The sequence below is a fragment of the Aeromicrobium sp. WCS2018Hpa-31 genome (assembly GCF_031843905.1).
Classification (GTDB): domain Bacteria; phylum Actinomycetota; class Actinomycetes; order Propionibacteriales; family Nocardioidaceae; genus Aeromicrobium.
Window position 1 is genome coordinate 1 of sequence record NZ_JAVTJF010000009.1, and the last position, 55,780, is coordinate 55,780.

A 55,780-nucleotide genomic window follows, 5' to 3' on the forward strand; every position below is an offset into this window, starting at 1 on the left:
AGTGAATCATCGGGATCTCATGCCGCGCGGCTCGTACTCTTCGCTCTTCTCGACGGGGGGAGCGGCATGAGCGAGCGCCAGCGAGTGAATCATCGGGATCTCATGCCGCGCGGCTCGTACTCTTCGCTCTTCTCGACGAGGGGCGCGGCATGATCGACTGGGGCGTCGCGCAGGGCACGGCGACGAAGCTGTCACGTCCGGGGCCCGACCTGTCGCCGGCGGAGGCCGACGACGTCGTCGGCGAGCTGCGGGAGGCGGCGGCCCGGGCCACCGGCCCGGTCCGCGAGTTCTCCGACCTCCACGCACCCGACACCGTCCAGGCGCAGGCGCCGGTGCTCGTGGTCGACCGGCCTCGATGGATCGAGGCGAACCTCGGCACCTTCGAGGTGCTCATGGACCCGGTCGTGGCCCGCATCGAGGCGGGGCGGCCGCGCAGCGGTCTGGCCCACGCCGTCGGCAGCCGGGTGAGCGGTGCCGAGATCGGCGGACTGGTGGCCCTGCTGTCGGGCAAGGTGCTGGGCCAGTTCGACCCGTTCTGGACCGGGCCGCGCGGCGAGGGCGGCCGGCTCATGCTCGTCGCGCCGAACATCGTCCACGTGGAACGCTCGCTCGACGTCGAACCGCACGACTTCCGTCTGTGGGTGTGCCTGCACGAGGAGACCCACCGGGTGCAGTTCACGGCCGTGCCGTGGATGCGCGACCACGTCCGCGGCCTCATCGACGAGCTGACCGCCGCCACGGACCTCGACTCCGAGGCCGTGCAGCGCTTCCTCACCGAGGGCGTGGGCGAGCTGGTCAAGGTCCTGCGGGGCACCTCCGACGCCTCCCTCGCCGAGCTGTTCCAGAACGAGCGGCAGAAGGCCGTCGTCGACCGGATCACCGGCGTCATGTCGCTGCTCGAGGGCCACGCCGACGTCGTCATGGACGGCGTGGGGCCCGACGTGATCCCGTCGGTGGCCACGATCCGCAAGCGGTTCGACCAGCGACGTCAGGGCGGCGGCGGGCTCGACCGGGTCCTGCGGCGTCTGCTGGGCCTGGAGTCCAAGATGCGCCAGTACCGCGACGGCGCCGTGTTCGTCCGCGAGGTCAACGAGAAGGTCGGGCTGTCGGGCTTCAACGCGGTGTGGGAACGTCCGGAGAACCTGCCCGACCGCGCCGAGATCCTCGACCCCGCCGCCTGGGTGGCGCGGGTGCACGGCTGAGCGACGGGCCGGGAGCCGCGGCGTGAGGCTGCTCGACGCGGAAGCGCGTGGTCGGGCGGGCGTGCGCGACGTCCTCGCCGACGTCGCACCGGACGCACCGGTGGTGCTCGGCGTCTCCGGCGGAGCCGACTCGCTCGCGCTGGCGGTCTGCGCCGCGTTCGTGGCCGACCGTGACGACCGAAGGGCGCGCGTCGTGGTGGTCGACCACGGTCTCCAGGACGGGTCGGACGCGGTGGCGGCCCGTGCGGTCGAGCAGGTGCGCTCGCTCGGCCTGCCCGGCGACACGGTCCGTGTGCAGGTGGGGACCGTCGGCGGACCCGAGGCCGCAGCGCGTGCGGCACGCCGGGCGGCCCTGCTCGAGGCCGCGGGTGGCGACGGCGTGGTGCTGCTGGCGCACACCCTCGACGACCAGGCCGAGACGGTGCTGCTCGGACTGGGCCGGGGCTCGGGGCCGAGGTCGCTCTCCGGCATGGCAGCGCGCGACGGGCGCTGGCGTCGGCCGTTCCTCGGTCTGCGCCGGTCCGACACCGAGGCGGTGTGCCGGGCCCACGACCTGTCGTGGTGGACCGACCCGCACAACACCGACCCCGCCTACCGTCGTGCCCGGCTCCGGCACGAGGTGCTCCCCCTGCTCGACGACGTGCTGGGCTCGGGGGTGCCGGAGGCGCTCGCCCGCACCGCCGACCAGCTGCGGCACGACACCGCGCTGCTCGACGAGCTGGCGAGCCAGGTCGAGGACGCCGCCGACGTCGCGACGCTCGTGGCACTCCCGCCTGCGCTGCGGTCCCGGGTGCTCCGCCGACTCGCGCTCGAGGCCGGCGCCGTTGCCGGGGAGCTCGGCTCGGTCCACCTCGCCGCGCTCGACCGCCTCGTCACCGACTGGCGCGGCCAGGACCGGGTCGAGCTGCCCGGTCGCGTCGCACTGACGCGGACGGCAGGCCGACTCCACCGGATCGACGGCGGTCCCTGATCCGATCGGGGCGGTCCTCGTCCGTGCCGAGGGGTGCTGTGGCAGGCTGAGTCCGTGGACATCCAGCACGTCGAGTCCGACCTCGACCTCGACCAGACCCTGTTCACCGAGGAGCAGATCGTCGCGCGGCTGCGCGAGATCGCGCGCCAGGTCGAGACGGACTACGCCGGTCGCGACCTGCTCCTGGTCGGCGTGCTCAAGGGCGCCGTCATGGTGATGGCCGACCTCGCGCGCAGCTTCGACCGCCACGTCGAGATGGACTGGATGGCGGTCTCGTCCTACGGCTCCGGCACCACGTCGTCCGGCGTGGTCCGCATCCTCAAGGACCTCGACACCGATATCTCCGGCCGCGACGTCCTCATCGTCGAGGACATCATCGACACCGGCCTGACGCTGTCGTGGCTCGTGACCAACCTGCGCTCCCGCGGTCCGGCCTCGGTCGAGATCGCCACGCTCCTGCGCAAGCCCGACGCGCTGCAGATGGACGTCGACGTGAAGTACGTCGGCTTCGACATCCCCAACGCGTTCGTCGTGGGCTACGGCCTGGACTACTCCGAGCAGTACCGCAACCTGCGCAGCATCGGGACGCTGGCGCCCCACGTGTACTCCTGAGCACGTCCCGATCCACCGCGGGAACGTCACGGTTCGCGTGAGCGTTCTGCCAGTACGGGATCGGCAGGTCGGACTTCGTCCTGACGTGTACGGTTCCTGTGTCGGCGGCGAGGGCCGCCGACCGAGCACACGAGGAGGAGTGGGCCCCACCGGCCCGTGTCCATGAACGCCAAGCGCCTGTTCCGCGGTCCCTGGGTCTGGATCGTCCTCATCCTCGTCCTCGTCGTCGTCACCCTCCAGTTCTCCGGACGGGCCGACGGCTTCAAGGAGGTCCGCACGGCCACGATGGTCGGCTACCTCGACGACGGCACGATCTCGGAGATGACCTTCGTCGAAGGTGACCAGGAGATCCAGGCGACCCTCGACGACGGCACCAAGGTGCGCGCGAAGTTCCTCGCCGGCCAGGGTGACCGCCTCGTCGAGAAGGCCGAGGCCGAGGTCGTCGACAAGAAGCTCAAGACCTTCGACGTCAAGGTCCCCACCACCGGGTTCCTCACCTACCTGGCCAGCTCGATCCTGCCGATCCTGCTGCTGGTCGGTCTCTTCCTGTTCATCATGACCCGCTTCCAGGGCGGCGGCGGTGGCGTCATGAAGTTCGCCAAGTCGCGTGCGAAGCTCATCACGAAGGACACCCCGCAGACCACGTTCGCCGACGTCGCGGGCTGCGACGAGGCCATCGAGGAGCTCGGCGAGATCAAGGAGTTCCTGTCGGAGCCGGCCAAGTTCCAGGCCGTCGGCGCCAAGATCCCCAAGGGCGTGCTGCTCTACGGCCCGCCCGGCACCGGCAAGACGCTGCTGGCCCGCGCCGTGGCCGGCGAGGCCGGCGTGCCGTTCTACTCCATCTCCGGCTCCGACTTCGTCGAGATGTTCGTGGGCGTGGGCGCCAGCCGCGTGCGCGACCTGTTCGAGCAGGCCAAGGAGAACGCCCCGGCGATCGTCTTCATCGACGAGATCGACGCGGTCGGCCGCCACCGCGGCACCGGCATGGGCGGCGGCCACGACGAGCGCGAGCAGACCCTCAACCAGCTGCTCGTCGAGATGGACGGCTTCGACGTGCGCGGCGGCGTCATCCTCATCGCGGCCACCAACCGGCCCGACGTGCTCGACCCCGCCCTGCTGCGTCCCGGCCGCTTCGACCGCCAGATCGGCGTGGAGGCTCCCGACCTCAAGGGCCGCGAGACGATCCTCAAGGTGCACGCCCGCGGCAAGCCGATCGGCCCCGACGTCGACCTCGAGAGCGTGGCCCGACGTACTCCCGGCTTCAGCGGCGCCGACCTCGCCAACGTGCTCAACGAGGCCGCCCTGCTCACGGCGCGCAACAGCGACAAGGTCATCACCGACGCCGCGCTCGACGAGGCCATCGACCGCGTCATGGCCGGTCCGCAGAAGCGCACGCGCTTGATGAACGAGAAGGAACGGCTGGTCACGGCCTACCACGAGGGCGGACACGCCCTGGTGGCCGCGGCGCTCCCGCAGAGCGACCCGGTGCACAAGATCACGATCCTGCCCCGTGGGCGCGCCCTCGGCTACACGATGGTGCTGCCCGACGAGGACAAGTACAGCCAGACGCGCGCCGAGCTGCAGGACAAGCTGGCGTACATGCTCGGTGGCCGCGCTGCGGAGGAGCTGGTCTTCCACGACCCGACCACCGGCGCGGGCAACGACATCGAGAAGGCCACGGGCCTGGCCCGGGCCATGGTCACCCAGTACGGCATGAGCGAGCGCGTGGGCGCCATCAAGCTGGGCAGCGACAACAGCCAGCCCTTCCTCGGCGGCGGCATGGGCATGGGCCACACCCGCGACTACTCCGAGCGGGTGGCCGCCGTGGTCGACGAGGAGGTCTCCTCGCTCATCGCCCACGCCCACCAGGAGGCGTTCGACATCCTCGCGGAGAACCGCGACGTGCTCGACTCCCTCGTCCTGGAGCTCATGGAGAGGGAGACCCTCGACAAGCGCGAGGTCGCCCGCATCTTCGAGCCGCTGCGCCGGCGCGAGGTGCGTCCGGCCTGGACCGGCTCGGACACGCGGCAGCCGTCGGACCAGCCCCCGGTCGAGGCGCCGGAGGCGGCACGGCTCAAGGAGCCCGAGACCGAGGGCATCGTCGTCGGTCCCGACACCGGACCGGACGCGCCGCCCCCGGACGATCCCATTCCGCAGGGCCCGGTCGGGCCGGCGTGAGGACGAGGACAGCATGAGCGTCGACGTCGAGCGCGCCGCAGCGGCGGTGCGCGAGCTGCTGATCGCCGTCGGGGAGGACCCCGACCGTGACGGCCTGAAGGAGACCCCGGACCGCGTGGCCCGGTCGTACGCCGAGCTGCTGGCCGGTCTCGACCAGGACCCGCGCGAGGTCCTCACGGCCACGTTCGACGTCGGCCACGACGAGCTGGTGCTCGTGAAGGACATCGAGCTGTGGTCGATGTGCGAGCACCACCTGGTGCCCTTCACCGGGGTCGCCCACGTGGGCTACATCCCCCGCGCCGACGGGTTCGTCACCGGCCTGTCCAAGCTGGCACGGCTCGTCGACGTCTTCGCCCGGCGCCCCCAGGTGCAGGAGCGGCTCACCACGCAGATCGCCGACGCTCTCATCGAGGTGCTGGAGCCGCGCGGCGTCATCGTCGTGATCGAGGCCGAGCACCTGTGCATGACCATGCGCGGGGTCCGCAAGGGCGGTGCCCGCACGGTCACGAGCGCGGTGCGGGGACAGCTGCGCGACCCCGCCACCCGGGCCGAGGCCATGGGGCTGATCACGAGCGGCGGCGCTCGGTGACCGGGGCCTGATGGTGGGCCTCGCTCCCGCGCAGGTGCTGGAGCCCATCGGGCGGTGCCGGGTCATGGGCGTCGTCAACGTCACGCCCGACTCGTTCTCCGACGGCGGACGCTGGTTCGACCTCGACAGCGCGGTCCGGCACGGGCGTGAGCTCGCCCAGGCCGGCGCCGACCTCGTCGACGTGGGTGGTGAGTCCACGCGCCCCGGCGCGGTGCGCGTCGACCGCGACGAGGAGCTGCGCCGCGTCGTGCCCGTGGTGCGCGAGCTGGCTGCCGACGGCGTGGCCGTCTCGGTCGACACGATGCGCGCCGACGTGGCCGAGGCGGCGCTGGACGCTGGTGCCGTCCTGGTGAACGACGTGTCCGGCGGCCGTGCCGACGCCCGCATGGTGCCGCTCGCCGCCGAGCGCGACGTCCCGCTGGTGCTCATGCACTGGCGCGGCCACGCCGACCGGATGCAGGACCTCACCCACTACGACGACGTCGTCGCCGACGTGGTCGCCGAGCTCTCCGAGCGGGTCGAGGAGGCCCTGGCCGCGGGAGTCGACCGGTCCCGCCTCGTGGTCGACCCCGGTCTCGGCTTCTCCAAGACCGGTGGCCAGAACTGGACCGTGCTCGCCACGCTCTCCGCCTTCACCGCGCTGGGCCTCCCGATGCTCGTGGCGGCCAGCCGCAAGCGCTTCCTCGGCGAGCTCCTCGCAGATGCCGACGGCACGCTGCGGCCCACCGAGGGTCGGGAGGCGGCCACCGTCGCCCTGTCCACGCTGGCCGCGCAGGCCGGGGCGTGGGCCGTGCGGGTGCACGAGGTGGCCGCGTCGGCCGACGCCGTGCGGGTGGTCGCGCGGATCGCGCAGGAGTCCGTCCCAGGGGGTGTCGACCATGGCCGCTGACGTGCTGGCGCGTCACCGCGCGTTCTACGACGCGGTGGAGTCCGGCGACCTCGACCTCATGAGCTCGCTGTGGGTGGACTCGCCCAGCGCCCTGTGCGTGCACCCCGGCGCCGAGGCCATCGAGGGCACCGACGCGGTGCTGCGCTCGTGGGCGCTCGTCATGGCGAACGTGGAGTACATCCAGTTCTTCCTCACCGACGTCCAGGTGTCCTGGCCGCTGGGCTCCGAGGCCGACCTGGCCCTCGTCACGTGCACCGAGAACATCCTCTCGGGGGAGGGCACCGAGTCACCGGAGCAGTTCTCCGGCGGCAAGGCGATCTGCACGTCGGTGCTCGTCCGGTCCGGCGGCGTGTGGCGACTGTGGTCGCGGCACGCCTCGCCGGTGCTCGACATCGACCCCGAGGCTCCCGAGGAGCCCGGCATGACGGAACAGCCCTGATGGAGGAGCACTGATGGCATGTCCTGACGGTCTCGACCGCATCGACCTGAGCGGCGTGACGGCCTTCGGCCACCACGGTGTGCTCGAGCACGAGCGCCGGTTCGGCCAGACCTTCGTGGTCGACGTGAGCCTCGGCATCGACCTGGGACCGGCCGGGTCGAGCGACGACCTGACGGCGACCGTCAACTACGCCGAGGTCGCCGAGATGGTCCAGGCCGTGGTCACCGGGGAGCCGGTGGACCTGATTGAGTCCCTCGCCCTCCGTATGGTGGACTGGTGCCTGGCACGTCCGTCCGTGGAATGGGCGAGCGTGACCGTGCACAAGCCCCAAGCGCCCATCGCGGTGACGTTCTCCGACGTCAGCGTGACGATAGAGCGGAGCCACCAGTGACCGAATCGCCCACGCCGTACGTGCTGGACGCCGACACCATGACGGGTGGCATGCGTCCCATCCGCCAGGCCGTCATCGCGATCGGGTCGAACCTGGGTGACCGGCTGAACCGTCTCCAGGGCGCGGTCTCCGCCCTCGAGGACACCCCTGAGGTCCAGGTCGTGTCCGTGTCGTCGGTCTACGAGACCGAGCCGGTCGGCACGCCCGACGGGTCGGGGGCCTTCCTCAACGCCGTCGTGCTCCTCGACACGACCCTCACGGTGCACACGCTGCTCGACCGCGCCCACGCCATCGAGGACGCCTTCGGACGCGAGCGCTCGGAGCCGGGCGCCCCGCGCACCCTCGACGTCGACCTGGTCGTCGTCGGCGACCGCATCGCCGATGACGAGACCCTCACGCTGCCGCACCCGCGGGCGCACGAGCGTGGCTTCGTGCTCGTCCCGTGGCTCGAGATCGACCCCGAGGGCGAGATCCCCGGCAAGGGATTCGTGGCCGACCTCGTCGGCGACGTCGACACGTCCGGCGTCGTCCGGCGAGAGGATCTCGAGATCCTTCTGTGATGCACGCCGGGCGGACGACCGCCGTCCACGTCGCCGCCCTGGTCGCCGTAGGGCTGCTGCTGGGATCGGTCGTCCGGCCCGTCTCGTTGCGTCTCGGCATGTCGCCGCCGCGGCCCGGCTGGCTGGTGGCCGTGCTGCTCCTGGCGCTGGCGGCCCTCGTGGCCGCGGTCGCGTGGAGCACCTGGCAGAGCCTGCACCAGCACAAGCAGCGCATGACCTCCCAGCACGCCGTGACCCTGCTCGCCATGGCGAAGGCGTGCAGCATCGTCGGGGCGCTCTCGGTGGGCGCCTACGGCGGCTTCGCGCTCTCCTTCGTGCGTGACTGGGACACGATGTTCGGGCAGGACCGGGTGCTGCAGGGTGGTCTCGCCTCCGTCTCCGGCCTCCTCCTGCTCGTCGCAGCGCTCCTGCTCGAGCGCACCCTGCACGTGCCCCAGCCCGACGACGAGGACGACGACGCCCCTCCCGGCGCCGCGACGGCGGCGTAGCTCGGCCGGGTCGCCGGACCGCCTTGGAGTGACGCCGATCCGCCCCCATCGGTGGATCGTCAACCGCAGGTCGCGTTTTGATGTTGCGCATCCACCGATGGCGGGGGACGTGGTGGTCATTGGTGCATCGTCAACCGCAGGTCGCGTTCTGATGTTGCGCATCCACCGATGGCGGGGGACGTGGTGGTCATCGGTGGATCGTCAACCGCAGGTCGCGTTCTGATGTTGCGCATCCACCGATGGGCGGCGGGGCGTACTGCTCAGACCAGCGTGGCGCGCAGCGTGTCGAGCCCGACGGAGCCGAGGCTCAGCGCCCGGCGGTGGAACTCCTTGAGATCCGGACCGTGCTCGCGGACCCAGGCGTCGCGGACCTGCTCCCAGATGCGCTGGCCGACCTTGTAGCTGGGCGCCTGGCCCGGCCAGCCGAGGTAGCGGTTCACCTCGAAGCGCACGAACGGGGCGTTCATGTTCACGTGCTCGGCCATGAACGCGAAGGCGTGCTCGGCGGTCCAGGGACCGTCGCCGTCGGGTCGGGGCAGCTCGAGGTGCACGCCGAGGTCGAGCACCACCCGGGCCGCCCGCATGCGCTGGCCGTCGAGCATGCCGAGCCGGTCGGCGGGGGAGTCGAGGTAGCCCAGGTCGGCCATGAGCCGCTCGGCGTACAACGCCCAGCCCTCGCCGTGTCCGGAGGTCCAGAGGGCCCCGCGACGCCAGGCGTTCAGCTCGGCGGCGTTCCACACCGCGTAGCCGCACTGGAGGTGGTGGCCGGGCACGCCCTCGTGGTAGACGGTGGTCAGCTCGCGCCAGGTGTCGAACTCCGTGACCCCCTCCGGCACGCTCCACCACATGCGCCCCGGGCGGGCGAAGTCGTCGCTCGGCGGCGTGTAGTAGATGCCGCCCTCCTGTGTGGGCGCGATGCGGCACTCGAGCGAGCGCATGATGTCGGGCACGTCGAAGTGGGTGCGGCCCAGCTCCTCGACGGCGCGGTCGCTCGTCTCCTGCATCCAGGCCTGCAGGGCGTCGGTGCCCACCAGCCGGTGCTCGGGGGAGGACTCGAGGTGCGCGACGGCCTCGGCCACCGACGCCCCGGGCAGGACCTGCTGCGCGACGGCCTCCTGCTCGCGGACCATGCGGTCGAGCTCCTCGAGCCCCCAGTCGTACGTCTCCTCGAGGTCGACGGCCGCGCCCAGGAAGCCGCGCGAGGCGAGGGCGTAGCGGTCGCGGCCGCAGGCGTCGCGCTCTCGGGCCGCCGGGGCCAGCTCGTCGGCCAGGAAGGTCGCCAGCTCGGCGTACGCGGCCCGCGCACCGTCGGCGCCGCGCCGCAGGTCGGCCTGCAGCGACGTCGGCACGGCTGCGGACGCGGCGGCGTCGGCCAGCTCGTCGAAGAACGCGCCGGCCTCGGCCTGGCGTCGGGCCTGTTCGACGACCTCGACCACCTGGCGGCGCGCCGGGGTGTCGCCGGCGCGGATCCCGGAGCGCAGCGACTCGGTGTACCCGGCGAGCGCACCCGGCAGGTTCGCGAGGCGGGTGGCGACACCGGACCAGCCGTCGACGTCGTCGCGCGGCATCAGGTCGAAGACGTCGCGCACGTTCTGCACGGGGGAGGCGATCACGTTGAGGTCGCTGCGCCAGGTGCCGGCGTCGTGCTCCTCGACGTGCAGGTCGAGCACGCGCACGAGCTCCGCGTGCGTGACGACGTCGACCGCGTCGCGAGGCTCCACGTGGTCGAGTCGGCGACGCATGGCGCGGGCTGCGTCGGCGTACGCCTCGTGCCCCGACGGCGACAGGTCGGCGTACTCGCCTTCGCGTCCGGGCCGACCGAGCTCCACGTGCCACTCGGGCTGGTGCTCGAGCATCACGTCGAGCCACTCCTCGGCCAGGACGTCGACGGCCGACGGGACCCGCCCGGACCCCTGCGATCCCGACTCCTGCCGCCCCGAGGCGTCAGCCACGACCGACCGCCCTCCTGACTCGGGCGACGAAGCGCCGCCACCGGGTGTTCTCCAACGACTCGACACGGCGCGCCAGCGCGGCGACCGCGTCGGCGTTGGCGGCGTCGCGGGCCTTCGCGTCGTCGGCCAGCCGCGCGTGGCGGCTGCCCGCCCCGCGCCATGCGGGGTGCGGGAAGGGCGGCTCGTACCGCTGCGGGTGCCGCGTGATGTCGAGGACCATCCCCTCGCGCAGCCACTGCAGGCGTGCGGCCACCTGGTCGAGCCCCGGCGCGGCGAGCGTGTGCACCGCCGGCGGCAGGTCCACCGCGGCGAGGCGTTCGTCGAAGGACTCGGCGCTGGTGCCGGGCGACCACCGGTGGGTGAGGCCGTTGCGCTCCAGGAAGGCGGTGTACCGGGCGAAGCCGGCCGGCAGCTCGGAGTGGAAGGCGTCGAGGTCGGCCGCGGCGTGCAGCTCGTCGGCGTGCAGCCCGGCGGTGGCCTCGTCGAACGCCGACACCACGCGGTGCGGCATGCGGTGGTACTCGGCCAGCTCGAGGGTCCGCGAGTCGTGGGCCAGCAGCACGGCCGGCGTGCCGCCGAGCAGCCCCGCGACGTTGCCGTGGAAGCGCGTGCCGTACACGAAGTCGACCTGGGCGAGGTCGCGGTACCAGGTCCAGGTGTCGAGGTACAGCCGCAGCCGATCCTGCTGGTAGAGCGGGTGGTGCAGGTGGACGGGCACGGTGGGGTCGTCGACGTGCGGGTGCGGGACGCCCCAGAGCATGGCCCGCAGGTCGTGCGCGTCCTGGCCGACGGCCACGAGGTTCGGGTGCCGCTCGCCCTGCCGGGTGACGAAGTCGCCGATGCCCGGCACCTCGGGCGTGAAGTTGAGGGCCAGGGCCGCGTCGTCGCCGAGGGCGGTCACGCGCCGCTCGACGCGGTGGTCCGGCCCCCAGAGGAACAGCGAGGGGCAGCCGATGACGTCGACCACGTCGTCGCCGAACCCGAGGAGTGCCAGGTGGCGTCGGGTGAAGTCGCCGCGCACGCCGATGGAGGCGGAGCGCTCGAGCACGGCGGAGACGAAGCGCCTCACGGGGTCGGCGATCTCGCCCAGGGACTCCGGGCCCTCGCCGTGCGGTGCCTGCGAGCCGATGCCGACCACGGTGACGGGGATGGTGAGCTGCTCGACGAGCTCGGTGAGCGCCGTCAGGTGACGCACGAACTGCGGTCGGAACGCGTTCGCCATCGGCACCACGAGGTGGTCGAACTCGGCGTTGATCCGCTCGGCGTCGCCGGGCTCGGGCGAGCGCCGCTCCGAGAGCGTGCTCGAGCTGACCAGCTCGGTGCCGTCGACGGCCAGGGACCGCCACACCGAGTGCTGGAAGAGGTAGTTGCCGGAGTTGGAGTTGAAGACGTCCTGCGTGAGGGTCGTCTCCGCGCCCACCGGGGTGAACGGGTCCTTGCCGGAGCGGACCAGCAGACGAGGCATGGCGCCAGTCTGTCAGAGGCCGTGCTCACGACGGCGGGGTCGCGTCGCCGCGTCCGAGGAGGGTCAGAGGATGAAGCGGAACAGCGGGCTGTCGCTCTCGATCCGCTCGATGCGCGGCGGTGCGGCCTCCATGCGTTCGAGCAGGGCCGGGAGGTCGTCGGCGCGGGCCAGCTCGATGCCCACGAGGGCGGGACCGGTCTCGCGGTTGCTGTGCTTGACGTACTCGAACAGGGCGATGTCGTCGTCGGGGCCGAGCACCTCGTCGAGGAAGCGTCGCAGCGCACCCGGCTCCTGTGCGAACTCGACGAGGAAGTAGTGCTTGCGGCCCTCGTGCACGAGCGAGCGCTCCACGACGTCGGCGTACCGGCTGACGTCGTTGTTGCCGCCGGACAGGATGCACAGCACGCGCGAGCCGGGCGCCACCGTGAGCAGGGAGCCCAGCACCGACGTGGCGAGAGCGCCTGCGGGCTCGGCGATGATGCCGTCGCTCTGGTACAGCGCGAGCATCTCGCTGCACACCTGGCCCTCCGGGACGCCGAGCATCTGCACGGCCGTGGAGCCGTCGCCGCGCACGGTGTCGAGGGTGTGCCGACCCGCGCGCCGCACCGCTGCGCCGTCGACGAAGGTGTCGATCTCGGGCAGCGTCACCGGCTCGCCGGCCGCGAGCGCCGCCGCCATGGACGTCGCCCCGGCGGGCTCCACGCCCACGACCCGGACCCCGGGATGGCGCTCGCGGAGCCAGGCCATGCTGCCGGCGAGGAGGCCGCCTCCGCCGACGGGCACCACGAGCACGTCGGGGACGGGCTCGCCGAGCCGCTGCAGCTGGTCGAACGCCTCCTGCACGACCGTGCCCTGGCCGGCGATCGTGCGCGGGTCGTCGAAGGCCGGCACCAGGGTGGCGCCGTCGAGCGCCTCGCGGGTGGCTGCCGCCGACACGTCGTCGTAGGTCTCGCCGTCGAGGATCATCTCGATGGCGTCGCCGCCGATGCTCGCGATCCGGTCGCGCTTCTGGTGGGGCGTCGTGCGGGGCAGGTGCACGCGGCCGCGCACTCCGAGCGCGGCGCACGCGAACGCCACGCCCTGGGCGTGGTTCCCTGCGCTCGCGGTGACCACGCCGGCAGCCCGTGCGGCGTCGTCGAGCTGCGCGATGAGGTTGTACGCGCCCCGCGCCTTGTAGGAGCGCACGACCTGCAGGTCCTCCCGCTTGAGCCAGACGTCGGCACCCGTGACCTCGCTCAGCCGCGCGCTGCGCTCGACCGGGGTGGCGGTCACCACGCCGGCCAGCCGCTCCGCGGCCGCCTCGACGTCGTCGGCCGTGACCAGGAGGCCGTCGGCCTCGGCCTGTGCGTCGGTGCTCATGGTGCTTGTCTACCCGACGTTATGCTCGCGGCGTGCCCCGCCCGCCCGTCCGTCGCCTCGTCCGCGGTGCCGTCGGCCGGGCCGCCCGTCGGGTCCGCGACCTGCGCGGGCCGACGCTCAGCGTCGTGATGCCCGTGTACCAGGGCGAGGAGCACCTGGCAGCGGCCCTGGAGTCGGTGCTCGGGCAGCGCTACCGCCACCTCGAGGTCGTGGTCGTCGACGACGGCTCGACGGACGGCAGCAGGGCCATCGCCGACGAGGTCGCGGCGCGCGACCCGCGCGTGGTGGTGCTCTCGCAGCCGAACGCCGGCCAGAGCGCGGCCCGCAACCGTGGTGTCGAGGTGGCCACCGGCACCTACCTCACGTTCGTGGACGCCGACGACGTCGTGACCCGCGAGGGTCTCGACGCGGCCGTGCGCGGGCTGGAGCGCAGCGGCTCCGACCTCGCCGTGCTGCCCTACCAGCGACTCGAGGGCGGGACCGTGGTGCGGCCCGCGCCGTGGATCCGGGCGCTGCACGCGCGGCCGGTGGAGGGCGTCACGGTCTCGGAACGGCCCGACGTGCTCGTCCACGCCATCGCCTGCGCCAAGGTGTTCCGGCGCACCTTCTGGGACGCGGCCGGTCTGGCGTTCCCGCCCGGGGTCATCTACGAGGACCAGATCCTCACGGCCCAGGCGTTCCGCGAGGCCGCGGGCATCGACGTGACCTCCACGATGGCCTACTCCTGGCGGCGGCAGGCCGCCTCCACGTCGCAGGGGCAGGTGACCGTCGAGAACGTGACGGCCCGCATGGACGCCGCCGACGAGTCGCTCCGCCTGCTCGAGCCGCTGCCCGCCGTCCGCGAGGAGCGGGCGCTGCAGCTGCTCAAGCACAACGTCCCCAACTCCACGCTCAAGCTCGAGCGCGCCGACGACGCCTACCTCGGGGTCCTCGTGGAGCGGATCCCTCGGCTCGTGGCGGCGGTGGCCCCCGACCGCTACGTCCGCGAGGTGCCGGCCCAGCACCGCGTCATGAACGCCCTGCTGGACCAGGCCCGCACCACCGGCGACCTCGAGCCCGTCTGGCGGTTCGTGCGCGCGGAGGGCCTGCAGTCGCAGCTGTTCGACCTGGTACCCACGTCCGACGGCCCGGCGGTCGACCTGCCGGGGCGCCTCGACGACGGTCTCGACCCCGTGACCTACCTGGCCACCGCCGAGCAGGTGCGGCTTCGCACGACCGTGCGCGAGGTCCTGGCCGGACCCGACGAGCTCGTGGTCGACGTGCGGGCCTGGTTCCCCCACGCCGACGTGGCCGCCGCGTCGCTCACGTCGCGGGTGCTCACGGGCCGCGACACGGCAGCCGGCGAGGTCGAGCGGACCGGCGACGCCGCCGCCTTCACGTCGCGGGCGGGCACCGTCCGCGGCTACCCGGGCTCGGGCTGGCGACTGCGGTTCCCGGCCCCCGTCACCCGGCGCTGCGAGCTGGTGCTGACGCTGACCGTCGACGGACCCGAGGGCTTGCACCTCGAGGGCCTGCGGAGCCACCGGCTCACGCTGTGACCCTCGCCACCTCCGTGCCACTGTGCGCCGCCGGACGACGGTCGTAGACTGACGGTGTCAGCAGTCTGGTACCCGTTCGCGGGACTGGAACGAGAGGCACTCCCCATGACGCATCCACGTCAGCACGACCCTGCGCGTGAGCGCTCGATCGACGGCCCTGCGCGCGAGCGCACCACGGATGATGCTGCGCGTGAGCGCACCTCGGACGATGCTGCGCGTGAGCGCACCACGGACGATGCTGCGCGCGAGCGCACCACCTACGGCGTCGTCGGCGCCGGCCGGGTCGGCTCCGTCCTGGCCGCCCGGCTGCGCGCCGCCGGCCGCGACGTCGTGGGCATCAGCGCCCGTTCCGACGCCTCCGCCCTGCGCGCCCGCACCCTCGTGCCCGACGTGCCGGTGCTGTCGCCTGCCGAGGTCGCCGTGCGCAGCGACGTGCTGGTGCTCGCCGTCCCCGACGACGCCCTCGTGGCCGTGTCCGAGGAGCTCTCGACGGTGCTGCGTCCCGGCCAGGTGGTCGTGCACACGAGCGGGCGGCACGGTCTGGACGCCCTCCGGTCCGCGGCGCGCGTCGGCGCGCGCCCGGTGGCCCTGCACCCGGCCATGACGTTCACCGGCTCGTCGGTCGACCTGGGTCGCTCGTGCGCCATGGGCCTCACGGCCGGCGACGCCGAGCGCGAGGTCGCCGAGGACCTCGCCGTCACGCTCGGCGGCACCCCGGTCTGGATCGACGACGCCGACCGGGTCCGCTACCACGCGGCGCTCAGCCACGGCGCCAACCACCTCGTCACGCTCGTCGCCCAGGCCCGCGAGCTGCTCCACGGCATCGGTGCCGGGGCCGAGGCCTCGCAGATCCTGCGCCCGCTGCTCGAGGCGGCCCTCGAGAACGCCCTCGACCTCGGCGACGCCGCGCTGACCGGCCCGATCGCCCGCGGCGACGTCACCACGGTGCGGGCCCACGTCGACGCGCTCGCCACCGAGCCCGCCTCCACCCGCGACGCCTACGTCGCCATGGCCCACGCCACCACCGAGCGCGCGGCGGCCGACGGGCGGCTGGACGCCGCCACCGCGGCGGTCGTGGGGTCCGCCCTCGACGAGTCGGTGCTTCACGGGTCGGGGCTCCACGGCTCGGGATCGGCCGACGAGCGGCAGCACGCGCACGGACGGGCCTGACATGACCCCCGTCGTCGCCCGTACGCGGGCCGAGCTGCGTGCGGCCCTCGCGGGGGCCGACCGCACGGCGTTCGTGCCCACCATGGGTGCGCTGCACGACGGCCACGCGCGCCTGATGCGGCACGCACGCCCGCTCGGCGACACGCTCGTGGTCTCGATCTTCGTCAACCCCACCCAGTTCGGACCGGGCGAGGACCTCGACGCCTACCCGCGCACCTTCGACGCCGACCTCGTCGTCTGCGAGCGTGAGGGTGTCGACGTCGTGTTCGCGCCCGACGTCGACGAGATGTACCCCGGCGGCCTGGACGGGGCCGTCACCGTCGACCCGGGCCCGCTCGGGCAGGTGCTCGAGGGCGCCGCCCGCCCCACGCACTTCCGCGGCGTGCTCACCGTGGTCGCGAAGCTGTTCGCCCTCGTGCGCCCCGACGTCGCCGTCTTCGGCGAGAAGGACTTCCAGCAGCTGGCGCTGATCCGTCGCATGGTGCGCGACCTGGCGCTCGACGTCGAGGTCGTGGGCCACCCGATCGTCCGCAAGGCCGACGGCCTGGCGCTCAGCTCGCGCAACACCTACCTGACGCCGATCCAGCACGAGCAGGCGCTCGCCCTGTCTCGCGCGCTGCGAGCCGCCGCCGACGAGGGCGTCGTCGGACGCGACGCCGTGCTGAAGGCCGCCCACGAGGTGCTCGACGCCGCCGACGGCGTCGAGGTGGACTACCTGGTCGTGACCGACCTGTTGCTCGGCGACGTCGACGACTCCTACGAGGGGGAGGCGCGGATCCTGGTGGCAGCCAGGGTCGGCACCACGCGCCTGCTCGACAACCAGCCCGTGGTGCTCCGGAAGGGACCCTGACCATGCTCCGCACGATGATGACCTCCAAGATCCACCGCGCCACCGTCACGCAGGCCGACCTGCACTACGTCGGCTCCGTGACGGTCGACGCCGACCTGCTCGACGCGGCGAACCTGCTGCCGGGCGAGCTCGTGCACATCGTCGACATCGACAACGGCGCCCGCATCCAGACCTACACGATCGCCGGCGAGCGGGGCTCGGGCGTCATCGGCATCAACGGTGCCGCCGCGCGCCTCGTGCATCCCGGCGACCTGGTGATCCTCATCGGCTACGGCCAGATGGACGACGCCGAGGCGCGCGAGCACCAGCCGAGCGTCGTGTTCGTGGACTCCGAGAACCGGATCATCGGCACCGGGTCCGACCCGGCCGAGGCCCTGCCCGGGTCGGGGCTCACCCGCGGCGACGTCGTGGAGAACCCGCTCGTGGCGGCCGGCGGGGGTGCCGGGCCCGGGGCGGCGACGGTGGCGCCGTGACCCTCCTGACGCTCGACGTCGGCAACAGCCAGTCGGTCATCGGCGCGTTCGAGGGCGAGAAGCTCGTCGAGCACTGGACCGTCTCGTCGCAGACGCAGCGCACGGCCGACGAGTGGCACCTGCTCGCCCACGGCTTCGTGCGCGCAGCGGGTCTGGCCGACGTCCAGGCGGTGGCCATGTGCTGCACCGTGCCGTCGATCCAGGTCGAGCTGAAGGCGATGCTGGAGCGGTACTACGGCGGCCTCCCGGTCTCGATCGTCGGGCCGGGCGTGAAGACCGGCATCCCGATCCACACCGACAACCCGCGCGAGGTGGGTGCCGACCGCATCGTCAACGCGCTCGCCGCGGCCGAGGTGTACGGCGGGCCGGCGATCGTGGTCGACATGAACGGCACGGCCACGATCTTCGACGTGGTCGACGACCGGAACCGCTACCTGGGCGGGGCGATCGCGCCGGCCGTCGAGCTGTCGCTCGAGGCGCTGGCTCGTCGCGGCGCCCAGCTGCGGGCGGTCGAGCTGGCCGTCCCCCGCGACGTCATCGGCAAGAACACCGTCGAGGCCGTGCAGTCGGGCGCGGTCTACGGGTTCGCGGGTCTGGTCGACGGGATGGTCGACCGGATCATCGAGTCGTTGGAGGCCGACCCCGACGACGTGGCGGTCATCGCGACCGGCGCCTACGCCGACGTGGTGCTCGACCACTGCACGACGATCACGTCGCGCGACCCGTGGCTGACCCTCACCGGTCTGCGTCTGGTGCACGAGAAGAACCACTGAGCCACGCGGGCCACCACGCCGCCCGTCGGTCGCCCCGCCCACGAGGAGCAGGCCCTGCCGGAGGTGCACCCGCTGCCGGACGTGCGCCGAGCTCGACGAGGTGGGCTTCCAGCGCCGTGAGCCCCGCGGCCCGGGCCGCCTCGACCGGGGTGGTCTCGTCCAGCTCGGAGGCCAGCGTCGGGTCGGCCCCGTGGGCGAGCAGCTCCCGAGCCACCGCATCCTGACCGGCCAGGATGCTGGTCACCAGCGCGGTGGACTGCAGCTCGGGGTGCACGTAGTCGGGGTCGACGCCCCGCTCCAGGTGGAAGCGCACCAGCTCGACGTCGCCGCCCACGGCGGCGGCGAACATGTCCTTGAAGTCCCCGCCCGACATGGGCACTCCCTTCGTCGCCGCGAGTCTAGGGGCGACCGGGCCGGCCGAGCCGCTGCGGCGTGCCCGCCCCGCCGGCGCGGGCGACCACGCTTCCCGAGCCTCCCGGTGGTCGAGTGCCTCCACGAGCGTCAGCGAGGGGAGGTGTATCGAGACCACTCCGGGCGGCTCAGCGATGCGCGGGCAGCACGAGCACCCCCGACCGATGGGTCGGGGTGTCGTGGGTGTGGTGGTCAGGGTCGGCAGCGTTGGTTGCGTTGCCAGGTGTCGGAGCCGGGGAGCTTCCACTCGACGTGTCCGTCGTCGGGGTTGATGCGGCCGATCCAGCCCTGTTCGTGGGCTCGGTGGTGGTGGAACGGGCAGAGCAGTGCGCCGTCTCTGATGTCGGTGGTCTTGGAGATCGCGTACGGATTCAGGTGATGGGCCTCGGTCCATCTGGCGTCGCGGTCGCAACCTGGTGTCGTGCATCCCATGTCGCGCTTCTCCATGGCCCGGCGTGAGCTGCGGTTGAAGTACCGGTTGGCGGAGCCGAGGTCGAGGGGCAGGGGCTTGCCGTTCAACACCATGGGCACGATCTGCGCGGAGCAGGCGAGCCGGCGGGCTTCGCCGGCGCTGATGCGGGTGCCGTCGGAGAGTCCGGCGGCCTTGATGCCGCCCATGAGGGTGTCGAGGTCCAGGTTGACGGTGACGACCGCACTCACACCACCGTTGGACGGGAGCTGGTCGGCGGGGAGGTGCTCGACCAGGGTGGCGAAGGCGTGGCCGAGGCGCTGGGGGTAGGACTGCCCGAAGCCAATCTCGTCCATCTCGCCAGTGGCGGCGTTGACGGTCCCGACCTCCTGGTGAGGTGCGGCGAGTGCGTCGAGGGCGGTCTTGAGCATCGCGCCCTGGGCTTCGGGGAGGGTGAAGCGTCCGGTGACGGTGCCGTCGTTGTTGTCCCACATCGAGAACGACGTCTTCGCCCGGGCGGCTTCTTCCTTCTTCCGCAGGATCTCGTCTTCGTCGGCGTCGACCTCCTCGGTCTTCGCCTTGTAGACCTCGGTGATCCGCGCCGCCCTGCGGCGCAGGTCCTTCAGAGTCAGCCGCTGCGCGTCCTTCAGCAAGGTCTCTTCGCACCGCTCACGCTGCTCGGGGGTCACGTCGTCGGGCAGCTTGGCCAACGCGCGGGAGATCAGGTCGGCCTGCTTGGTGCTGATCACCCCGGACGCGAGCGCGTTCTCGATGAGGGTGGTCTGCTCCTCGATCCGCTGCGCCGTGTTCACCAGGGCATCGGCCCCGCCGCGGTCCCCACCGAAGTCGAACGAGATCGTCGCGCCGGTCGAGGTTCCCGCCCCCGGTCGCGGTCCGTCACCGTTCGCCGTGGCCTTGCGGGCCTTCTCCAGCACACGCGCCGCGGCCATCTTGTGGGCCGAGAGCCGTGCTTCGGCGCGACCGATCTCGGCGAGGAGTCGTCGGACCTCGGTGGGGTCCAGGCCGTCCCACGCGCTGGTGGGGACCGTGTCGAGAAGAGCGTGGAGTCCGTGCACGCACGACGGCACCGGGTGGGTGTCGAGTGCGGCGACGCTCATGCTTCCTCCTGCTGATCTATCCCGATTCTAGAGGCAGGATCAGACAGGAAACAAGCACATGTTCGAATACGTGACGAAAGCCCCGGAACCCCCGAGTCCTTCGGCGCCGGCACTCCGGGTCGTTGGCCCCGCCCCTCCGTGGCACGATCCCCCCATGGCCTCCACGACCTCCCGACGCGGCACGCTGACGCGCCGCAAGATCGCCGAGGCCGCCCTGCGGTTGATCGACGACGAGGGCATCGGGTCGGCCTCGATGCGGGGGATCGCCAAGCGTCTGGGCGTCGAGGCGATGAGCCTCTACAAGCACGTCGGCACCCGCGACGAGCTGCTCGACGCGGTCGTCGACCTGGTGGTGGCCGAGCTGGACGCCGACCCCGAGGTGCTGCGCGTGGCCGAGAACGGCTGGCGCGACTACCTGGAGCGGCTCGCGCGCGGTGTCCGCCGCTACGCGATGGCGCACCCGCACGCCTTCCCGATCGTGGCCACGCGACCGTCGGAGGCGCCGTGGATCAACCCGCCGCTGCGGTCCCTGACCTGGATCGAGTCGGTGCTCGAGGCGCTGCAGGCGGAGGGCTTCGACGACGACCAGGTGGTGTTCGCCTACCGGTCGTTCAACAGCTTCCTGCTGGGCTACCTGCTCATGGAGACGGGGGCGCGGACGCTGCGCGACCCGCAGGACGGCGACGGATCGTTCTCCGCGGGCGCCGAAGCCGCGGAGCCCGTGCCCGGGGGGCTCACCCCCACGCGCGACGACGAGGAGCAGGAGGCGGTGGCGGAGGCCGAGACGCCCCTGGAGATCCTCGACCCGTCCGGCGCGGTGGACGAGGCGACGTACCCGACGATCCACCGGCTGGCTGCCGGTCTGGCGGCCGACCGCTACGCCGAGGAGTTCGACCGCGCCCTGCAGGAGATGCTCGACGGCATCGCCTCGCGTCTCGCCGACTGACCTGCTCGCCGACCGGGTCGCGAGCGCGCCCCCGTTCGTGACCGAGGTCGCACGACACTCGTCTTGTGGGCCGCAGGCTTACGGCGTAAGGTTTACAACGTAAGCCACCCCGTTCCCCCACCCGAGAAGGAGAGTTCCATGAGCTTCATCGACAAGGCCAAGAACACCGCGGAGAAGGTCACCGGCGAGGTCAAGGAGGCCGTCGGCAAGGCGACCGACAACAAGGACCTCGAGGCCGAGGGCAAGAAGGACCAGACCAAGGGCTCGATCAAGAACGTGGGCGAGGACGTCAAGGACGCCTTCAAGAAGTAAACGCGTGTCACTGAGAAGTCACTGAACGTTCATCGGGCAGCGCTCGTTGGAGTTGCAGCGACTTCCAGCCGTCGTACCGTCGAAGTGTCACCCACCGATCCAGGAGGATCATCATGAGCTTCATCGACAAGGCCAAGAACACCGCTGAGAAGGTCGCCGGCGAGGTCAAGGAGAACGTCGGCAAGGCCACCGACAACAAGGACCTCGAGGCCGAGGGCAAGAAGGACCAGGCGTCCGGCTCGGTCAAGAACGCCGGCGAGAACGTCAAGGACGCCTTCAAGTGATCCTTGCTCGCTGAGCATCCGGCGAAGCCCGGTCACCGTCACGACGGCGACCGGGCTTTTCTGTGCCCGCACGTGCGGGCACGGACTCAGCGGCCCCGGCTGGCGTCGAGGGCGGCGATGAGCGTGGGCGCGTCCCACTGGCCGCCGTGCCGGGCGGTGCCGATGAAGAACGTCGGCGTCCCGGACACGTCCATGAGGTCGGCGTCGTCCTCGTCCTCGCGCACACGTCGGCGCACCGGGTCGGAGTCGAGGTCGGCCTCGAAGCGCTCGAGGTCCAGGCCGATCTCGTCGGCGTAGCGGAGCAGGTCGAGCCGCTCCAGCTGCGCCTGGTTGGCCCACAGCAGGCGGGCGTAGTCGAAGTGCCGACCCTGCAGGTAGGCCGCCTCGTAGGCGCGCGCCGCCAGCTCGGCGTGCGGGTGGTGCTGGTGCAGCGGCAGGTGGCGCCACACCCACACGAGGTCGCCCTCGAAGTGCTCGATCACCTCGTCGACCATGCCCGTGGCCCGGCTGCAGAACGGGCACTCGAAGTCGCCGTACTCCACGAGCACGAGCGGGGCGTCGGCACGGCCCTTGAAGTGGTCGCGCTCGGGGTCGAACGGCCGCAGGAGCACGGCACCGGGCTGCACGACGGGCCGGCGGGCGTCGAGCGCCTTGAGGACGACCCAGCCCAGCACGAACGCCAGCACGGAGGCGGCGAGGACGCCCACGCGAGCCTCGTCCTGCGCCGCGGGCTCGTCGATGGCGATGCCGACGATCAGCAGCGAGATCGTGAAGCCGATCCCTGAGAGGGCGGCCCCGCCCGCGACGCGGCCGATGGTCAGACCGGGTGCGAGCACACCGAGGCCCACCTTCTGGGCGAGCAGGGTCGCGCCGGTGATGCCGAGGAGCTTTCCGGCGACGAGCCCGGCCACCACGCCCCACGTCAGTGACGACGAGGCCGACCGCTCGAGGGTCGCGGCGTCGAGCACCACGCCGGCGTTCGCGAGCGCGAAGATCGGCAGGATCACGAACGCGACGTAGGGCGCGAACGACTGCTGGAGCCGCTCGTTGATGGAGATGGACTCGCGCAGCTGGCGGCCCGCGGCCGCGGCGTAGGCCGGGTTGGGGGACTGGCGGAAGGCACGCGTCAGCTCCACGACGCGCTCCACGTCGTGCCGGCGAGGTGCTGCGACGGGGATGAGCAGCGCGACCGCGACGCCCGCGAGGGTGGCGTGCACCCCCGCCTCGTGCAGACCGAACCAGACCACCACCGACAGCGCCGCGTACAACGGGCCCCGGCCCGACGGCAGCAGTCGCACGAGAGCGATCAGCGCGAGGGCCCCCACCGCGACGAGCAGCGGGGTGACGCGCAGGTCGTCGGTGTAGAAGATCGCGATGGCGCCCAGGGCGCCGATGTCGTCGACGACGGCCAGCGTCAGCAGGAAGACCCGGAGCCGGGAGGGGTGGTGCGGCCGGATGATGGCGAGCGCGCCCACGAGGAACGCCGTGTCGGTGGAGATGACCACGCCCCAGGCGTGCGCCTGGCCGGAGTCGCGAGCGATCAGCAGGAACACGAGCGCGGGGACCAGCAGCCCGGCGAGCGCCGCGGTCGCGGGCACGATGGCGCGGGACCGGTCGGTGAGCTCGCCGATCGTCAGCTCGCGCTTGACCTCCAGCCCGACGGCGAAGAAGAAGAACGCCATGAGCGCGTCGTTGACCAGGTGGTAGAGGTCGAGGCCCATCGACCAGTCGCCCACGGCCACGCGCGCCTCGGTGTGCCAGAACGCGTCGTACCCGCTGCCGAGGTTGGCCCAGGCGATGGCCGCGAGGGTGGCCACCAGCAGCATGCCGGCGCCCAGCTGCTCGGTCTCGGCCCCGGCCACCCCACGACGGAGCCGGGTCAGGCGGGAGTCGGCAGCGGTCTCGGTCTCGCTCACGGGCGACATCCTCGCAGTCGGGTCACGGAGTGCACCAACCATCGGCCTCGCCGTGCTGTTCCCGCTGCCGTCGGTGGCACCCGACCGCGGCGGGTGGGCCGTTGCCCGGACCCGCCCGCCGGGCGAGCCGGGCCGTGCCCGGCCACTAGACTCCCCTTCCGTGAGCGCCGACACCCAGAACCCCGACGACGACCTGCCCGAGCAGCTGCGGATCCGCCGCGAGAAGCGCCAGCAGCTCATCGACGCCGGCCTCGAGCCGTACCCGACGGACCTGGGGCTCACCCACACCCTGGCGCAGGTGCGCGAGGCCTACGACCCCGAGGTGCTCGGCGCCGACCACCACACCGGCGACGTCGTGACGGTGGCCGGGCGGGTCATCTTCCGCCGTGGCACGGGCAAGCTGGTGTTCGTCTCGCTGCGCGAGGGCGACGGCACGAGCCTGCAGGCGATGGTCTCGCTCGACGGCGTGGGGGAGGAGTCGCTCGAGCGGCTCAAGCACCTCGTCGACATCGGCGACCACCTGGCCGTCACGGGCGAGGTCATCACGTCGCGGCGCGGCGAGCTGAGCGTCCAGGCGTCGTCGTGGGCGATCGCCGCCAAGACGCTGCGGCCGCTGCCGAACGAGCACAACCCGCTCTCGGACGAGGCGCGCAGTCGGATGCGCTACGTCGACCTGATCGTCCGCCCCGAGGCCCGCGACACCGTCCGCGTCAAGGCCAAGGTGCTGCAGTCGCTGCGCCGCACCCTCGACGAGCGCGCCTACGTCGAGGTCGAGACGCCGGTGCTCCAGCACACCAACGGTGGAGCGGCCGCCCGCCCCTTCCACACGCACGTCAACGCCTTCGACGAGAGCGCCCTGCTGCGCATCGCCCTCGAGCTGCACCTCAAGCGCTCCCTCGTCGGCGGCATCGACCGGGTGTACGAGATCGGCAAGACGTTCCGCAACGAGGGCGTGGACAACACCCACAACCCCGAGTTCATGATGCTGGAGGCGTACGAGGCGTACGGCTCCTACGACACGATGGCCGACCTCACCCGCGCGCTCGTGGTCGACGCGGCGCGTGCGGTCGGCCGGACGGTCGTCCCCGGTCGCGACGGCAGCGAGATCGACCTCGAGCAGCCCTGGCGGCGGGCCACGATCCACGAGCTGGTGGGCGAGGCCGTCGGCCAGCAGGTCGACGTCGAGACGCCCGAGGAGTCGCTGAAGGCCCTGGCCGCCCGGCACGACGTGGCGCTGCAGGACCACTGGGGCGCCGGCGAGATCGTGCTCGAGCTGTTCGAGAAGCTCGTCGAGCACACGCTGATCCAGCCGACGTTCGTGTGCGACTACCCCGAGGCCGTGCGTCCGCTCGCGAAGAAGCACCGCACCACCCCCGGCCTGGTCGAGGCGTGGGACCTGATCATCAACGGCGTCGAGCTGGCTCCGGCCTACACCGAGCTCAACGACCCGGTCGTCCAGCGCGAGCGGCTCGAGGAGCAGGCGCGTCTCGCCGCGGCCGGTGACCCCGAGGCCATGGACGTCGACGAGGACTTCCTGCGCGCGCTCGAGTTCGGCATGCCCCCGGCCGGCGGGCTCGGGCTGGGCGTCGACCGGCTGGTGATGCTGCTGCAGGGCATCGGCATCCGCGAGGCGATCCTGTTCCCGATCTCGCGTCGCGAGGTCTGAGACCGGACGCACGACCCGCGGGGGCGCGGGGCGGTCGCGTCGACCGTGCGACGTCGGGCAGGATCGCGGCATGTCCCGTGCGCCGGTCGCCCTCTGGTGGTTCCTGCTGCTGTTCGCGGCGGGGGTCGCGATCGTGCCGGTCGGCTCGGTCGAGCACCGTGCCGAGTCGTCGGCCGAGGAGCTCGCCCAGGCCCGCGGGTGGGAGGGGACGACCCAGCTGGTCGAGGGCCGCTTCGTGCGCATGAGCCGCGTGCAGGAGGTGCTCCCGCGCTCCTACAGCGCCCGCTCCACCTACGAGGTCGAGGTGAGCGGGGCGTCTTCGCCCGTCGAGGTCGACGTGCCTGCGCGCAGCGACAGCGGCCCGCCACAGGAGTCCGAGCAGCCCGACCGGCTCGACCTGCGCATCGCGCGCGACGACCGGGGGCGGGTCGAGGCGGTCGAGTGGGGCGAGTCCCTCTCCTCGCTCGACGTCGAGATCGCGCAGCGCGCCGACGCTGCCTCTGCCGCTGGTGACCGGGCGACGCTGACGCGGTGGACGGTCGGGCTGGTGCTCGGCGTGCTCCTGCTCGGCTGCGTGCTGGCCACGGTGGTCGCTTCACGGGAGCCCGGTGGTCTCGGGCGACGCTTCGCCGGCACGCGCGCCGCCGCCGACGCCGAGCCGGACCGGCTCGAGCGAGCCGCGCGGTCCCCCGAGCTGCCGATCGGCATGCTCGTGCTCACGCTGTTCGCGCTCGTCGTTCCCCTCGGCTGGCCCGACCGCGGCACGGCCGTGCTCTCCGGCTTCGTGGCGCTCGCGGCCGTGTCGCTGCTCGTGCGGGAGCAGGATGCGGTCGCGCGTGTCGCGACGTCGGGCGCCCCTGCGTCGACGGCGCGTCGCCGGGTGGCGCTGGTGTGGCGCGGCTCGGCCGTCGTCGGCGTGCTGCTCGGCCTGCTCCTGCTGTTCCTCGGCTGGTTCTCCAGCGGGCTCGCGCCGGACGCGGCGGAGGGCGGCGAGATGCTGCGCCGGGGTCTGGCCGTGCTCGTCCTGTCCGGGTGCACGGTCGCGGCGGCGTTCCACCACCGGGCGGATCACGTCACGACGCGGTAGGCGGGTGGCGTCGGCCGTTGGCAGGGACGCCGTCAGGAGGAGTAGGCCGAGGTGTCGCCGACGCGCTGCGTGGAGCGGGTGCCGTCGAGGCTCACCGGGACGGTGCCCGCGACGGTGATGCGATGCATGACGCGGTGGTGGTCGTCGTAGTCGGCCACCGCGTAGTGCTGGGTGGCGCGGTTGTCCCAGATCGCGACGTCGCCCGGCTCCCAGCTCCATCGCGCGGTGTTCTCGAGGCGAGTGATCTCGCGCTGCAGCATCTCGAGGACCGAGGCCGAGTCGCGCGTGGACAGTCCCACGAGGCGCTTGACGAACTGGCCCAGCAGCAGCGCCCGCTCGCCGGTCTCCGGGTGCACGTGCACGACCGGGTGCTCGGCCTCGAACAGCCTCGACCCGAACTCCTCCCGGTACGTCTCCTCCGCCACGTCGATGCCGCCGATGCGCTGCTCGTCGACGTCCGCGGCGTAGTCGTACCGGTTGGTGTGCACGGCCCACAGCCTGTCGGCCATCGCCCGGACCGCGGGGTGCAGCGACGCGTAGGCCGCCGCGGTGTTGGCCCAGACCGTCGTCCCTCCGTACGGCGGGAGCGTCACCGACCGCAGGACGCTGATCGCCGGCACGCGGTCGACGAAGGTCACGTCGGTGTGCCAGGCATTGGCCTTGCCGTGCGAGGAGTCGATCGGCAGCACCGCCGCACCGACCCCGCGGACCGTCGGGTGCGGCGACGTCGGGACGCCGAGGGTGGCGGCGAACGCGTGGTGCTCGGCGTCGTCGAGGTGGTGCTGCCCGCGGACGAAGAGGACCTTGTGGCGCAGCAGGGCCGCGCGGACGTCGCGGACCTCCTCGGGCGCGAGCCCGCCGCCCAGCCGGACGCCCGAGACCACGGCACCGACGCGTCCACCCACGGGCCGCACCTCGACCGAGGAGGCCGTCGTCGTGGGATCGGGTGCGGTGAGGGTCATGGGTCGCTCCGGACGTCTCGCGGGTGGGGTCGCTCCCACCGTGCGCCGGATCGCCCTCGCGTGGCGACGGTCTCGCAGTGTGGACGAACCGCCCTCACTCACCTCGGTCCTCCCTCGCTCACCTGCAGAGGTCCGCCATGGTGGGTGGGGGAGAACCATGGCGAGCTCGCGATTCCCATCACGTGATGGGAATCGCCGAGTCGGCCCGAGCACCCCCTGGGGGCGAGCGCTGCGCCCCGGTGCCCGCGGCGGCGACGGCGGTCGTTACGCCCAGGGTGAACAGCGGAACACCCGGCCCCGGGTTCCAGTTGTGTGACGTACGTGGACGTCCCGCAGTGCGCCGGGGCACCCGCACCTAGACTGACAAGAACACACCCGATCAAGGGGGCCCCATGTTCGAGAGGTTCACCGACCGCGCCCGTCGCGTCGTCGTGCTCGCCCAAGAAGAGGCGCGCATGCTCAGCCACAACTACATCGGCACCGAGCACATCCTCCTCGGCCTCATCCACGAGGGTGAAGGCGTCGCCGCCAAGGCCCTGGAGAGCCTCGACATCTCGCTCGAGGCCGTCCGCGGACAGGTCGAGGACATCATCGGCCAGGGCCAGCAGGCGCCCAGCGGGCACATCCCGTTCACGCCGCGCGCCAAGAAGGTCCTCGAGCTCAGCCTCCGCGAGGCGCTGCAGCTCGGCCACAACTACATCGGCACCGAGCACATCCTGCTCGGCCTGATCCGCGAGGGCGAGGGCGTCGCCGCCCAGGTCCTCGTCAAGCTCGGCGCCGACCTCAACCGCGTCCGCCAGCAGGTCATCCAGCTGGTCTCCGGCTTCCAGGGCAAGGAGGCCGAGACCTCCGGCGCCCCCGCCGAGGCCGCGCCCAGCACGTCGGCCGTGCTCGACCAGTTCGGTCGCAACCTCACGCAGGCCGCCCGCGAGGGCAAGCTCGACCCCGTGATCGGTCGCGAGAACCAGATCGAGCGCGTCATGCAGGTCCTCAGCCGCCGCACCAAGAACAACCCGGTGCTCATCGGCGAGCCCGGCGTCGGCAAGACGACGGTCGTCGAGGGTCTCGCCCAGGACATCGTCCGCGGCGACGTGCCCGAGACGCTCAAGGACAAGCAGATCTACACGCTCGACCTCGGCGCGCTCGTGGCCGGCTCGCGCTACCGCGGCGACTTCGAGGAGCGCCTCAAGAAGGTGCTCAAGGAGATCCGCACCCGCGGCGACATCATCCTGTTCATCGACGAGATCCACACCCTCGTCGGTGCCGGTGCCGCCGAGGGCGCGATCGACGCCGCCAGCATCCTCAAGCCGATGCTGGCCCGTGGTGAGCTGCAGACCATCGGCGCCACGACGCTCGACGAGTTCCGCAAGCACTTCGAGAAGGACGCGGCGCTCGAGCGCCGCTTCCAGCCGATCCAGGTGCCGGAGCCGTCGATCGCCCACACGATCGACATGCTCAAGGGCCTGCGCGACCGGTACGAGGCGCACCACCGCGTCACCATCACCGACGACGCGCTGGTCGCGGCCGCCACGCTGGCCGACCGCTACGTGTCCGACCGGTTCCTGCCGGACAAGGCCATCGACCTCATCGACGAGGCCGGCTCGCGCCTGCGCATCCGCCGCATGACGGCTCCGCCGGACCTCAAGGAGTTCGACGAGAAGATCGCCGACGTCCGCCGCCGCAAGGAGGGCGCCATCGACGCGCAGGACTTCGAGGCCGCGGCCTCCCTGCGCGACGAGGAGAAGAAGCTCATCCTCGCCAAGGCCGAGCGTGAGAAGGCCTGGAAGGCCGGCGACATGGACGTCGTGGCCGTCGTCGACGAGGAGCTCGTCGCCGAGGTCCTGGCGCTCGCCACCGGCATCCCGATCGTCAAGCTGACCGAGGAGGAGTCCGGCCGCCTGCTCAACATGGAGGCCGAGCTGCACAAGCGGGTCATCGGCCAGGACCAGGCCATCAGGGCCCTCAGCCGTGCCATCCGCCGCACGCGTGCGGGTCTGAAGGACCCGCGTCGTCCCGGTGGGTCGTTCATCTTCGCCGGGCCCTCGGGCGTCGGCAAGACGTGGCTGTCCAAGGCGCTCGCCAACTTCCTGTTCGGCGACGACGACGCGCTCATCCAGCTCGACATGAGCGAGTACAGCGAGAAGCACACCGTGGCACGACTGTTCGGTGCGCCTCCCGGCTACGTCGGCTACGAGGAGGGCGGCCAGCTCACCGAGAAGGTGCGCCGCAAGCCCTTCAGCGTGGTGCTGTTCGACGAGGTCGAGAAGGCCCACCCGGACATCTTCAACTCGCTGCTGCAGATCCTGGAGGAAGGTCGCCTGACCGACTCCCAGGGCCGCGTGGTCGACTTCAAGAACACCGTGATCATCATGACCACGAACCTCGGCTCGCGTGACATCGGCAAGGGCGTCTCGCTCGGCTTCGCCGACGCGAACAACACGATGGGGTCGTACGACCGGATGAAGGCCAAGGTCTCCGAGGAGCTCAAGCAGCACTTCCGGCCCGAGTTCCTCAACCGTGTCGACGAGATCGTGGTGTTCCCGCCGCTCACGCAGGACGAGATCATCCAGATGGTCGACATGATGGTCCGCAACCTCGAGGACCGTCTGCGCGACAAGGACATGGGCATCGAGCTCACGACCGCGGCCAAGGACCTGCTCGCACGTCGCGGGTTCGACCCGGTGCTCGGTGCGCGCCCCCTGCGCCGCACCATCCAGCGCGAGATCGAGGACACGCTGGCCGAGAAGATGCTCTTCGGCGAGCTTCGGGCCGGCGAGATCGTCCTGGTCGACGTCGAGGGCGAGGGTGCCGAGGCCGTGTTCACGTTCGTGGGCACGCCCAAGGCCGACCTCGAGCTGACCGAGGGCCACGACCCGCTCGCGGTCGAGGCAGGCAGCTCCGAGTAGCAGCACGCAGCAGTCACGACGACGGCGTCCGATCCCCCCGGGATTGGACGCCGTCGTCGTGCTGGGCGAGGATGCGGGGATGACCTCGAAGGCCAAGAAGCTCCTCATCGTCGCCGCAGCCCTCGTGGTGGCAGGCGTCCTCGCCTTCGCACTGCAGCCGGGTGAGCCCGAGGCCGTGTGCGTTCAGGAGGGCACGCCCTCGTCCGGCTTCGTCGACGAGGACCAGGGTGGGTGCCCGATCTCGATCGAGAGCTACGAGGAGATCGCCGACTACCGCTCGGCGCCGAAGCCCTTCCGGATCGCCGGGCTGCTCCTGCTCGTCGCGGGCGTGGGCGCGGGCGTGGCCGCCCTCGTCATCGGCCGCCGTGGAGGCGCGAGCTCGCCGAACGCTCCCTGAGCCCCTGAGCCCCTGAGTCACGCCGCAGCGTCCTCGAGGCGCTCGCTCACAGGCTGAACGTGCCGTCGGGGTGCACCTGGGCGAGGCCCTCGTCCAGCAGGGCGTCCAGGCAGCGCTCGCGCTGCGCCGCGTCGTCCCACACGGCGTCGAGCCGCCCCTGGTCCACCGGCTCCGTGGCGTCGCGCAGGACGGCCAGCAGGCGACCACGGCACTGGCGGTCGGTGCCGGCCCAGGCCTGTCCGCGGCGGGGCGGGCCGTCATGGTCGGGTCGGCCCAGCGCGAGCCAGCGGCAGCGGTCCGCCACCGGGCACACGTCGCACCGCGGTGCCCGGGCGGTGCACACGAGCGCGCCGAGCTCCATGGTCGCCGCGGCCCAGCGGTGGGCGTCCTCGGCGGGGAGCAGCGCCGCCGCCAGTCGTCGCTCGGACGCCGTGATCGAGGTCGAGGGATACGCCTGGCCGAGGACCACGCGTGCCAGCACGCGACGCACGTTGGTGTCCATGACCGCGTGCCGCTGCCCGAAGGCGAACGACGCGACGGCCGCGGCGGTGTACTCGCCGACCCCCGGAAGGGCCAGGAGGGCGGCGTGGTCGTCGGGCAACCGGCCGCCGTGGTCGGTCGTGATCGCGACGGCCGCGGCGTGCAGGCGCTGAGCCCGGCGCGGATAGCCGAGTCGTCCCCACGCCCGGACCGCCTCGCCCGAGGGCTCCGCGGCCAGCGACGCGGGGGTGGGCCAGCGCGTCATCCAGGTCTCGAAGACCGGCAGCACCCTGGACACGGGGGTCTGCTGGAGCATGAGCTCGGAGACCAGGACGGCCCACGGATCGGGCAGCTCGTCGGGCCCTCCGGCGGGGGTGCCGGGCCGTGGGCGGCGGACGGGTCCCCGCCAGGGCAGGTCGCGGGCGTTCGCGTCGAACCAGTCGACCACCGCGGCGTGCAGTCCGGGCAGGTCCTCGACCGGTGTGCTGGGGGAGGAGGTCATGGCGCGTCGATCCTCGCACGGGGTGCCGCGCGAACTAGGGTCGGAGGGTGAGCTCGCGACCGGTCCGACGCCCCGTTCCGCGGGCGATCTACTGGCGTCGTCGCTTCATGCTGCTGGCCCTGGTCATCGCGCTGGTGTGGGTCGGCGTGACCCTCTGGCCGGGCGGCGCCGACGACGACCCGCCGGCCGCGGCGCCTGCTCCGTCGGCGTCCACGTCCGCCGGCAGCACGCCCACGCCCGAGCCCGCGCCCACCCAGGCCGCGCAGTCGGACGTCCAGGTGGCGCTCGCCACGGCGAGCACCCCGTGCGACCCGGAGGCGGTGCGGATCACGCCCACCGTCCCGGCCGACCAGCGGGCCAAGAAGGCGGTGCGCGTGGAGCTGCTCGTGTCCACCACCGAGGCGAAGGGCTGCACGCTCGACCCGGCCGATGCCGACCTCGTGGCCGTCATCAGCAGCGGTGACACGGCGGTGTGGGACTCGGCGGTCTGCCGGTCGGCGCTGCTCGAGGATCCGGTCTCCCTGAGTCCCGGGTGGTCGACGTCGGTGGCCACCAGCTGGTCCGGTCGCGGTTCCGGTCCCGCCTGCTCGGCCAAGGAGGGCTGGGCCTCGCCCGGCACGTACACGCTCCGCATCGGCACCCTCGGCGGCGAGCCCGGGTCGGCGAAGTTCCGGCTCGGGCAGGCAGCCGCCAAGCCGAAGCCGTCGGCCACTCCGAGCAGCTCTGCGAGCGCCACCCCGAAGCCGAGCGGCTCGCCGTCGCCGAAGACGACCACCCCCACCCCGGCGCCCGACGAGGAGTGAGGCCGGTGGCCTCCGTCGTGGTGGTGAACGGCGCCTCCAGCGCCGGCAAGAGCACGCTGGTGGCCGCGGCGCAGCCGCTGCTGCCGCGCCCCTTCCTCGCGTTCGGGCTCGACCTGCTGCTCTTCGGTGACGCGCTGCCGCTCGACACGGCTGGTCGGGTTCGCGACTGGACTGCCCTGCGTCCTGGGGTCCTCGCGGGCCACCGCCGCGCGGTGCGCGCCTTCGCCGACGCCGGCGTCGACGTGATCACCGACGTGGTCCTGGAGTCGCAGGAGCAGGCCGACGACTGGGACGCGGTGCTGGTCGGGCTCGACGTGCTGTGGGTCGGCCTGCACGCCTCCGTCGACGAGCTGCGTCGGCGCGAGCGGGCGCGCGGCGACCGCCCGGTGGGTGATGCCGAGCAGGACCTCGGCACGGTGCACACCTTCCACGCCTACGACCTGCAGCTGGACAGCGCCGAGGGCGTCGAGGCGTGTGCCCGGAGACTCGCTGCTCGAGTGGACTCCGGCGGCGCAGCCCCTCGCTGAGGGGGAAGGTAGGTGTCGTACCTCTCGGACGCGCGATCTGGTGCGTCACCTACCTCTGACGGCCTGGTTCGGTGCGTCACCTACCTCTGACGGCCTGGTTCGGTGCGTCACCTACCTCTGACGAGGGGGACGGGTCAGACGTAGCGCTCGAGGATGCTCGACTCGGCGAGGCGGGAGAGGCCGTCGCGGACGCCGCGGGCGCGCAGGTCGCCGACGCCCTCGACGGTCTGGAGGTCGTCGATGCTGGCGGCCAGCAGCTTCTGCAGCGTGCCGAAGTGGTCGATGAGCCGGTCCACGACCGTGTGGGGCAGTCGCGGGACGCGTGCGAGAAGCCGGTAGCCGCGGGGGGCGAGAGGGTGGTCGAGCGAGTCGCCGGCGCCGATGCGCAGGGCCGTGGCCACGCTCGTGAGGTCGACCAGCTCGGAGGAGTCGATCTGTGCGAGGTCGTTCAGGACGGTCGAGACGGCGCGGCCGCGACGGCCGGACGGCATGTAGTCGCGGATGACCAGCTCGCGCTCGGCGTCGACGCCGCTGATCAGCTCCTCGAGCTGGAGTGCCAGGAGGCGACCGTCGGTGCCGAGCTCGAGCACGTACTGGTCGATCTCGGTGGCGATGCGGCTGACCATCTCCAGACGCTGGGCCACGGCGGCGACGTCGCGCACCGTCACGAGATCCTCGATCTCGAGCGCGGAGAGGGCGTCGGAGACCTCGTCGAGGCGGCTGCGGTACCGCTCGAGCGTGGCGATGGCCTGGTTGGCGCGGCCGATGATCGCGCCCGCGTCCTCGAGCACGTGACGGGTGCCCTCGAGGTAGAGGGCGATGATGTGCATCGAGGCCGAGACGGAGACGATCGGCAGCCCGGTCTGGCGGGCGACCCGGTCGGCGGTGCGGTGGCGGGTGCCGGACTCGTCGGTGGGGATCGACGGGTCCGGCATGAGGTGCACGGCGGCACGGAGGATCCGCTGGGCGTCGGAGTCGAGGATGATCGCGCCGTCCATCTTGGCCAGCTCGCGCAGGCCGGTGGCGGTGAAGGGCACGTCGAGGGCGAAGCCGCCCGTGCTCACGGACTCGACGACCTTGTCCTGGCCCAGCACGATGAGCGCGCCGGTGCGGCCGCGCAGGATGCGCTCCAGCCCCTCGCGCAGGGCGGTGCCGGGCGCGATCGCTGCCAGGACGGTGCGCAGGTCGGGTCGGGAGGCCACGGGATCAGTCTAGGGCCGCGCGGGGGTGTCGCGACCACGCGCGCTCGGCAGGGCCAGCACCGCCTGGACGACGTCGGCCACCTGGGTGACGCGCAGCGAGCGCGGGACGTCGTCGAGACCCTCGGATCGAGCGGGCACGATGGCCGAGGTGAAGCCGAGGCGGGCGGCCTCCCGCAGACGTTCGGCGGTGTGCCGCACGGGGCGCACCTCGCCGGCCAGGCCGACCTCGCCCAGCACCACCAGACCCCGCGGCGCCACGCGGTCGGCCTGGGCTGACGCGGCCGCCACGAGCACCGCGAGGTCGACCGACGGCTCCACCAGACGGGCGCCGCCGACCGACGCCGTGTAGACGTCGTGGCGTGACAGGTTGACGCCGCAGTGCCGCGTGAGCACCGCCAGGATCATGGCCACGCGCGAGGAGTCGAGGCCGCTGGAGGTGCGACGGGGCGACGGGGCGTTCGTCTCGACCGCCAGCGCCTGCACCTCGGCCAGGAGCGGGCGACGACCCTCCATCGTGACCGTCACGCACGTGCCCGGGACCGGCTGCTCGTGCCGGCTGACGAACAGCCCGGTGGGGTCCGGGACCTCGACGAGCCCGGAGTCGGCCAGGTCGAAGCAGCCGATCTCGTCGACTGGCCCGAAGCGGTTCTTCACCGCTCGCAGCAGGCGGAGTCGTGAGGCGCGGTCGCCCTCGAACTGGAGGACGACGTCGACCAGGTGCTCGAGCACCCGCGGACCGGCGACCGACCCGTCCTTGGTGACGTGCCCGACGAGCAGGGTGGCGATGCCCTCGGCCTTGGCGCGCTGGATGACCGCCGAGGCGACCTCGCGCACCTGGGTGACGCCGCCGGGGACGCCGTCGACGTCGGCCGAGCCGATGGTCTGCACGGAGTCGACCACGAGCAGGCTCGGGCGCACCTGCTCGACGTGGGTCAGCAGGGCCCCCAGGTCGGTCTCGGCGGCGAGGTACAGCTCGTCGTGGACGGCACCGGTGCGCTCGGCGCGCAGCCGTACCTGGCCGGCCGACTCCTCGCCGGAGACGTAGAGCGTGCGGCGGCCCTGCTGGGCCCACCGGGCGGCCAGCTCGAGCAGCAGCGTGGACTTGCCGACGCCGGGCTCGCCGGCGAGCAGCAGCACGCCGCCGGGCGTGACACCGCCTCCGAGCACGCGGTCGAGCTCGCCGATGCCCGAGGAGATGGACCGTGCCGACTCGACCTCGACCTGGGTGATCGGGCGGGCCGGGGTGACGGTGGCGGCCGGGGCCGTGCGACCGGCCCGGGCGGCGGGGGAGGCGACGTCGACCGTGCCCCAGGCCTGGCACTCGCCGCAGCGGCCCACCCACTTGCTGGTGGTCCACCCGCACTCCGCGCAGGCGTAGACGGGCTTGGCGGCCTTGGTCGCCTTGGCAGTGGGCATGCTGCTTACCCTAGGCGCGGGTGCCGACAGCAGGTCGGACGCACGCACAGGGCGCACCCCCGGCCCGTCGGCTCCCGCCAGGACCGTCCTCCTCGGTGAGAGGTAGGAGGGCCGCGGAATCCACCGGCCGCCGGTAGGGCAGCCGCGGATACGACGTACGTATCCGCGGTCCACCTACCTCTGGCGGCGGCGAAGCGCGGGCCACCTACCTCTGACGGCGGCGAAGCGCGGGCCACCTACCTCTGACGGCCCGGTCGGAGCGTCGGTCGGTACACGGCCCGCCTGGGTGGCGCCGGGGTGCAGGGTGGGCCGGAGGACGGCTCAGATGCGGACGTCGCCCTGCGGCGTGGAGAACGAGACGCTCATGATGCCGGGCAGGCCGTGGGGTGCCACCCACTCGACGGCGATCTCCTCGAGTGCGGTCACGGCCGGCTCGCCCAGCCAGTCCGAGAGCCGCTGCGGGGATCCGGCCATCTCGACGGCCGTGAGGGCGATGTCGGACGGCGCCATCTGCGACGGGTGCTCCTCGGGCGGGACGTCCCAGCAGGTGACGTACGGCAGCTGCGGGTCGGCCTTCATGCCGCTGGTCCCGATCTGGCGCCACTCGAGGTTGAAGCCGTCGGGGCGACGTCGGTTGCCCGGCACGGCGTGCCGACCGATCCGGTGCTCGACCTCGGCCATGTCGTCGACCGACACGCACCAGGCCATCCAGCCGCCCCCGGCCTCGGTGCGCTGGCGCACGACCTGGCCGAACGCAGCCTTGTCGGCGGCCGGGTGGTCGAGGACCTCCACGACCTCCACGTACTGACGGTTGCGCAGGGGGAGCACCATGTTGCGGGTGCCGAAGCGGGGGTGGGCCCCGCCGTCGAGGAACGTGGCGCCGAGGGCCTCGGAGAGCTCCGCCACGGTGGCGTCGAGGCCAGCGGGTCCGGCGGCGTACGAGAGGTGGTCGAGGTGCATGGGCCATTCTTGCCAGACGGCCCAGGTGTCCGGACGACCGGGGTCGACCAGCGTGAGGTGCGCGGTGCTCATCGGACCGCTCCCGCAGCGGCTCTCACGGCGTCGCTCCCACCGTCGCGGGGTGGGGGTTGGGGCCGCCGGCGTCGAGGTGGTCCTCGCACTGGCGGGCCAGCTCGGCGTAGCCCGACTCGCCCATGAGCGCCACCAGCTCGTCGCGGTTGGTCAGGTACAGCGGCTCAGGCGCCACGTGCGCCTCGGTGTTGGACGAGCAGTACCAGTCGAGGTCGTGACCGCCGGGGCCCCAGCCGGCCCGGACGTACTCGCCGATCTGGACCTCCGAGTAGGAGGTGCCGTCGCCGCGCTCGACGTCGCGGAACTGGCGGCGCAGCGGCAGCTGCCAGCACACGTCGGGCTTCAGCGTCAGCGGCGGCACGCCCTCGGCGAGCGCGAGCCCGTGGAGCGCGCAGCCGTAGCCACCCTCGAAGCCGCGCGGGTTGTGGAACACGCAGGCGCCCTCGACGGCGCGGGTCTTGGGCTCGTCGTCCTCGTCGGTCTCGGTCCACGACCCGTCCAACGGGTTCGGGCCGTCGGGGTGGCGGTACCAGCGCTCCGGCGTCAGGCGCTCGACCGCCGTGGCCACGCGGGCCTGGTCCTCGTCGTCGGCGAAGTGCGCCCCGAGGGTGCAGCACCCGGCGTCCGGGCTCGAGGCGTAGATGCCGGCGCAGCCGCCGCCGAAGATGCACGTCCACCGCGACGTGAGCCACGTGAGGTCGCACCGGAACACCTCGTCGGTGTCGTCCGGGTTCGCGAACTCGACCCACGTCCGCGGGAACCCCAGGTCGACCTCCGGCATGCGTCCACTGTACGGAGACCGACGCCGCGCCCCGGCCGTGGGCATCCGTGGGAGGATGGAGCCATGCGCATGGGCGTCCTCGACATCGGGTCGAACACCGGGCACCTGCTCATCGTCGACGCCTACCGTGGCGGACCCCCGCTCCCGGCGCACTCCTTCAAGGAGCCGCTGCGCCTGGCGGAGCAGCTCGGCGACGACAACCGGGTCACCGGCGAGGGCCTCGCCCGGCTCGTGAAGTACGTGGGCGAGGCGCAGTCCGAGGCGCTCGAGCGCGGCTGCTCCAGCGTGGTCGCCTTCGCCACCTCCGCGGTGCGCGACGCCGACAACGCCGACGAGGTCCTGGCCGCGGTCCGGGAGTCGACGGGCGTCGACCTCAAGGTCCTCCCGGGCGAGGACGAGGCGCGACTCACCTTCCTCGCGGTCCGCCGCTGGTTCGGCTGGTCCGCCGGCCGCCTCGGCGTCTTCGACATCGGCGGCGGGTCGCTCGAGATCGCCGTGGGAGCCGACGAGGAGCCCGAGGTCGCCCGCTCGGTGCCGCTCGGTGCCGGCCGGCTCACCCGCGACTGGCTCTCGTCGGACCCGCGTCGCGAGCGCGGCCACGTCGAGCTGCGTCTGCACGCGCGCTCGGTGATGGCCGACGTGGCCGGGCCGCTGCTGCGTGGCGGCGGCTTCGACCGGGCGGTCGCCACCAGCAAGACCTTCCGGTCCCTCGCGCGCATGTGCGGTGCCGCGCCGTCGAGCGAGGGTCGGTACGTGAGGCGCGTGCTGCGCCGCGCCGACCTGCGCCCGCTCATCTCCGAGATCGTCCACCTGAGCGACGAGGAGGTCGCCGCCCTGCCCGGTGTCTCCCAGGACCGTGCTCACCAGATGGTGGCCGGCGCGGTCGTGGCCGAGGCCGCCATGGACCTCTTCGACGTCGACGAGCTCGAGATCTGTCCCTGGGCGCTGCGCGAAGGGGTGCTCCTGGAGCACCTCGCGCACCTGTAGGCCCGGTCCGCCCACCATGGTCCGCTGATCTAGGCTGCCCCTGCCATGTCGACCCGGAAGCCTGCCGAGCGCCGCTCCGACCCGCAGCTGCGGGTCTCGCTGTCGACGTCGTCGGTCTACCCGGGCAGCACGGCCAGCGGGTTCGAGGCCGCGGCGCGCCTGGGGTACGACGGCGTCGAGGTCATGGTCGGCGTCGACGACGTGAGCACCGACGCGGTGGCCTGCAGCGCGCTCTCGGAGTTCCACGGCGTCCCCATCGTGTCGATCCACGCCCCGACGCTGCTGCTCACGCAGCGGGTGTGGGGCACCGACCCGTGGGGCAAGCTGCACCGCAGTGCCGAGATGGCCCACGCCACCGGTGCGTCGGTCGTGGTGGTGCACCCGCCGTTCCGCTGGCAGCGCGACTACGCCAAGGGCTTCGTCGAGGGCATCGCCGACCTCGAGGCCGAGCACGGCGTCGTGTTCGCCGTGGAGAACATGTACCCGTGGCGCACGGGCAAGCGCGAGTTCCACGCCTACCTGCCCGACTGGAACCCCGTCGACGAGGAGTACGCGCACGTCACGCTCGACCTCTCGCACAGCGCGACCGCCGGCGACGACCCGGTCGCGATGGCGCGCACGTTGGGCAGCCGCCTGGCCCACGTGCACCTGGCCGACGGGGCCGGCTCGCCGAAGGACGAGCACATGGTGCCCGGGCGCGGGACCCAGCCGTGCGCCGAGTTCCTCGAGCTCGTCGCCGACTCCGACTTCGACGGCGAGATCGTGGTCGAGATCAACACCCGCAAGGCCTCGGACACGGCCGAGCGCGAGGCCGACCTGCTGGAGGCCCTGGCCTTCGCCCGGCTGCACGCCGCTCGCCGTCCCTGACGGGTCGAGCGCCGGACCGCGCGAGCAGCGCCGCGACGACGGGACGGCGTGCCAGGATGCGGCCATGATCTCCCTCGACCAGCTGGTCGCGTTCGGCCTCGCCGCGCTCGTGCTCATCGCCATCCCGGGGCCCAGCGTCGTGTTCGTGATCGGGCGCGCCCTCGCCTACGGTCGCGCCGTCGCCCTGGCGACCGTCGTCGGGAACTCCGCCGGGCTGCTCGTGATCGTGGGCCTGGTGACGCTCGGCCTGTCCGCGATCCTGGAGCGCTCGGTGCTCGCCTTCACCGTGGTCAAGCTGGCCGGCGCGGCCTACCTGGTGTGGCTGGGGGTGCAGGCGGTGCGGCACCGCAAGGACCTCTCGATGTCCGACGTCGAGGGTGCGGCGGTGCGCCGACCGCTCCCGCTGCGGGTGGCGGCCCGGCAGGGCTTCGTCGTGGGGATCACCAACCCGAAGGCGTTCATGATCTTCGCTGCCGTGCTGCCCCAGTTCGTCGACCGCGGAGCGGGCCACGTGCCCGCGCAGATGCTGCTGCTCGGCCTCGTGGCCTTCACGATCGGTCTGCTGAGCGACGGGCTCTGGGCGGTCGTGGCCAGCGGCCTGCGGTCCTGGTTCGCGCGGTCGCCGCGGCGCGGCGAGGCCGTCGGTGCCCTCGGCGGGGTGTCGATGATCGGGCTCGGCGTGGCCCTCGCCGCCACCGGGCACCGGAGGTAGGTGACGCACGTGTCGCGGCGGTCAGAGGTAGGTGACGCACGTATCGAGGCAGTCAGAGGTAGATGACGCACCTGTCCGGACCGCCGAAGGGTGCGACAGCTACCTCCGACGACGCGGACGGACCAACGATGCTCTTCTGCGCCGAACGGTTCGCGGAGGACGAGAATCGTCGACTCCCACCGAGACCAGGACGACCTACGACCCCGACCGCCCCAGCCGGCTGGACAGCACGGAGCCGACGATCAGCTGCAGCTGGTGGTAGATCATGAGCGGCAGCACGACGAACGCGACGACGTCGCTGGGGAACAGCACGGTCGCCATCGGCAGGCCGCTCGCGAGGCTCTTGTTGCTGCCGCAGAACAGCAGGGCCACCCGGTCGCCGCGGTCGAACCCGACGAGCCGTCCCCAGGCCACGCACCAGCCGAGGGCGGCGCCCAGCAGCGCCGCGCAGAGCAACGCCACGGCGACGACGTCCAGGACGGGGGCGGCCGACCAGATGCCCGCCTCGGCTCCCTCGCTGAAGGCGACGTAGACGATCAGCAGGATGGTGGACCGGTCGAAGCGCTTGAGCCCGGTGTCGTGGCGCCTCACCCAGCCGCCGACCACGGGCCGGAGCAGCTGGCCGAGCACGAACGGGGCGAGCAGCTGCAGCACGATCCGCAGCACGGAGTCGGCGTCGACGCGGGCCTCGCCACCCAGCAGCAGGGCGACGAGCACCGGGGTCAGGACCACGCCCAGCAGGTTCGAGGTCGAGGCGCTCACCACGGCCGCGGCCACGTTGCCGCGGGCGATGCGGGTGTAGACGACGCAGCCCTGCACCGTCGACGGGACCAGCGTGGCGAGCAGGAGGCCGGCGGCGAGCTGCGGGGACAGCCACGCGTCGGTCAGCAGCCGGGCGCCGAGCCCCAGGACGGGCAGGACCACGAACGTGACCGAGAGGATGCTGAGCTGGAGCCGCCAGTGCCGGAGGTTGTGCAGGGTCTCGGCCGCCGAGAGTCGCGCGCCGTAGAGGAAGAACAGCAGCCCGATGCCCACCATGGACGCGATCCGCACGACCTCGAACGCCGGCCCGGTCGCCGGGACCACGGAGCCGACGACGGCCGCGGCGAGCAGCAGCAGGAGGAACGGGTCGACACGGCGCACGGCCACGACGCTACGCCCGCCTACGCTGACGTCATGACTGGTACCTCGAGCGACGGCATCGACCCCGCACGCATCGCGATCCTCGGCGGCGGGGTCATGGGCGAGACGCTGCTGACCGCCCTGATCGCGTCGGGCCGACGCCCCGTCGACCTCGTCGTCAGCGAGAAGATGCCCGAGCGTGCCGAGGAGCTCAGGCAGCGGCACGGGGTCGAGGTCACCGACGTCGCAGCGGCCGTGCAGCGCGCCGGTGTGGTGCTCGTCGTGGTGAAGCCGCAGGACGTGCCGTCCGTCGTGGCCGAGATCGCCCCGCTCGTCGACCCCGCGGCCACCGTGGTCTCGTTGGCCGCCGGCGTCCGCATCGCCACCTACGAGAGCGCACTGGCCGACGGCGTCGCCGTCGTGCGAGCCATGCCGAACACCCCGGCGCTGGTGGGGGAGGGCATGTTCGGCGTCTCGCCGGGCGCCGCCTGCGACGACACGCGGCTGGCCGAGGCCGTGGCCCTGCTCGAGACCGGCGGTCGGGTCGTCGTGGTGCCGGAGGACCAGCAGGACGGTGTCACGGCGGTCTCCGGCTCCGGGCCCGCCTACGTCTTCTACCTGGCCGAGGCGATGATCGACGGCGGTGTGGCGGCCGGCCTCGACCGCGCCACCGCCCGGGCTCTGGCGGAGCAGACCATCCGAGGGGCCGCGGCCCTGCTCGCCGACACCGACGACGAGCCCGCCGAGCTGCGTCGCCGGGTCACCTCGCCGCACGGGACCACCCACGCTGCCATCAGCACGTTCGACGACCACGGCGTCGACGCGGCCCTGCGTGCGGGGGTCGAAGCGGCGGCACGCCGTTCGGCCGAGCTCTCCGCGTCGTAGGCTGCCAGCATGCCGGACACCGAACGGACCGGGGCGAGCGACGAGACCGCTGGGCCCTGCCTCGTCTTCGACGAACGCCTCACCGGGTACAACTTCGGTGCCGCGCACCCCATGGCGCCGGTGCGTGTCGACCTGACGATGGTCCTGGCCGGTGAGCTCGGCGTGCTCGACCACCTCGAGGTGGTGGGCGCCGAGCCCGCCACCGACGAGGAGCTGTGCACCGTCCACACGCCCGCCTACGTCGAGCGCGTGCGCAAGCTGTCGCAGCACCCCACCCACGCCGACCCGAGCGTCGGCCTCGGCACGGAGGACAACCCGGTCTTCAGCGGCATGCACGACGCGAGCGCGCTCATCGCCGGGGCCACCCTGGAAGCCGCGCGTCGGGTCTGGACCGGACGCAACACCCACGCCGCCAACGTCTCGGGCGGCCTGCACCACGCGATGCCGGGCTCGGCGAGCGGGTTCTGCATCTACAACGACCTCGGCGTCGCCATCGCGTGGCTGCTGGCGCAGGGCGCACAGAAGGTCGTCTACCTCGACGTCGACGCCCACCACGGCGACGGCGTCCAGGCCATGTTCTACGACGACCCGCGGGTGCTGACCATCTCGATCCACGAGGGGCCGCAGTCGCTGTTCCCGGGCACGGGCTGGTCCACCGAGACGGGCGGCCCAGGCGCCGAGGGCTCGGCGGTCAACATCCCGCTCCCGCCCGGCACGTCCGACGCGGGGTGGCTGCGCGCCTTCCACGCGATCGTCCCCGACGTGATCCGCGAGTTCGGTCCCGAGATCATCGTCTCCCAGCACGGGTGCGACTCCCACATGGACGATCCGCTGACCAACCTGATGCTCAGCGTCGACGGCCAGCGCGCGTCGTACCTGGCCGTGCGTGACCTCGCCCGCGAGGTCTGCGGCGGACGGTGGGTGGCGACCGGTGGTGGCGGCTACGCGGTCACCGAGGTCGTGCCCCGGGCGTGGACGCACCTGCTCGCGATCCTGGCGGACCACGACGTGGACCCCGAGACCGCGACGACCCAGGGCTGGCGCGACCACGTGGAGCGGCTCCGGGGCGTGCGGGCCCCGCAGCGCATGACCGACGGTCGGTCCGCCTCGTACCGGGCCTGGGAGCTGGGCTACGACCCCGCCAGCTGGCTCGACCGCTCGATCCTCGCGGCCCGCACCGACACCTTCCCGCTGCTCGGTCTCGACCCGCACCTGTGACCTGCGCGGGTCCGTCGCGTCCGGCCACTTTCGTCTCCCCTATCCCAAACGTCCCACGAGGCACTACGCTTCCCAGCACGCACTCGTGACGCGTCGCCGGAGGGGAAGCCGGGGAGGCGCGGGTGCCCCGAAAGCAAAGGTGAGGACATGACCGCAGGAACGACCTTCCTGACCGTCGCGGAGGTCGCGGCACAGATGCGCGTCTCCAAGATGACCGTGTACCGACTCGTCCACAACGGACAGCTCGAGGCGATCCGCGTCGGCCGCAGCTTCCGCGTGCCGGAGAAGGCGGTCGAGGACTACCTCCAGAAGTCCTACTACGAGGCCGGCTGAGCCGTCCCGTCCGTCGTCGCGTAGTCTTGGCGTCCGCCAGTTCCGCAACAAGCAGAGGTCATATCCGTGGGTTCAGTCATCAAGAAGCGTCGTAAGCGGATGTCGAAGAAGAAGCACCGCAAGATGCTCAAGCGAACCCGCGTCCAGCGTCGCAAGCTCGGCAAGTAGGGACCTATGGGGCGGGTCGTCCTCGTCACGGGGGTCTCGGGCACTCTCGCCTCGCGCGTCTCGCGCCATCTCGCCGATCTCGGTGAGTCCGCCGGGATCGACCGCGTGGTGGGCATCGACCTGCGCCCCCCGGAGGGTGACCTCGGCGGCGTCAAGTTCGTCCGCGCCGACATCCGCACCCCCGTCGTCGCGAAGGTGATCGCGGTCGAGGACGTCGACACCGTCGTCCACCTCGACCTCGCCCCGGCCCGGGGCCGTTCCGGCTCCGGCGTCAAGGAGCGCAACGTCATCGGGACGATGCAGCTGCTGGCGGCCTGCCAGCGTTCCACCACGGTCTCCAAGCTCGTCGTCGGGTCCTCGGTGGCCGTCTACGGCTCGTCGCCACGCGACCCCGCCCTGTTCATGGAGTCCGACTCCGCTCGCGGCGGGGTGCGGACCGGCTTCCCCAAGGACGTCGTCGAGGTGGAGTCCTACGTGCGCGGCTTCGCGCGGCGTCGGCCCGAGATCCTGATCACGACGGTGCGGGCCGCGCAGACGCTGCACCCGGAGATCGAGTCGCCGCTGCGCAGCTACTTCCTGAACCCGCTGCTGCCGGCCGTGATCGGCTTCGACCCCCGGCTGCAGTTCCTGTCGCTGCAGGACACGCTCTCGATCATCGAGCAGTCGGTCGTGAAGGACCGCCCCGGCACGTTCAACGCGGCAGGTTCCGGCGTGCTGCTGCTGTCGCAGGCCGCCCGCCGCATGGGCAAGCCCGTGGTGCCCCTGCCCGGCATCGGCTTCGGTGCTGCTGCGGCGCGGATCGTGCGCAGCATGGGCGGCGAGATCTCCCCCGACCTGCACCGACTCCTGACGTACGGCCGCGCGGTCGACACCAGCGCCCTGCGCGACATCTTCGGCTACGAGCTCTCGGCCACGACCGAGCAGGTCTTCGAGGAGTTCCGACTCGCGCAGCGACCCGGTGTCCTGGCGCTCCTGGGAGGTGGCCGATGACGGACGAGCGCCGCACCATCGGCACGAAGGGCGCAGCCGGACGCGGTTCCCGCGGAGGCTCGCCCTCCTCGGGCGCACGCTCCCTCGCCGGCAAGACCCCGGCGTCGGGCAAGCCCGTCCGCAAGGCCGCGGCACCGGCCAAGCCCGTGGAGCCGGCCGACACCCCGGCTGTCGAGACCCCGCCCGCCGCGACGAAGGCCGTGACGTCCGGCGCAGCCAAGACCACCAAGGGCACGACCTCGGGCGCCAAGAAGTCCGCCGCCACCGGCCCCGGGGCGACGAAGAAGGCCGCCTCGGCCAAGCGTGCGACGGGTGCCTCGGCCAAGCGGCCCGCCTCGTCGCGGTCCACCGCCGGGGGTTCTCGGCTCCGGGCGGTCACCGAGGAGGACGCCGCGGCTGCTGCCGCCGCTGCGGCCGAGGAGGCGGCACGCGAGACGCGCACGGCATCGGGCAGGGCCACCCTCCCCGGCCTGCCGGTCGAGGACATCGTCCTGGCCGTCGCGCAGGCGGCCCAGCGCGTCCTCGGCTCCGACTGGGAGCACCGGCTCGCCCTCACCTTCGCGGCCCTGCGCAAGCGGCTGACGGGGGACTTCGAGGTCGACGAGTTCGGCTTCGACCCCCAGCTCACCGAGATCCTCATCGCCGCGGTCGAGCCGCTCGCCGAGACGTGGTTCCGGCTCGAGGTGCGCGGTGCGGAGAACATCCCCACCGACGGTGGCGCGCTCCTCGTGGCCAACCACTCGGGCACGGTGCCGCTCGACGGCGTGATGACCGGATACGCGGTCAAGAAGTACAGCGGCCGCGACCTGCGTCCACTGGGCGCCGACCTGGTCTTCGCCCTGCCCTTCGTGGGCCAGATGGCCCGCCGTGCCGGCGCGACCCTGGCCTGCACCCAGGACGCCGAGCGTCTGCTCGGCACCGGCGAGATCGCCGGCGTCTGGCCCGAGGGGTTCAAGGGCATCGGCAAGCCCTTCGCCGAGCGGTACAAGCTGCAGCGCTTCGGTCGCGGCGGCTTCGTGTCGTCCGCGCTGCGGGCCCAGGTGCCCATCGTGCCGGTCTCGATCGTGGGTGCCGAGGAGATCTACCCCCTCGTCGGCAACGTGCCCTCGCTGGCTCGTCTGCTGGGTCTGCCCTACCTGCCGGTCACCCCGTTCTTCCCGCTGCTCGGCCCGCTCGGCATGATCCCGCTCCCGAGCAAGTGGATCATCGAGTTCGGCGAGCCCATCCGCACCGACGCCTACGAGCCCGACGCCGCGGACGACCCGATGCTGCTGTTCAACGTCACCGACCAGGTGCGCGAGACCATCCAGCAGACGCTGTACCGGCTGCTCGTCGATCGCGGCAACGCGTTCTTCTGAGCGGGAGGGTCGGGCGTGACCGTCCAGGACCTGCAGGTCGTGGCCCTGCCGCGGAGCCACTGATGCTCCGCCTTGCGGCGGAGCCGCTGCTACTTCCCTGCGGCGGAGCCGCTGCTACTTCGAGGTGCCGAGCAGGCCGTTGAGCAGGCCGGGGACCAGCCCCTCGGTCTCCTCGTTGCCCAGCAGGCCGCCGACGAGCGGATCGGTGACCGCGCGCAGGCCCTGCGGCTTCGCCGAGGGCGAGGGGGCGACCGGTGCCGGAGCCGGCGTCGGGGCGCTCGTGGCCTCGTCGGACGTGGGCGCCTTCGTGACCGGGGCCGGCGCGGTGTCGTCGCGGGTGCTGGCGGCCGGCTCGGCGTCGGAGGCCGACGCGGGACGGCCCGGTCGGACGACCTGCTGGACGACCTGGACCAGGGCGTCGACGTCGGCCTTGGCGCACGTGCCGCACAGACGGCCGGCCTGACCGGCCAGGTCGGTGACGACGGCCGTCGCCGAGTCGAACGCGGACGCCGCGTCGGCGGGGACCTCGGCCGACATGACGCTCAGGTCGACCGCGGACGCCGCGGCGAAGTCGTTGACGGTGTCGATCGTCGCGGTGGATCCGTCGGAGTCGAAGGCGCCGAAGAGCTCGGCCGAGCCCTGCTCGGCCTCGGTGCTGAAGTCGTCGAGGAGCGCGCCGACCTGGGCCCGCTGCTTGGTCGAGCCGTCGCCCAGCACGGCGCGGGCCTCGCGGAGCCGCTCGGCGGCGATCTCGAGCCGCTGCGTGCCGCGGCCCTCGTCGGTGCGCTGCATGGCCAGCTCGACGTTCTCGACGCCGCGCTTGACGGGGTAGAGGACGTCGCCCGGGATGGCCTGGGCGCTGCCCGCGACCATGCCGACCACGCCGAGGGAGGAGACGGCGGCCACGGCCAGGCCGGCGATCCGGCGGCGGGCGCGGGGGGCCGACGGCGCCGCGGTGGCCGGCGTGCGGTCGGCCACGGCGCGCCGCGAGGCGCCCGGGTCGGGCACGAGGACGGTCTGCGCCTCGGCCATGAGTCGCTCGCGCAGGGCGCCGCGGAACTCCGGTCGCGGGGTCGCGACGGCGGACTCGCACACCAGCTCGGCAGCGCGCACCAGCTCGGCCACCTCGGCGGTGGCGGGGGTGCCGGACTCCCAGGCCTCGTGGAAGGCCTGGGCGTCGTCGCGGCCCGAGCGGGGTCTCATCGCGTCGTCCTGTCTGTGGTGGCGTCTACAGCTCCAACGATGGGGAAGACGTCGGAGTTACGCGTTCGTGACGCGGTTCGCACCATCTCGTCCATCAGGGGCCCGATGACCAGGCGGCGCGTCGGTCCGGTCCGCACGACGCCGCTCATCGGATGCCCTCCGGCATCTTCTTGGCGAGGTTGCGCACGGCCCGCAGCTGCAGCTGCTTGATGGCGCCCTCGGTCCGGCCCAGGGCGGCGGCCGTCTGGGCGATGCTCAGGCCCTGGATGAAGCGCATCAGCACGCACTCGCGCTGCTCGGTGGGCAGCTCGGCCACGGCCGCGAAGAGCATCTCGTTCGACAGGAGCGACATGACGTCGTCCTCGGTGCTGGGGGCGGTCTGCGGGCCCTCCGGCACGTCGTCGGAGACGATCTCGAGCCGAGCCCGGCCGGACTTGAAGTGGTCGACGACGAGGTTGCGGGCGATCGTGGTGAGCCACGCGCCGAAGTCCTTGCCCTGCCAGCTGAAGCGCTGGATGGCACGCAGGCCGCGGACGAAGGTCTCGCTCGTCAGGTCCTCGGCCAGCTGCTGGGACCCGACCCGGTAGTAGATGAACCGGAAGATCCCGTTCACGTAGTGGTCGTAGAGCTGGCCGAACGCCTCGGCATCACCCTCGCGGGCCAGGTCGACGAGGGCGCGCAGGCGCAGCTCCTCGGGATCGCCGTGCGGGTCGACCGGTCCGTTCGAGAACGCGGAGCCGAGCGAGGGGCCGGGCGCGGGCGCCGGCTCGGCCAGCGCCATGGCGAGGAGGGTGTCGTCCGGGGTCGCCAGGGCGTGGGACAGCGCCCATCGCAGTGCTCCCACGTTCGCGGCCATCGATCCCTCCCGAAGATCGAGTCGATCGTATGCCGCTGGGACGGCGCGTGTCTGCAGAAATCCGGGATCGGTCTCGCTCCCTGGGCGGTCAGCGGCGCCGGAGGGCGCGTGCCGCACGCCAGGCCGCGAAGGCGAGGGCCCCGCTGCCGGCCACCCGTCCGCCGACGAGGGCGACCTTGCGACCGGTGCGGTAGTCCCGGACGTCCCAGCCCTGGTCCTTGGCGTGGGAGCGCAGCTTCGGGTCGGGGTTGATGGCACAGGGGTGCCCGACGAGCGAGAGCATCGGCAGGTCGTTGTGGGAGTCGGAGTAGGCGAAGCACCGCGCGAGGTCGAGGCCCTCGCGCTCGGCGATCGCCGTCACGGCGACGGCCTTGCCCTCGCCGTGCAGCAGCTCGCCGACCAGCTCGCCGGTGTAGACGCCGTCGACGTGCTCGGCCACGGTGCCGAGCGCGCCCGTGAGGCCGAGACGGCGGGCGATGACGGCGGCGATCTCGATCGGCGCGGCGGTCACGAGCCAGACCCGCTGGCCGGCGTCGAGGTGCTGCTGGGCGAGCGCCCGCGTGCCGGGCCAGATCTTGTGCGCCATGTGCTCGTCGAAGATCTGCTCGCCGACCTCCTCCAGCTCGCGGACGCTGTGCCCGGCGATGAAGGCCAGGGCGGAGGACCGGGCCTTCGCGATGTGCTCGGGGTCCTCGACGCCGGCGAGGCGGAAGTACACCTGCTGCCAGGCGGCCTTGGCGATGTCGCCGGTCGTGAAGAAGTCGCGCTGGTGCAGCCCGCGGGCGAAGTGGTAGATCGAGGCGCCCTGCATGATCGTGTTGTCGACGTCGAAGAACGCTGCGGCGTCGGCGTCCGGACGCGGTGCCAGCCAGTGCTCGACCTCGCTCGCGGCGGCGGCGGCCTGACCGGCCAGGACGGAGCGCGACCGCAGGTTCGGCCCGGTCCGGGGGACCCGCTGGCTGGTCATGCCACGAGGCTATCGGTCGGGTGGTCCTCCGCCCAGGCTCCTCGGTCGCTCGAACCCCCCGCGAGGGCCGGGCGCGCTGTGGTTGACTCACATCGTGACCTCCTCGAACGAGTCGGACGTCCCTGGGTTCACGAACGTCCCGGCTCACACCAGCGTCCCGGCTCCCACCAACGTCTCGGGGCTGCTGAGCGCCGCGGCGGAGCGCACGCCGGACGCCGTCGCCCTGGTGGAGCACCGCGGCGGGCGTCACGAGCGCACGTGGGCCGAGCTCGACGCAGCGGCCGACGCCGTGGCCCGCGGCCTGAGCGGGGTGGGGCTGCGCGGCGGCCATCGCGTCGCCCTGGTGATGGCCAACCGGATCGACCTGGCGGTCGCCTACTTCGGCATCCTGCGCGGCGGCATGGTGGCCGTCCCCGTCAACCCCCGCTCGACCGAGCGCGAGATCGGCCGCATGCTGGCGGACTCCGGCGCCAAGGTCGTCCTGTGCGACGAGACGGGCATCGAGCAGGTCCGCGCCGCCGTCGCCGGGCTCGACCACGAGGGTCCCGGCCTCACGGTCGTCGTCGACGGGACCGAGCCCGGACCGGGCGAGATCGCCTTCGAGCGCCTGCTGCGCGACGCGCCCGCCGTGGAGCCGGCCGCTCCCCGCGACGACGAGGCCCCGGCGGTCGTGCTCTACACGTCGGGCACCAGCGGCAAGCCCCGTGGCGCGGTCCTGTCGCACCGTGCCCTGCTGGCCAACGTCGAGCAGACCGCGGCCGTCGAGCCGGCCATCGTCACGGCCGACGACGTCGTGCTCGGACTGCTGCCGATGTTCCACATCTACGGCCTCAACGCCGTCCTCGGCCAGGCCGTGCGCCAGGGCGCGCGGGTGGTGATGGTCGACGGGTTCGACCCGGCCGGCCTGCTCCGCACGATCCGCGACGAGGGGGTCACGAACGTGGCGCTCGCGCCCCCCGTGATCGCGGCCTGGGCCGGGCGCTCCGACCTGCGCGAGCACCTGGGCGGGGTCAAGCACGTGCTGAGCGGCGCGTCGGCGCTCGACCCGGAGCTGGCGGCCGTCTTCGCCGAGTCGTCGGGGCACCACGTCGAGCAGGGGTACGGGCTCACGGAGACCGCCCCCGTCATCACCGCCACGCTGGCGTCGGGTCGCGACGTCGGCGTCCCGCCGCGCCCCGGCTCGGTCGGTCGCGCGCTGCCGGGTGTCGAGCTGCGCCTCGTCGACGCCGGCGGCTCCGACGCCGCTCCCGGCGACCCTGCGGAGATCTGGGTGCGTGGCGCCAACCTGTTCTCCGGCTACTGGCCCGACGGTTCCGACGGCCCGCGCGACGACGGCTGGTACCCGACCGGTGACATCGGCTACCTCGACGACGAGGGCGACCTCACGCTCGTCGACCGGGTGCGCGAGCTCGTGATCGTGTCCGGCTTCAACGTCTACCCCGCCGAGGTCGAGGCCGTGGTGGTCGAGCTCCCCGACGTCTCCGAGGTGGCCGTGGTCGGCCTGCCCGACGAGAGCACCGGCGAGGCGGTCGTGGCGTTCGTCGTCCCCGCGTCCTCGGACGTCGACGCGGCAGCGCTGGAGGCGAGCGTGGTCGAGCACTGCTCCACGCGGCTCGCCCGGTTCAAGCAGCCGCGCCAGGTCGTGGTGGTCGAGGGGCTGCCGCACTCGGCGACGGGCAAGGTCGCCAAGGGGCGCCTGCGGGCGCTGGCCCGCAGCCAGGACCTCGGGCTGCTCGCACCGTGACCGGTCCCGCCGACACCGACGTCCCGCACGCCCTCGACGCGCGGGTCGTCGTCTACACCCGCGAGGGCTGCCACCTGTGCGAGGCCGCCGAGGCCACGGTCGCCGAGGTGTGCGCCGACGTCGACGCGACGTGGGCCCGCGTCGACGTGGACGCCGACCCCGCCCTGGTCCGCAGGTTCTCCGACATGGTGCCGGTGACCTTCGTCGACGGCCGGCAGCACGACTTCTTCCGGGTCACCGAGGCGCGGCTGCGCACGGCCCTCGGCAGCTCCTGAGCGGCGCGACCTTTACCACGGCGCGTGTGAGGAATCCCACCCACCCCCGCTCTCGATTTTGTTCCCACGTTCACAAGCTCGTAAACTGATGTGGCGCTGCGAACACCCCCCTGGGTGAATCCCCGCCGCGGCGCGATGGAGCACCGTGACCCTTCTGCGCACCCCCCGGCTCGCCGGGACCCCTGACCGTGCAACGGCCCAGGCCCCGCGTGACGTTCCCGACGCCACCGTCGCCCGGCTGCCGCTGTACCTGCGGGTCCTCGCGTCGTTCGCCGACGCCGGCGCCACCACGTGCTCGTCCGTCGAGCTCGCCGAGGCGGCGGGGGTCAACCCGGCCAAGGTGCGCAAGGACCTCTCCCACCTGGGCTCGTACGGCACGCGCGGGGTCGGCTACGACGTCGAGTACCTGCGCTACCAGATCGCCCGCGGACTGGGTCAGACGCAGACGTGGGACGTCGTGATCGTCGGTGCCGGCCACCTCGGCTCGGCGCTCTCCACGTACCCGGGCTTCAGCCCGCGCGGGATCCGGGTCGCCGCAGTCGTCGACACCGACCCGGACCGGGTGGGCTCGACCATCGGCGACCTGCGGGTGCAGCCGCTCGCCGCGCTCGACTCGCTCGTGTCCGAGCAGGGCATCGCGATCGCCGTCGTGGCCGTGCCGGGCGACGCGGCCCAGGACGTCGCCGACCGGCTGGTCGCCGCTGGCGTCACGAGCATCCTCAACTTCGCCCCGGCCGTCCTGCAGGTCCCCGACCACGTCCAGGTCCGCAAGGTCGACCTCTCCGTCGAGCTGCAGATCCTGGCCTACCACGAGCAGCGGAAGGCGGAGACTGCATGAGCGTGCTTGTCGTGGGCATGTCCCACCGTTCGGCCCCGATCGACGTGCTGGAGCGCGCCTCCCTCGACACGGACGCGGCGGTCAAGCTGGCCCACCGTGCCCTCGAGTCGGCGTCGGTCACCGAGGCGGCCGTGATCTCCACGTGCAACCGCGTCGAGGTGTACGTCGAGGCCGACCGTTTCCACAACGCCCTCGAGGACGTCTCCCACCTGCTCGCCGAGCAGGCCGGGATGGGCCGCGAGGACCTCGTGCACCACGCCTACGTGCACTACGACGACTCGGCCGTGGCCCACCTGTTCTCGGTGGCCTCCGGCATGGACTCGATGATCCTCGGCGAGAGCCAGATCCTCGGCCAGGTGCGGCAGGCGCTGCACACCGGCCAGGCCGAGTCCACGATCGGGTCGGCCCTGAACGCCCTCTTCCAGCAGGCGCTGCGCATCGGCAAGCGCGGCCACGCCGAGACGGGCATCGACCGGCTCGCGCCCTCGACCGTCACGGCCGGCCTCGACGCCGTCGGCCCGGTCGTGACCGCTCCGGGCACGCGCTTCCTGGTGGCCGGTGCCGGCACCATGGCGAGCCTTGCCGTGCGCACGCTCGTCGATCGGGGCGTGGCCCCGCACCGGATCATGGTCGCCAACCGCACGTTCCAGCGGGCGTACGAGCTCGTCGCCACGTTCGGCGTCAGCGCCGTGCGGTGGGAGGCCATGGACGTCGAGCTGTCCGCGGCCGACGTCGTCATCAGCTGCACCGGGGCGGCCGGCTCGGTGTTCGCCACCGACCGCGTGTCCCGTGTCCTCGACGACGGGCTGTCCAACGTCACCGGCGAGCTGGTCTTCGTCGACCTGGCGCTGCCGCGCGACGTCGAGGCCGGGGTGGCCGAGCTCGAGTCCGTCAGCGTCATCGACCTCGTCACGCTGGCCGCTCGCTCGGAGAACGCCGAGCTCGCGGCCGACGTCCAGCAGGTCCGCGCGATCGTCGACGACGAGGTGCGCAGCTTCCTCGCCGCCAAGAGCCAGTCACGCGTCACGCCGACGGTGGTGGCGCTGCGCAGCATGGCGACCGAGGTCGTCGAGGCCGAGACGAGCCGCCTGCTCGGCCGGCTCAACGGCCTGCCGGACGAGCAGGTCGACCAGGTGCGCCTGGCGCTCAAGCGGGTCGCCGACAAGCTCATCCACGCCCCCACCGTGCGCGTGCAGCAGCTGGTCGACGGGCCGGGCGGCCTCACCTACGCCGACGCGCTCTCCGACCTGTTCGCGCTCGACCCCGCCGCGGTCCAGGCGGTCACCCAGGTGAAGGGGGAGAAGGCATGACCACCGCCTCCCAGAGCTTCGCGCGTGAGACCCCCTTGCGCCTGGGCACCCGCGCGAGCGCCCTGGCCACCACCCAGTCCGGCCAGGTCGCGGCGCGGATCACCGAGCTGACGGGCGTCGAGGTCGAGCTCGTGACCATCAGCACCGAGGGCGACCGCAACCAGGCGCCGCTCACCCAGATCGGCGGCACCGGGGTGTTCGTGGCCGCGCTGCGCGAGGCCCTGGTCGACGGGAGCGTCGACGTCGCGGTCCACTCGTTGAAGGACCTGCCCACGACGGGCGACCCCCGGCTCTCCCTCGCGGCGGTCACCGTCCGCGAGGACCCGCGCGACGTGCTCGTGGCCCGCGACGGCCTGACGCTCGGCGAGCTGCCCCGTGGTGCGCGCGTGGGCACCGGCTCCCCGCGTCGCGAGGCCCAGCTGAACGCCCTCGGCCTGGGGGTGGAGGTCGTCCCCGTGCGCGGCAACGTCGACACCCGGATCGCCAAGGTCCGCTCCGGCGACCTCGACGCCGTGGTGCTGGCCCGCGCCGGCCTGCTGCGCCTGGGGCGGGAGTCCGAGGCCACCGAGGTCCTCGACCCCATCCAGGTCCTCCCCGCCCCCGGACAGGGGGCCCTCGCCTGTGAGTGCCGCGTCGACGACGACGCGACCGCTCGCCTCCTCTCCGTGCTCGACGACCCGGACACCCGGGCCGCCGTCACGGCAGAACGTTCCCTGCTCTCCACCTTGGAGGCAGGGTGCAGCGCACCGGTCGGAGCTCTCGCCGACGTCGTCTGGGGCGACGACGGCGACGAGCTGTGGCTGCGCGCCGTGGTCGGAGACCCCTCCGGCTCACCCACCATCCGCCTGTCCGCCTCCGGCTCGCTCAGCGAGCCGGCAGCGGTCGGCGAACGTCTCGCTGCCGAGATGCTCGCCGAGGGCGCAGCCGAGCTGATGGCCACCCCTGCGGTCGGTCCATCGATCGGTTCCGCCTCATGACCACCCGGCAGTCCAGGAAGAAGACCACCACCGTGACACCACCCACCACCGCCACCGTCGAAGCACCCGCGAAGAAGGAGCCCGCCACGAAGCGCAGCCCCAAGCCGCTGGGGCACGTGAGCTTCGTCGGCACGGGACCGGGCGACGCCAGCCTGCTGACCGTCCGCGCGGCCGAGCTCATCGCGCAGGCCGACGTCGCCATCATCGAGCAGCCCGAGCAGGCTGCCCTCGTGCCCGAGGGCGTCGAGGTCGTCGACGGCGGGCTCGGTGAGGACGGCGTCGTCCTCACCCACGCGGCGCGCGCTCGTCTCGTGGTGCGCCACGCGAAGACCGGGGCGCACGTCGTGCGGCTCGTGAGCGGCGACCCGTTCACGTACGCCACGGCGCCCGAGGAGGCCGCGGCCTGCGCGAAGGCGGGCATCGCCTTCGAGATCGTCCCCGGCGTCTCGTCGGTGACGGGCGTCCCCGCCTACGCGGGCGTGCCGCTGACCAACAAGGCGCACCGCCAGTACCGCGTCGTCAGCGTCGGCGACGCGTCGATCGCCTGGCCCGACTACGCCGGCACCGACACCCTGGTGCTGCTGTCGGCCGTGGCGCGGATCGGTGAGATCGCCGCGGGCCTGATCGAGGCCGGCCGGTCCGCCGAGACCCCCGTCGCCATGACCCGCGTCGGCACCACCACCGAGCAGTCGACGGTCGTCTCCACGCTCGCCGACATCGCCGTCGACGCGCGCGCCGCAGGCATGACGTCGCCGGCCATCACGGTCGTGGGCGAGGTCGTGGCCATGCGCGAGGCGCTCTCGTGGTTCGAGACCAAGCCGCTCTACGGGTGGCGCGTGCTCGTGCCCCGCACCAAGGAGCAGTCGGCCGGCCTGGCCGCCCGTCTGCGGTCCTACGGCGCCGTGTCCGAGGAGGTCCCCACCATCTCGGTCGAGCCGCCGCGCAACCCCCAGCAGATGGACAAGGCCGTGCGCGGACTCGTCGAGGGCCGGTACGAGTGGGTCGCCTTCACGAGCGCGAACGCCGTCAAGGCCGTCCGCGAGAAGTTCGAGGAGTACGGGCTCGACGCCCGTGCGTTCTCCGGTCTCAAGATCGCCGCCGTGGGCGAGAAGACGGCCGAGGCCATCGCCACCTGGGGCATCAAGGCCGACCTGGTCCCGAGCGGCGAGCAGTCGGCCCGGGGCCTCCTGGAGGACTGGCCGCCGTTCGACGAGCTGCTGGACCCGATCAACCGGGTGTTCCTGCCGCGCGCCGACATCGCCACCGAGACGCTCGTGGCGGGTCTGCAGGAGCTCGGCTGGGAGGTCGACGACGTCACGGCGTACCGCACCGTGCGGGCGGCCCCGCCGCCGGCGCCGACCCGCGAGGCCATCAAGACCGGCAAGTTCGACGCGGTGCTCTTCACGTCGAGCTCCACGGTGCGCAACCTGGTCGGCATCGCGGGCAAGCCGCACGCGTCGACGATCATCGCGTGCATCGGCCCGGCCACGGCCCAGACGGCCGAGGAGCACGGTCTGCGGGTCGACGTCATGGCCGAGCAGCCGTCGGCCGAGGTGCTGGCCGACGCGCTGGCCGCCTTCGGCGCGGCGCGCCGTCTCGAGTTCCTCGAGGCCGGCGAGCCGGTGCTGAAGCCGTCGCAGAAGAAGCCCTCCTCGCGGCGCAAGGCCTGAGTCGATGACGTCGGGACCCTCGGCCGATCGCTCCGCAGGACCGGTGCAGCGTCCGCGCCGTCTCCGCACGACGCCCGCCATGCGGGCGCTCGTGCGTGAGACGCGCACGGAGCCGTCGCAGCTGGTGCTGCCGATGTTCGTGGCCGAGGGCCTGCGGGAGCCGCGGCCGATCGCGAGCATGCCCGGCGTCGTGCAGCACTCGCGCGACTCGGCGCGGCGTGCCGTGCGCGAGGCCGCCGACCTCG

At 72.7% G+C, this 55,780-nt stretch carries 56 protein-coding genes (1 of these 56 cut by a window edge); 40 read left to right on the forward strand and 16 right to left on the reverse strand.

Going from position 1 to position 55,780, the window contains the following annotated elements:
- Positions 1–149: 149 nt before the first annotated feature.
- The 10 genes from RQG84_RS12550 to RQG84_RS12595 all read left to right on the forward strand — a co-directional run bounded on the left by RQG84_RS12550 (position 150) and on the right by RQG84_RS12595 (position 8,318).
- Positions 150–1,202, forward strand: a complete 1,053-nt coding sequence (locus RQG84_RS12550; protein ID WP_311210303.1) for a zinc-dependent metalloprotease — start codon at positions 150–152, stop codon at positions 1,200–1,202.
- Between the two features lie 22 nt (positions 1,203–1,224).
- Complete coding sequence (tilS, locus tag RQG84_RS12555; protein ID WP_311210304.1) at positions 1,225–2,172, forward strand: tRNA lysidine(34) synthetase TilS; 948 nt, start codon at positions 1,225–1,227, stop codon at positions 2,170–2,172.
- A 60-nt stretch (positions 2,173–2,232) separates the two neighbouring features.
- Positions 2,233–2,784: a hypoxanthine phosphoribosyltransferase gene (gene hpt / locus RQG84_RS12560; RefSeq protein ID WP_369797005.1), complete on the forward strand. Its 552-nt coding sequence runs from the start codon at positions 2,233–2,235 to the stop codon at positions 2,782–2,784.
- 162 nt (positions 2,785–2,946) lie between these two features.
- On the forward strand, positions 2,947–4,962 hold the full coding sequence (gene ftsH / locus RQG84_RS12565; protein WP_311210305.1) for an ATP-dependent zinc metalloprotease FtsH: 2,016 nt from the start codon (positions 2,947–2,949) through the stop codon (positions 4,960–4,962).
- A 13-nt stretch (positions 4,963–4,975) separates the two neighbouring features.
- Positions 4,976–5,551: a GTP cyclohydrolase I FolE gene (gene folE, locus RQG84_RS12570; RefSeq protein WP_257728708.1), complete on the forward strand. Its 576-nt coding sequence runs from the start codon at positions 4,976–4,978 to the stop codon at positions 5,549–5,551.
- 10 nt (positions 5,552–5,561) lie between these two features.
- Complete coding sequence (folP, locus tag RQG84_RS12575; RefSeq protein WP_311210306.1) at positions 5,562–6,440, forward strand: dihydropteroate synthase; 879 nt, start codon at positions 5,562–5,564, stop codon at positions 6,438–6,440.
- Positions 6,430–6,879 (forward strand): nuclear transport factor 2 family protein, encoded by a 450-nt coding sequence (locus RQG84_RS12580; protein WP_055963855.1) that lies wholly within the window; start codon positions 6,430–6,432, stop codon positions 6,877–6,879. The genes folP and RQG84_RS12580 overlap by 11 nt, the downstream gene beginning before the upstream one ends.
- A gap of 13 nt (positions 6,880–6,892) precedes the next feature.
- Positions 6,893–7,270, forward strand: coding sequence for a dihydroneopterin aldolase (gene folB / locus RQG84_RS12585; protein WP_055963858.1), 378 nt, complete (start codon positions 6,893–6,895; stop codon positions 7,268–7,270).
- Positions 7,267–7,830 carry a 2-amino-4-hydroxy-6-hydroxymethyldihydropteridine diphosphokinase gene (gene folK / locus RQG84_RS12590; protein WP_056556076.1) on the forward strand — a complete coding sequence of 188 codons (564 nt, stop codon included), beginning with the start codon at positions 7,267–7,269 and terminating at the stop codon, positions 7,828–7,830. Before folB ends, folK begins: the two co-directional genes overlap by 4 nt.
- Positions 7,830–8,318, forward strand: a complete 489-nt coding sequence (locus RQG84_RS12595; protein ID WP_311210307.1) for a DUF3180 family protein — start codon at positions 7,830–7,832, stop codon at positions 8,316–8,318. Before folK ends, RQG84_RS12595 begins: the two co-directional genes overlap by 1 nt.
- Before the next feature lie 260 nt (positions 8,319–8,578).
- Here RQG84_RS12595 and RQG84_RS12600 read toward each other — a convergent pair whose 3' ends face one another.
- The 3 genes from RQG84_RS12600 to ilvA form a co-directional block, all read right to left on the reverse strand.
- A complete protein-coding gene (locus RQG84_RS12600) occupies positions 8,579–10,270 on the reverse strand; it encodes a DUF885 domain-containing protein (protein ID WP_311210308.1) in 1,692 nt (563 codons plus the stop codon).
- On the reverse strand, positions 10,263–11,735 hold the full coding sequence (locus tag RQG84_RS12605) for a polysaccharide pyruvyl transferase family protein (protein ID WP_311210309.1): 1,473 nt from the start codon (positions 11,733–11,735) through the stop codon (positions 10,263–10,265). The genes RQG84_RS12600 and RQG84_RS12605 overlap by 8 nt, the downstream gene beginning before the upstream one ends.
- A 63-nt stretch (positions 11,736–11,798) precedes the next feature.
- The gene (gene ilvA / locus RQG84_RS12610) at positions 11,799–13,094 is read right to left on the reverse strand and encodes a threonine ammonia-lyase IlvA (RefSeq protein ID WP_311210310.1); all 1,296 of its coding nucleotides are present in this window, start codon (positions 13,092–13,094) and stop codon (positions 11,799–11,801) included.
- A gap of 32 nt (positions 13,095–13,126) precedes the next feature.
- Here ilvA and RQG84_RS12615 point away from each other — a divergent pair, with 32 nt between their 5' ends.
- The 5 genes from RQG84_RS12615 (at position 13,127) to RQG84_RS12635 (ending at position 17,898) form a co-directional block, all read left to right on the forward strand.
- Positions 13,127–14,632, forward strand: a complete 1,506-nt coding sequence (locus tag RQG84_RS12615; RefSeq protein WP_311210311.1) for a glycosyltransferase — start codon at positions 13,127–13,129, stop codon at positions 14,630–14,632.
- Between the two features lie 105 nt (positions 14,633–14,737).
- Positions 14,738–15,802: a Rossmann-like and DUF2520 domain-containing protein gene (locus RQG84_RS12620; protein WP_311210312.1), complete on the forward strand. Its 1,065-nt coding sequence runs from the start codon at positions 14,738–14,740 to the stop codon at positions 15,800–15,802.
- 1 nt (position 15,803) lies between these two features.
- Positions 15,804–16,652, forward strand: a complete 849-nt coding sequence (panC, locus tag RQG84_RS12625; protein WP_311210313.1) for a pantoate--beta-alanine ligase — start codon at positions 15,804–15,806, stop codon at positions 16,650–16,652.
- Positions 16,653–16,654: 2 nt separating this feature from the next.
- Positions 16,655–17,125: an aspartate 1-decarboxylase gene (gene panD / locus RQG84_RS12630; RefSeq protein ID WP_055963884.1), complete on the forward strand. Its 471-nt coding sequence runs from the start codon at positions 16,655–16,657 to the stop codon at positions 17,123–17,125.
- Entirely contained in the window at positions 17,122–17,898 is a 777-nt protein-coding gene (locus tag RQG84_RS12635) for a type III pantothenate kinase (RefSeq protein ID WP_055963888.1), read from the forward strand. Before panD ends, RQG84_RS12635 begins: the two co-directional genes overlap by 4 nt.
- Here RQG84_RS12635 and RQG84_RS12640 read toward each other — a convergent pair.
- A complete protein-coding gene (locus tag RQG84_RS12640) occupies positions 17,861–18,271 on the reverse strand; it encodes a hypothetical protein (protein WP_311210314.1) in 411 nt (136 codons plus the stop codon). The two genes, RQG84_RS12635 and RQG84_RS12640, sit on opposite strands and share 38 nt — an antisense overlap.
- Positions 18,272–18,501: 230 nt before the next feature.
- Positions 18,502–19,836: a DUF222 domain-containing protein gene (locus tag RQG84_RS12645; RefSeq protein WP_311210315.1), complete on the reverse strand. Its 1,335-nt coding sequence runs from the start codon at positions 19,834–19,836 to the stop codon at positions 18,502–18,504.
- A gap of 154 nt (positions 19,837–19,990) precedes the next feature.
- Here RQG84_RS12645 and RQG84_RS12650 point away from each other — a divergent pair, with 154 nt between their 5' ends.
- The 3 genes from RQG84_RS12650 to RQG84_RS12660 all read left to right on the forward strand — a co-directional run bounded on the left by RQG84_RS12650 (position 19,991) and on the right by RQG84_RS12660 (position 21,378).
- The gene (locus RQG84_RS12650) at positions 19,991–20,782 is read left to right on the forward strand and encodes a TetR/AcrR family transcriptional regulator (RefSeq protein WP_056573376.1); all 792 of its coding nucleotides are present in this window, start codon (positions 19,991–19,993) and stop codon (positions 20,780–20,782) included.
- Between the two features lie 138 nt (positions 20,783–20,920).
- Positions 20,921–21,094: a CsbD family protein gene (locus RQG84_RS12655; RefSeq protein ID WP_082482024.1), complete on the forward strand. Its 174-nt coding sequence runs from the start codon at positions 20,921–20,923 to the stop codon at positions 21,092–21,094.
- Between the two features lie 113 nt (positions 21,095–21,207).
- Positions 21,208–21,378 (forward strand): CsbD family protein, encoded by a 171-nt coding sequence (locus RQG84_RS12660; protein WP_082480264.1) that lies wholly within the window; start codon positions 21,208–21,210, stop codon positions 21,376–21,378.
- An 86-nt stretch (positions 21,379–21,464) separates the two neighbouring features.
- Here RQG84_RS12660 and nhaA read toward each other — a convergent pair whose 3' ends face one another.
- Complete coding sequence (gene nhaA / locus RQG84_RS12665) at positions 21,465–23,294, reverse strand: Na+/H+ antiporter NhaA (protein ID WP_311210316.1); 1,830 nt, start codon at positions 23,292–23,294, stop codon at positions 21,465–21,467.
- A 160-nt stretch (positions 23,295–23,454) separates the two neighbouring features.
- Between nhaA and lysS the strand changes: the two genes are divergently transcribed.
- Positions 23,455–24,960, forward strand: a complete 1,506-nt coding sequence (lysS, locus tag RQG84_RS12670) for a lysine--tRNA ligase (protein WP_311210317.1) — start codon at positions 23,455–23,457, stop codon at positions 24,958–24,960.
- 70 nt (positions 24,961–25,030) lie between these two features.
- Positions 25,031–26,047 (forward strand): hypothetical protein, encoded by a 1,017-nt coding sequence (locus RQG84_RS12675; RefSeq protein WP_311210318.1) that lies wholly within the window; start codon positions 25,031–25,033, stop codon positions 26,045–26,047.
- 32 nt (positions 26,048–26,079) lie between these two features.
- Here the strand turns inward: RQG84_RS12675 and RQG84_RS12680 are convergent, their stop codons facing one another.
- A complete protein-coding gene (locus RQG84_RS12680) occupies positions 26,080–27,009 on the reverse strand; it encodes a TauD/TfdA family dioxygenase (protein WP_311210319.1) in 930 nt (309 codons plus the stop codon).
- Between the two features lie 392 nt (positions 27,010–27,401).
- Here RQG84_RS12680 and RQG84_RS12685 point away from each other — a divergent pair, with 392 nt between their 5' ends.
- Together RQG84_RS12685 and RQG84_RS12690 are read left to right on the forward strand one after the other, a co-directional pair.
- Positions 27,402–29,915 carry an ATP-dependent Clp protease ATP-binding subunit gene (locus RQG84_RS12685; protein ID WP_056556034.1) on the forward strand — a complete coding sequence of 838 codons (2,514 nt, stop codon included), beginning with the start codon at positions 27,402–27,404 and terminating at the stop codon, positions 29,913–29,915.
- 79 nt (positions 29,916–29,994) lie between these two features.
- Positions 29,995–30,312: a hypothetical protein gene (locus tag RQG84_RS12690; protein WP_156364860.1), complete on the forward strand. Its 318-nt coding sequence runs from the start codon at positions 29,995–29,997 to the stop codon at positions 30,310–30,312.
- 46 nt (positions 30,313–30,358) lie between these two features.
- Here the strand turns inward: RQG84_RS12690 and RQG84_RS12695 are convergent, their stop codons facing one another.
- Complete coding sequence (locus tag RQG84_RS12695) at positions 30,359–31,294, reverse strand: A/G-specific adenine glycosylase (RefSeq protein WP_311210320.1); 936 nt, start codon at positions 31,292–31,294, stop codon at positions 30,359–30,361.
- Positions 31,295–31,341: 47 nt separating this feature from the next.
- Between RQG84_RS12695 and RQG84_RS12700 the strand changes: the two genes are divergently transcribed.
- Entirely contained in the window at positions 31,342–32,097 is a 756-nt protein-coding gene (locus RQG84_RS12700) for a hypothetical protein (protein WP_311210321.1), read from the forward strand.
- Between the two features lie 5 nt (positions 32,098–32,102).
- Complete coding sequence (locus RQG84_RS12705) at positions 32,103–32,624, forward strand: phosphotransferase-like protein (protein WP_311210322.1); 522 nt, start codon at positions 32,103–32,105, stop codon at positions 32,622–32,624.
- Positions 32,625–32,758: 134 nt separating this feature from the next.
- On the opposite strand, the gene disA is transcribed toward RQG84_RS12705, so the two are convergent.
- From disA to RQG84_RS12725, 4 genes are all read right to left on the reverse strand, one after another.
- Entirely contained in the window at positions 32,759–33,826 is a 1,068-nt protein-coding gene (disA, locus tag RQG84_RS12710) for a DNA integrity scanning diadenylate cyclase DisA (protein WP_311210323.1), read from the reverse strand.
- 9 nt (positions 33,827–33,835) lie between these two features.
- Positions 33,836–35,242 (reverse strand): DNA repair protein RadA, encoded by a 1,407-nt coding sequence (gene radA / locus RQG84_RS12715; RefSeq protein ID WP_056557153.1) that lies wholly within the window; start codon positions 35,240–35,242, stop codon positions 33,836–33,838.
- Between the two features lie 321 nt (positions 35,243–35,563).
- Positions 35,564–36,202, reverse strand: a complete 639-nt coding sequence (locus RQG84_RS12720) for a VOC family protein (RefSeq protein WP_055966205.1) — start codon at positions 36,200–36,202, stop codon at positions 35,564–35,566.
- A gap of 94 nt (positions 36,203–36,296) precedes the next feature.
- Entirely contained in the window at positions 36,297–37,055 is a 759-nt protein-coding gene (locus tag RQG84_RS12725) for a hypothetical protein (RefSeq protein ID WP_311210324.1), read from the reverse strand.
- Positions 37,056–37,118: 63 nt separating this feature from the next.
- Between RQG84_RS12725 and RQG84_RS12730 the strand changes: the two genes are divergently transcribed.
- From RQG84_RS12730 to RQG84_RS12740, 3 genes are all read left to right on the forward strand, one after another.
- Entirely contained in the window at positions 37,119–38,042 is a 924-nt protein-coding gene (locus RQG84_RS12730) for an exopolyphosphatase (protein WP_055963926.1), read from the forward strand.
- A gap of 45 nt (positions 38,043–38,087) precedes the next feature.
- The gene (locus RQG84_RS12735) at positions 38,088–38,909 is read left to right on the forward strand and encodes a sugar phosphate isomerase/epimerase (RefSeq protein ID WP_311210325.1); all 822 of its coding nucleotides are present in this window, start codon (positions 38,088–38,090) and stop codon (positions 38,907–38,909) included.
- Positions 38,910–38,973: 64 nt separating this feature from the next.
- Positions 38,974–39,621, forward strand: coding sequence for a LysE family translocator (locus RQG84_RS12740; RefSeq protein WP_055963932.1), 648 nt, complete (start codon positions 38,974–38,976; stop codon positions 39,619–39,621).
- Positions 39,622–39,816: 195 nt separating this feature from the next.
- On the opposite strand, the gene RQG84_RS12745 is transcribed toward RQG84_RS12740, so the two are convergent.
- Complete coding sequence (locus RQG84_RS12745) at positions 39,817–40,764, reverse strand: bile acid:sodium symporter family protein (protein ID WP_311210326.1); 948 nt, start codon at positions 40,762–40,764, stop codon at positions 39,817–39,819.
- Positions 40,765–40,797: 33 nt separating this feature from the next.
- Between RQG84_RS12745 and proC the strand changes: the two genes are divergently transcribed.
- The 6 genes from proC to RQG84_RS12775 all read left to right on the forward strand — a co-directional run bounded on the left by proC (position 40,798) and on the right by RQG84_RS12775 (position 45,695).
- Entirely contained in the window at positions 40,798–41,628 is an 831-nt protein-coding gene (gene proC, locus RQG84_RS12750; protein ID WP_311210327.1) for a pyrroline-5-carboxylate reductase, read from the forward strand.
- A 9-nt stretch (positions 41,629–41,637) separates the two neighbouring features.
- Positions 41,638–42,846: an acetoin utilization protein AcuC gene (locus RQG84_RS12755; protein ID WP_055963942.1), complete on the forward strand. Its 1,209-nt coding sequence runs from the start codon at positions 41,638–41,640 to the stop codon at positions 42,844–42,846.
- 147 nt (positions 42,847–42,993) lie between these two features.
- Positions 42,994–43,179, forward strand: a complete 186-nt coding sequence (locus RQG84_RS12760; protein WP_055963945.1) for a helix-turn-helix domain-containing protein — start codon at positions 42,994–42,996, stop codon at positions 43,177–43,179.
- Between the two features lie 66 nt (positions 43,180–43,245).
- Positions 43,246–43,347 (forward strand): 30S ribosomal protein bS22, encoded by a 102-nt coding sequence (locus tag RQG84_RS12765; protein ID WP_012359487.1) that lies wholly within the window; start codon positions 43,246–43,248, stop codon positions 43,345–43,347.
- Positions 43,348–43,353: 6 nt separating this feature from the next.
- A complete protein-coding gene (locus RQG84_RS12770) occupies positions 43,354–44,337 on the forward strand; it encodes an NAD-dependent epimerase/dehydratase family protein (protein WP_056556014.1) in 984 nt (327 codons plus the stop codon).
- Positions 44,334–45,695: a 1-acyl-sn-glycerol-3-phosphate acyltransferase gene (locus RQG84_RS12775; protein WP_311210328.1), complete on the forward strand. Its 1,362-nt coding sequence runs from the start codon at positions 44,334–44,336 to the stop codon at positions 45,693–45,695. Before RQG84_RS12770 ends, RQG84_RS12775 begins: the two co-directional genes overlap by 4 nt.
- Positions 45,696–45,809: 114 nt before the next feature.
- Here RQG84_RS12775 and RQG84_RS12780 read toward each other — a convergent pair whose 3' ends face one another.
- The 3 genes from RQG84_RS12780 to RQG84_RS12790 form a co-directional block, all read right to left on the reverse strand.
- Positions 45,810–46,898, reverse strand: a complete 1,089-nt coding sequence (locus RQG84_RS12780; RefSeq protein ID WP_311210329.1) for a DUF5667 domain-containing protein — start codon at positions 46,896–46,898, stop codon at positions 45,810–45,812.
- Between the two features lie 145 nt (positions 46,899–47,043).
- Positions 47,044–47,754, reverse strand: coding sequence for a sigma-70 family RNA polymerase sigma factor (locus RQG84_RS12785; protein ID WP_311210330.1), 711 nt, complete (start codon positions 47,752–47,754; stop codon positions 47,044–47,046).
- Positions 47,755–47,842: 88 nt separating this feature from the next.
- Positions 47,843–48,721 (reverse strand): HAD-IB family hydrolase, encoded by an 879-nt coding sequence (locus RQG84_RS12790; RefSeq protein ID WP_311210331.1) that lies wholly within the window; start codon positions 48,719–48,721, stop codon positions 47,843–47,845.
- 94 nt (positions 48,722–48,815) lie between these two features.
- Between RQG84_RS12790 and RQG84_RS12795 the strand changes: the two genes are divergently transcribed.
- The 7 genes from RQG84_RS12795 to hemB form a co-directional block, all read left to right on the forward strand.
- Positions 48,816–50,465 (forward strand): AMP-binding protein, encoded by a 1,650-nt coding sequence (locus RQG84_RS12795; protein WP_311210332.1) that lies wholly within the window; start codon positions 48,816–48,818, stop codon positions 50,463–50,465.
- Positions 50,462–50,740 (forward strand): glutaredoxin family protein, encoded by a 279-nt coding sequence (locus tag RQG84_RS12800; RefSeq protein ID WP_311210333.1) that lies wholly within the window; start codon positions 50,462–50,464, stop codon positions 50,738–50,740. The genes RQG84_RS12795 and RQG84_RS12800 overlap by 4 nt, the downstream gene beginning before the upstream one ends.
- Before the next feature lie 154 nt (positions 50,741–50,894).
- A complete protein-coding gene (locus RQG84_RS12805; RefSeq protein WP_311210432.1) occupies positions 50,895–51,578 on the forward strand; it encodes a redox-sensing transcriptional repressor Rex in 684 nt (227 codons plus the stop codon).
- A complete protein-coding gene (locus tag RQG84_RS12810; protein ID WP_311210334.1) occupies positions 51,575–52,888 on the forward strand; it encodes a glutamyl-tRNA reductase in 1,314 nt (437 codons plus the stop codon). Before RQG84_RS12805 ends, RQG84_RS12810 begins: the two co-directional genes overlap by 4 nt.
- Complete coding sequence (gene hemC, locus RQG84_RS12815; protein WP_311210335.1) at positions 52,885–53,865, forward strand: hydroxymethylbilane synthase; 981 nt, start codon at positions 52,885–52,887, stop codon at positions 53,863–53,865. The genes RQG84_RS12810 and hemC overlap by 4 nt, the downstream gene beginning before the upstream one ends.
- Positions 53,862–55,535, forward strand: a complete 1,674-nt coding sequence (locus RQG84_RS12820) for a bifunctional uroporphyrinogen-III C-methyltransferase/uroporphyrinogen-III synthase (protein ID WP_082482020.1) — start codon at positions 53,862–53,864, stop codon at positions 55,533–55,535. Before hemC ends, RQG84_RS12820 begins: the two co-directional genes overlap by 4 nt.
- A gap of 4 nt (positions 55,536–55,539) precedes the next feature.
- Positions 55,540–55,780 carry the start of a porphobilinogen synthase gene (hemB, locus tag RQG84_RS12825; protein WP_311210336.1) on the forward strand. The gene runs 758 nt beyond the window's last position, so 241 of the gene's 999 nt are visible here — the first part of the coding sequence; its start codon is at positions 55,540–55,542; the stop codon falls past the right edge of the window.

Excerpts from the sequence above, each read along its gene's own strand:
- RQG84_RS12550 (WP_311210303.1), top strand. The coding sequence starts at position 150 with ATGATCGACTGGGGCGTCGCGCAGGGCACGGCGACGAAGCTGTCACGT.
- ftsH (WP_311210305.1), top strand. The coding sequence starts at position 2,947 with ATGAACGCCAAGCGCCTGTTCCGCGGTCCCTGGGTCTGGATCGTCCTC.
- folE (WP_257728708.1), top strand. The coding sequence starts at position 4,976 with ATGAGCGTCGACGTCGAGCGCGCCGCAGCGGCGGTGCGCGAGCTGCTG.
- folP (WP_311210306.1), top strand. The coding sequence starts at position 5,562 with ATGGTGGGCCTCGCTCCCGCGCAGGTGCTGGAGCCCATCGGGCGGTGC.
- RQG84_RS12580 (WP_055963855.1), top strand. The coding sequence starts at position 6,430 with ATGGCCGCTGACGTGCTGGCGCGTCACCGCGCGTTCTACGACGCGGTG.
- folB (WP_055963858.1), top strand. The coding sequence starts at position 6,893 with ATGGCATGTCCTGACGGTCTCGACCGCATCGACCTGAGCGGCGTGACG.
- RQG84_RS12595 (WP_311210307.1), top strand. The coding sequence starts at position 7,830 with ATGCACGCCGGGCGGACGACCGCCGTCCACGTCGCCGCCCTGGTCGCC.
- RQG84_RS12605 (WP_311210309.1), bottom strand. The coding sequence starts at position 11,735 with ATGCCTCGTCTGCTGGTCCGCTCCGGCAAGGACCCGTTCACCCCGGTG.
- ilvA (WP_311210310.1), bottom strand. The coding sequence starts at position 13,094 with ATGAGCACCGACGCACAGGCCGAGGCCGACGGCCTCCTGGTCACGGCC.
- RQG84_RS12620 (WP_311210312.1), top strand. The coding sequence starts at position 14,738 with ATGACGCATCCACGTCAGCACGACCCTGCGCGTGAGCGCTCGATCGAC.
- panC (WP_311210313.1), top strand. The coding sequence starts at position 15,804 with ATGACCCCCGTCGTCGCCCGTACGCGGGCCGAGCTGCGTGCGGCCCTC.
- panD (WP_055963884.1), top strand. The coding sequence starts at position 16,655 with ATGCTCCGCACGATGATGACCTCCAAGATCCACCGCGCCACCGTCACG.
- RQG84_RS12640 (WP_311210314.1), bottom strand. The coding sequence starts at position 18,271 with ATGTCGGGCGGGGACTTCAAGGACATGTTCGCCGCCGCCGTGGGCGGC.
- RQG84_RS12645 (WP_311210315.1), bottom strand. The coding sequence starts at position 19,836 with ATGAGCGTCGCCGCACTCGACACCCACCCGGTGCCGTCGTGCGTGCAC.
- RQG84_RS12650 (WP_056573376.1), top strand. The coding sequence starts at position 19,991 with ATGGCCTCCACGACCTCCCGACGCGGCACGCTGACGCGCCGCAAGATC.
- RQG84_RS12655 (WP_082482024.1), top strand. The coding sequence starts at position 20,921 with ATGAGCTTCATCGACAAGGCCAAGAACACCGCGGAGAAGGTCACCGGC.
- RQG84_RS12660 (WP_082480264.1), top strand. The coding sequence starts at position 21,208 with ATGAGCTTCATCGACAAGGCCAAGAACACCGCTGAGAAGGTCGCCGGC.
- RQG84_RS12675 (WP_311210318.1), top strand. The coding sequence starts at position 25,031 with ATGTCCCGTGCGCCGGTCGCCCTCTGGTGGTTCCTGCTGCTGTTCGCG.
- RQG84_RS12680 (WP_311210319.1), bottom strand. The coding sequence starts at position 27,009 with ATGACCCTCACCGCACCCGATCCCACGACGACGGCCTCCTCGGTCGAG.
- RQG84_RS12685 (WP_056556034.1), top strand. The coding sequence starts at position 27,402 with ATGTTCGAGAGGTTCACCGACCGCGCCCGTCGCGTCGTCGTGCTCGCC.
- RQG84_RS12690 (WP_156364860.1), top strand. The coding sequence starts at position 29,995 with ATGACCTCGAAGGCCAAGAAGCTCCTCATCGTCGCCGCAGCCCTCGTG.
- RQG84_RS12695 (WP_311210320.1), bottom strand. The coding sequence starts at position 31,294 with ATGACCTCCTCCCCCAGCACACCGGTCGAGGACCTGCCCGGACTGCAC.
- radA (WP_056557153.1), bottom strand. The coding sequence starts at position 35,242 with ATGCCCACTGCCAAGGCGACCAAGGCCGCCAAGCCCGTCTACGCCTGC.
- RQG84_RS12720 (WP_055966205.1), bottom strand. The coding sequence starts at position 36,202 with ATGCACCTCGACCACCTCTCGTACGCCGCCGGACCCGCTGGCCTCGAC.
- RQG84_RS12725 (WP_311210324.1), bottom strand. The coding sequence starts at position 37,055 with ATGCCGGAGGTCGACCTGGGGTTCCCGCGGACGTGGGTCGAGTTCGCG.
- RQG84_RS12730 (WP_055963926.1), top strand. The coding sequence starts at position 37,119 with ATGCGCATGGGCGTCCTCGACATCGGGTCGAACACCGGGCACCTGCTC.
- RQG84_RS12735 (WP_311210325.1), top strand. The coding sequence starts at position 38,088 with ATGTCGACCCGGAAGCCTGCCGAGCGCCGCTCCGACCCGCAGCTGCGG.
- RQG84_RS12740 (WP_055963932.1), top strand. The coding sequence starts at position 38,974 with ATGATCTCCCTCGACCAGCTGGTCGCGTTCGGCCTCGCCGCGCTCGTG.
- proC (WP_311210327.1), top strand. The coding sequence starts at position 40,798 with ATGACTGGTACCTCGAGCGACGGCATCGACCCCGCACGCATCGCGATC.
- RQG84_RS12755 (WP_055963942.1), top strand. The coding sequence starts at position 41,638 with ATGCCGGACACCGAACGGACCGGGGCGAGCGACGAGACCGCTGGGCCC.
- RQG84_RS12760 (WP_055963945.1), top strand. The coding sequence starts at position 42,994 with ATGACCGCAGGAACGACCTTCCTGACCGTCGCGGAGGTCGCGGCACAG.
- RQG84_RS12770 (WP_056556014.1), top strand. The coding sequence starts at position 43,354 with ATGGGGCGGGTCGTCCTCGTCACGGGGGTCTCGGGCACTCTCGCCTCG.
- RQG84_RS12775 (WP_311210328.1), top strand. The coding sequence starts at position 44,334 with ATGACGGACGAGCGCCGCACCATCGGCACGAAGGGCGCAGCCGGACGC.
- RQG84_RS12780 (WP_311210329.1), bottom strand. The coding sequence starts at position 46,898 with ATGAGACCCCGCTCGGGCCGCGACGACGCCCAGGCCTTCCACGAGGCC.
- RQG84_RS12785 (WP_311210330.1), bottom strand. The coding sequence starts at position 47,754 with ATGGCCGCGAACGTGGGAGCACTGCGATGGGCGCTGTCCCACGCCCTG.
- RQG84_RS12790 (WP_311210331.1), bottom strand. The coding sequence starts at position 48,721 with ATGACCAGCCAGCGGGTCCCCCGGACCGGGCCGAACCTGCGGTCGCGC.
- RQG84_RS12810 (WP_311210334.1), top strand. The coding sequence starts at position 51,575 with ATGAGCGTGCTTGTCGTGGGCATGTCCCACCGTTCGGCCCCGATCGAC.
- hemC (WP_311210335.1), top strand. The coding sequence starts at position 52,885 with ATGACCACCGCCTCCCAGAGCTTCGCGCGTGAGACCCCCTTGCGCCTG.
- RQG84_RS12820 (WP_082482020.1), top strand. The coding sequence starts at position 53,862 with ATGACCACCCGGCAGTCCAGGAAGAAGACCACCACCGTGACACCACCC.